The 48,900-nt window shown below is 64.6% G+C and carries 45 protein-coding genes and 1 pseudogene; 19 read left to right on the plus strand and 27 right to left on the minus strand.

Annotated features, from left to right (window positions below; all coding sequences use genetic code 11):
• Positions 1 to 69 precede the first annotated feature (69 nt).
• Complete coding sequence (locus P0D89_RS31905) at positions 70 to 522, minus strand: PA2169 family four-helix-bundle protein (protein WP_408363759.1); 453 nt, start codon at positions 520 to 522, stop codon at positions 70 to 72.
• Positions 523 to 906: 384 nt separating this feature from the next.
• Here P0D89_RS31905 and P0D89_RS31910 point away from each other — a divergent pair, with 384 nt between their 5' ends.
• Positions 907 to 1,155: a hypothetical protein gene (locus P0D89_RS31910; protein ID WP_408377697.1), complete on the plus strand. Its 249-nt coding sequence runs from the start codon at positions 907 to 909 to the stop codon at positions 1,153 to 1,155.
• Between the two features lie 131 nt (positions 1,156 to 1,286).
• Here P0D89_RS31910 and P0D89_RS31915 read toward each other — a convergent pair whose 3' ends face one another.
• The 5 genes from P0D89_RS31915 to P0D89_RS31935 form a co-directional block, all read right to left on the minus strand.
• Positions 1,287 to 1,868 (minus strand): hypothetical protein, encoded by a 582-nt coding sequence (locus P0D89_RS31915; RefSeq protein WP_408363763.1) that lies wholly within the window; start codon positions 1,866 to 1,868, stop codon positions 1,287 to 1,289.
• Positions 1,869 to 1,962: 94 nt separating this feature from the next.
• Positions 1,963 to 2,307, minus strand: coding sequence for a DUF1488 family protein (locus tag P0D89_RS31920; protein ID WP_408363765.1), 345 nt, complete (start codon positions 2,305 to 2,307; stop codon positions 1,963 to 1,965).
• Positions 2,304 to 2,867 (minus strand): DUF4142 domain-containing protein, encoded by a 564-nt coding sequence (locus P0D89_RS31925; RefSeq protein WP_408363767.1) that lies wholly within the window; start codon positions 2,865 to 2,867, stop codon positions 2,304 to 2,306. Before P0D89_RS31925 ends, P0D89_RS31920 begins: the two co-directional genes overlap by 4 nt.
• A gap of 95 nt (positions 2,868 to 2,962) precedes the next feature.
• The gene (locus tag P0D89_RS31930) at positions 2,963 to 3,514 is read right to left on the minus strand and encodes a type 1 glutamine amidotransferase domain-containing protein (protein ID WP_408363769.1); all 552 of its coding nucleotides are present in this window, start codon (positions 3,512 to 3,514) and stop codon (positions 2,963 to 2,965) included.
• Positions 3,515 to 3,591: 77 nt separating this feature from the next.
• Entirely contained in the window at positions 3,592 to 3,993 is a 402-nt protein-coding gene (locus tag P0D89_RS31935; protein ID WP_408377699.1) for a chemotaxis protein, read from the minus strand.
• Between the two features lie 189 nt (positions 3,994 to 4,182).
• Between P0D89_RS31935 and P0D89_RS31940 the strand changes: the two genes are divergently transcribed.
• A complete protein-coding gene (locus P0D89_RS31940) occupies positions 4,183 to 5,484 on the plus strand; it encodes a DNA topoisomerase IB (RefSeq protein ID WP_408363842.1) in 1,302 nt (433 codons plus the stop codon).
• 367 nt (positions 5,485 to 5,851) lie between these two features.
• Here the strand turns inward: P0D89_RS31940 and P0D89_RS31945 are convergent, their stop codons facing one another.
• The gene (locus P0D89_RS31945) at positions 5,852 to 6,151 is read right to left on the minus strand and encodes a hypothetical protein (protein ID WP_408363773.1); all 300 of its coding nucleotides are present in this window, start codon (positions 6,149 to 6,151) and stop codon (positions 5,852 to 5,854) included.
• A gap of 354 nt (positions 6,152 to 6,505) precedes the next feature.
• Here P0D89_RS31945 and P0D89_RS31950 point away from each other — a divergent pair, with 354 nt between their 5' ends.
• From P0D89_RS31950 to P0D89_RS31965, 4 genes are all read left to right on the plus strand, one after another.
• Positions 6,506 to 7,030: a PRC-barrel domain-containing protein gene (locus tag P0D89_RS31950; RefSeq protein WP_408363775.1), complete on the plus strand. Its 525-nt coding sequence runs from the start codon at positions 6,506 to 6,508 to the stop codon at positions 7,028 to 7,030.
• 176 nt (positions 7,031 to 7,206) lie between these two features.
• Entirely contained in the window at positions 7,207 to 7,617 is a 411-nt protein-coding gene (locus P0D89_RS31955; RefSeq protein WP_408377701.1) for a DUF3175 domain-containing protein, read from the plus strand.
• A 104-nt stretch (positions 7,618 to 7,721) separates the two neighbouring features.
• Positions 7,722 to 9,041, plus strand: a complete 1,320-nt coding sequence (locus tag P0D89_RS31960) for a cation:proton antiporter (protein WP_408377703.1) — start codon at positions 7,722 to 7,724, stop codon at positions 9,039 to 9,041.
• Between the two features lie 99 nt (positions 9,042 to 9,140).
• Positions 9,141 to 9,722 carry an FUSC family protein gene (locus tag P0D89_RS31965; RefSeq protein WP_408363781.1) on the plus strand — a complete coding sequence of 194 codons (582 nt, stop codon included), beginning with the start codon at positions 9,141 to 9,143 and terminating at the stop codon, positions 9,720 to 9,722.
• Here P0D89_RS31965 and P0D89_RS31970 read toward each other — a convergent pair.
• Positions 9,719 to 10,163 (minus strand): annotated as a pseudogene (locus tag P0D89_RS31970) (AraC family transcriptional regulator). The gene P0D89_RS31965 and the pseudogene P0D89_RS31970 sit on opposite strands and share 4 nt — an antisense overlap.
• A gap of 117 nt (positions 10,164 to 10,280) precedes the next feature.
• Between P0D89_RS31970 and P0D89_RS31975 the strand changes: the two are divergent.
• The gene (locus tag P0D89_RS31975; RefSeq protein ID WP_149669263.1) at positions 10,281 to 10,643 is read left to right on the plus strand and encodes a carboxymuconolactone decarboxylase family protein; all 363 of its coding nucleotides are present in this window, start codon (positions 10,281 to 10,283) and stop codon (positions 10,641 to 10,643) included.
• Positions 10,644 to 10,810: 167 nt separating this feature from the next.
• Here P0D89_RS31975 and P0D89_RS31980 read toward each other — a convergent pair whose 3' ends face one another.
• The gene (locus P0D89_RS31980; RefSeq protein ID WP_408363783.1) at positions 10,811 to 11,860 is read right to left on the minus strand and encodes an aldo/keto reductase; all 1,050 of its coding nucleotides are present in this window, start codon (positions 11,858 to 11,860) and stop codon (positions 10,811 to 10,813) included.
• A 364-nt stretch (positions 11,861 to 12,224) separates the two neighbouring features.
• Here P0D89_RS31980 and P0D89_RS31985 point away from each other — a divergent pair, with 364 nt between their 5' ends.
• The 3 genes from P0D89_RS31985 (at position 12,225) to pdeR (ending at position 19,156) form a co-directional block, all read left to right on the plus strand.
• The gene (locus P0D89_RS31985; RefSeq protein WP_408377724.1) at positions 12,225 to 14,687 is read left to right on the plus strand and encodes a DEAD/DEAH box helicase; all 2,463 of its coding nucleotides are present in this window, start codon (positions 12,225 to 12,227) and stop codon (positions 14,685 to 14,687) included.
• On the plus strand, positions 14,633 to 16,882 hold the full coding sequence (locus tag P0D89_RS31990; RefSeq protein WP_408377705.1) for an Lhr family helicase: 2,250 nt from the start codon (positions 14,633 to 14,635) through the stop codon (positions 16,880 to 16,882). The genes P0D89_RS31985 and P0D89_RS31990 overlap by 55 nt, the downstream gene beginning before the upstream one ends.
• Before the next feature lie 270 nt (positions 16,883 to 17,152).
• Complete coding sequence (gene pdeR / locus P0D89_RS31995) at positions 17,153 to 19,156, plus strand: cyclic di-GMP phosphodiesterase (protein WP_408377707.1); 2,004 nt, start codon at positions 17,153 to 17,155, stop codon at positions 19,154 to 19,156.
• A gap of 96 nt (positions 19,157 to 19,252) precedes the next feature.
• Here pdeR and P0D89_RS32000 read toward each other — a convergent pair whose 3' ends face one another.
• Together P0D89_RS32000 and P0D89_RS32005 are read right to left on the minus strand one after the other, a co-directional pair.
• Entirely contained in the window at positions 19,253 to 20,356 is a 1,104-nt protein-coding gene (locus tag P0D89_RS32000) for a malate/lactate/ureidoglycolate dehydrogenase (RefSeq protein ID WP_408363790.1), read from the minus strand.
• An 81-nt stretch (positions 20,357 to 20,437) separates the two neighbouring features.
• Positions 20,438 to 21,901 carry a M20 family metallopeptidase gene (locus tag P0D89_RS32005; protein ID WP_408377709.1) on the minus strand — a complete coding sequence of 488 codons (1,464 nt, stop codon included), beginning with the start codon at positions 21,899 to 21,901 and terminating at the stop codon, positions 20,438 to 20,440.
• A gap of 170 nt (positions 21,902 to 22,071) precedes the next feature.
• On the opposite strand from P0D89_RS32005, the gene P0D89_RS32010 reads away from it, so the two are divergent.
• Positions 22,072 to 22,383 carry a superinfection immunity protein gene (locus P0D89_RS32010; RefSeq protein WP_408363794.1) on the plus strand — a complete coding sequence of 104 codons (312 nt, stop codon included), beginning with the start codon at positions 22,072 to 22,074 and terminating at the stop codon, positions 22,381 to 22,383.
• A gap of 157 nt (positions 22,384 to 22,540) precedes the next feature.
• Here the strand turns inward: P0D89_RS32010 and P0D89_RS32015 are convergent, their stop codons facing one another.
• From P0D89_RS32015 to P0D89_RS32030, 4 genes are all read right to left on the minus strand, one after another.
• On the minus strand, positions 22,541 to 22,813 hold the full coding sequence (locus P0D89_RS32015; RefSeq protein WP_408363796.1) for a YodC family protein: 273 nt from the start codon (positions 22,811 to 22,813) through the stop codon (positions 22,541 to 22,543).
• A 477-nt stretch (positions 22,814 to 23,290) separates the two neighbouring features.
• Positions 23,291 to 24,865, minus strand: coding sequence for an MFS transporter (locus tag P0D89_RS32020; protein WP_408377711.1), 1,575 nt, complete (start codon positions 24,863 to 24,865; stop codon positions 23,291 to 23,293).
• 33 nt (positions 24,866 to 24,898) lie between these two features.
• Positions 24,899 to 25,537 (minus strand): TetR/AcrR family transcriptional regulator, encoded by a 639-nt coding sequence (locus P0D89_RS32025; protein ID WP_408377713.1) that lies wholly within the window; start codon positions 25,535 to 25,537, stop codon positions 24,899 to 24,901.
• A gap of 163 nt (positions 25,538 to 25,700) precedes the next feature.
• Positions 25,701 to 26,126, minus strand: coding sequence for an OsmC family protein (locus P0D89_RS32030; RefSeq protein ID WP_025597457.1), 426 nt, complete (start codon positions 26,124 to 26,126; stop codon positions 25,701 to 25,703).
• Positions 26,127 to 26,499: 373 nt separating this feature from the next.
• On the opposite strand from P0D89_RS32030, the gene P0D89_RS32035 reads away from it, so the two are divergent.
• Positions 26,500 to 26,808 carry a DUF4148 domain-containing protein gene (locus P0D89_RS32035; protein ID WP_408377715.1) on the plus strand — a complete coding sequence of 103 codons (309 nt, stop codon included), beginning with the start codon at positions 26,500 to 26,502 and terminating at the stop codon, positions 26,806 to 26,808.
• Positions 26,809 to 27,044: 236 nt separating this feature from the next.
• On the opposite strand, the gene P0D89_RS32040 is transcribed toward P0D89_RS32035, so the two are convergent.
• The 6 genes from P0D89_RS32040 to gltA all read right to left on the minus strand — a co-directional run bounded on the left by P0D89_RS32040 (position 27,045) and on the right by gltA (position 35,006).
• Positions 27,045 to 27,599: a carboxymuconolactone decarboxylase family protein gene (locus tag P0D89_RS32040; protein ID WP_408377726.1), complete on the minus strand. Its 555-nt coding sequence runs from the start codon at positions 27,597 to 27,599 to the stop codon at positions 27,045 to 27,047.
• A gap of 34 nt (positions 27,600 to 27,633) precedes the next feature.
• Positions 27,634 to 28,962: an aspartate aminotransferase family protein gene (locus P0D89_RS32045; protein WP_408377717.1), complete on the minus strand. Its 1,329-nt coding sequence runs from the start codon at positions 28,960 to 28,962 to the stop codon at positions 27,634 to 27,636.
• A gap of 32 nt (positions 28,963 to 28,994) precedes the next feature.
• A complete protein-coding gene (locus P0D89_RS32050; protein WP_408377719.1) occupies positions 28,995 to 30,053 on the minus strand; it encodes a C45 family autoproteolytic acyltransferase/hydrolase in 1,059 nt (352 codons plus the stop codon).
• Between the two features lie 143 nt (positions 30,054 to 30,196).
• Positions 30,197 to 31,051: a MurR/RpiR family transcriptional regulator gene (locus tag P0D89_RS32055; RefSeq protein WP_408363810.1), complete on the minus strand. Its 855-nt coding sequence runs from the start codon at positions 31,049 to 31,051 to the stop codon at positions 30,197 to 30,199.
• Between the two features lie 97 nt (positions 31,052 to 31,148).
• Positions 31,149 to 33,428 carry an amylo-alpha-1,6-glucosidase gene (locus tag P0D89_RS32060; protein ID WP_408363812.1) on the minus strand — a complete coding sequence of 760 codons (2,280 nt, stop codon included), beginning with the start codon at positions 33,426 to 33,428 and terminating at the stop codon, positions 31,149 to 31,151.
• A 279-nt stretch (positions 33,429 to 33,707) separates the two neighbouring features.
• A complete protein-coding gene (gene gltA, locus P0D89_RS32065) occupies positions 33,708 to 35,006 on the minus strand; it encodes a citrate synthase (RefSeq protein WP_408363814.1) in 1,299 nt (432 codons plus the stop codon).
• Between the two features lie 466 nt (positions 35,007 to 35,472).
• On the opposite strand from gltA, the gene P0D89_RS32070 reads away from it, so the two are divergent.
• Positions 35,473 to 35,874: a hypothetical protein gene (locus P0D89_RS32070; protein ID WP_408363816.1), complete on the plus strand. Its 402-nt coding sequence runs from the start codon at positions 35,473 to 35,475 to the stop codon at positions 35,872 to 35,874.
• 18 nt (positions 35,875 to 35,892) lie between these two features.
• On the opposite strand, the gene P0D89_RS32075 is transcribed toward P0D89_RS32070, so the two are convergent.
• The 3 genes from P0D89_RS32075 to P0D89_RS32085 form a co-directional block, all read right to left on the minus strand.
• The gene (locus tag P0D89_RS32075) at positions 35,893 to 36,687 is read right to left on the minus strand and encodes an alpha/beta fold hydrolase (RefSeq protein WP_408363844.1); all 795 of its coding nucleotides are present in this window, start codon (positions 36,685 to 36,687) and stop codon (positions 35,893 to 35,895) included.
• 382 nt (positions 36,688 to 37,069) lie between these two features.
• Positions 37,070 to 38,122: a rod shape-determining protein gene (locus P0D89_RS32080; RefSeq protein WP_408363818.1), complete on the minus strand. Its 1,053-nt coding sequence runs from the start codon at positions 38,120 to 38,122 to the stop codon at positions 37,070 to 37,072.
• A 160-nt stretch (positions 38,123 to 38,282) separates the two neighbouring features.
• On the minus strand, positions 38,283 to 38,942 hold the full coding sequence (locus tag P0D89_RS32085; protein WP_408363820.1) for an alpha/beta hydrolase: 660 nt from the start codon (positions 38,940 to 38,942) through the stop codon (positions 38,283 to 38,285).
• A gap of 238 nt (positions 38,943 to 39,180) precedes the next feature.
• Between P0D89_RS32085 and P0D89_RS32090 the strand changes: the two genes are divergently transcribed.
• Positions 39,181 to 40,758: a DHA2 family efflux MFS transporter permease subunit gene (locus P0D89_RS32090; RefSeq protein WP_408363822.1), complete on the plus strand. Its 1,578-nt coding sequence runs from the start codon at positions 39,181 to 39,183 to the stop codon at positions 40,756 to 40,758.
• A gap of 124 nt (positions 40,759 to 40,882) precedes the next feature.
• Here P0D89_RS32090 and P0D89_RS32095 read toward each other — a convergent pair whose 3' ends face one another.
• A complete protein-coding gene (locus P0D89_RS32095; protein ID WP_408363824.1) occupies positions 40,883 to 41,635 on the minus strand; it encodes an AraC family transcriptional regulator in 753 nt (250 codons plus the stop codon).
• A gap of 113 nt (positions 41,636 to 41,748) precedes the next feature.
• Here P0D89_RS32095 and P0D89_RS32100 point away from each other — a divergent pair, with 113 nt between their 5' ends.
• Positions 41,749 to 42,663, plus strand: a complete 915-nt coding sequence (locus P0D89_RS32100; RefSeq protein WP_408363826.1) for a glutaminase — start codon at positions 41,749 to 41,751, stop codon at positions 42,661 to 42,663.
• Between the two features lie 65 nt (positions 42,664 to 42,728).
• Here P0D89_RS32100 and P0D89_RS32105 read toward each other — a convergent pair whose 3' ends face one another.
• Entirely contained in the window at positions 42,729 to 43,598 is an 870-nt protein-coding gene (locus P0D89_RS32105) for an NmrA family NAD(P)-binding protein (protein ID WP_408363828.1), read from the minus strand.
• A gap of 214 nt (positions 43,599 to 43,812) precedes the next feature.
• Here P0D89_RS32105 and P0D89_RS32110 point away from each other — a divergent pair, with 214 nt between their 5' ends.
• The 4 genes from P0D89_RS32110 to P0D89_RS32125 all read left to right on the plus strand — a co-directional run bounded on the left by P0D89_RS32110 (position 43,813) and on the right by P0D89_RS32125 (position 48,227).
• Complete coding sequence (locus P0D89_RS32110) at positions 43,813 to 44,808, plus strand: PadR family transcriptional regulator (protein WP_408363830.1); 996 nt, start codon at positions 43,813 to 43,815, stop codon at positions 44,806 to 44,808.
• A gap of 94 nt (positions 44,809 to 44,902) precedes the next feature.
• Entirely contained in the window at positions 44,903 to 45,730 is an 828-nt protein-coding gene (locus P0D89_RS32115; protein WP_408363832.1) for a siderophore-interacting protein, read from the plus strand.
• A 1,515-nt stretch (positions 45,731 to 47,245) separates the two neighbouring features.
• Positions 47,246 to 47,557, plus strand: coding sequence for a flagellar biosynthesis anti-sigma factor FlgM (gene flgM / locus P0D89_RS32120; RefSeq protein ID WP_408363834.1), 312 nt, complete (start codon positions 47,246 to 47,248; stop codon positions 47,555 to 47,557).
• 481 nt (positions 47,558 to 48,038) lie between these two features.
• A complete protein-coding gene (locus P0D89_RS32125) occupies positions 48,039 to 48,227 on the plus strand; it encodes a hypothetical protein (protein WP_408363836.1) in 189 nt (62 codons plus the stop codon).
• A gap of 403 nt (positions 48,228 to 48,630) precedes the next feature.
• On the opposite strand, the gene P0D89_RS32130 is transcribed toward P0D89_RS32125, so the two are convergent.
• Positions 48,631 to 48,900 (minus strand): hypothetical protein (locus P0D89_RS32130; protein ID WP_408377722.1); only part of this gene is annotated, 270 nt, incomplete at its 5' end.

The raw sequence follows: 48,900 nt of genomic DNA on the forward strand, positions 1-48,900 counted from the left end.
TCCGTTAACTAAGTGGGTGGCGGCCGGCCCCCTCTTCAGGACGCCGGCCGCCTACCCCCTTGGCAACTCTTAACGCCGCGCGGCCGCGTATTGGTCGCGCAGATCCCGCACGCGATCATGGTTTTGCAGCACGCCTTGATATTGCCGCTCGACGATCGCACGCACGTCCACCGGCAAGTCCTTTTCGAGCGCGTCGTGATAGCGTTTCTTCGCGACGTCCTCACCCTTTTCGCATTCCGCGAGGATGTCGTAGTCGCTGCGATCAGTTACTGCCGACTTCACATCGACCCAGCCACGATGCAGCGCGCCACTCATGCTGCCGCCCGTTTCTGGCTTGCCGCCCAGGGCCTGAACCGTGTCCTGCAACTCGCGCGCGCCGCGCGTGCAGTCGTCGGCGCGCGACAGAAACATCGTTTTCAGCTGCGCGTCGTGCGCATCTTCGGCTGCCTTGCGAAAGCCCTTTTCGCCATCCTTCGACGTTTCGACCAGATCGTTCAGCACGGAAACAACGTTCGTAGCCATTCAATACCTCCAGGGTTTCGTTGATCGTGGAATCCGCCGCCGGGCCTTTACCCATTGCATGCGTTTGCGACGCACGGGTCGCCCCGCGGCGGGGTTCGTTGATCTACCCGCATGAGCCGTGCCTGGCATCATGCGCGGCCACTATTGATCGCAACCGGTCAGGGGGCGCGGACAATCTTGCCGACGCGCGTAAATGTTGCGTGCCGCATCGCGGTCACACGCCGCTGAAATGCCAGCCCATCGGGGTTTGCATCCGTGGCACGACGGTTGCTTTAGAAGCTGCGCCCGCATTAGGCGACGCACGCAGCGCACGTGTCGACGCCCTGCAAGTCGCGTGAATGATTGAAAACAGCGGGCACGCAATAACGACAGGGAGAAAACACCATGAAGAAGATCAGAAGCGCGGAATGGCTCGTGGGCGTCGCGATCATCGCGTCGGCCGCGGCGCTGCAGATTCGCGAGCACGTGCAAGTGCAGGACGCACCGCCCGCGAATGCGCAAGCGCCGATGTCGTCGTGCGGACCCTTGCATGACGGCCTCGTGCCAGCCGGCTGCGAGCAGCCGACGCGTCACGAGCGTCAAACGGAGCACACGACGCAACCGCCTCAGGGCGCGCGGCAAATATGGATGTGAAGGTGGTCGGCAACTGAACCGGGCTTTACATCAAGCGCACGCAGAAATTCAAAAGACCCAAATGCAAAACGGCCCGACAAATGTCGGGCCGTTTTGCCTTCAACCACTTCGAAAGCCGCATCAGACCGCCATCACGCATGCTTCTCGCTGAATTCGTTGAGCGGCTCGGGCGTCCTGCGCGGATCGAAATCAGCCCACCGCCCTTGCTGCCAGCGGCCGGTGGCCTTCTCGATCGCGGCGCCGCCTGCTTCGCGCAACACGCGTGCGGCGTCGAACTGATTGTCAGGCGATACGTGCGCGGCGACCAGCACGCCGGAATCGCGCGCCTCTTCGTGAAACGGCAGATGATGGCCGGCCTTGCCGGTCTCTCGCGTGCGCGACATCGCACCGACCAGCGATCCGACGTACGCGCCGACGCCCGCCGCGATCAGCGACACGAGCAGCGGCGCGGCGAATGCCGCGAAGATCGCGACGCCGACCACCGCGCCCACCACCGCGCCGATGGTCACGCCCATGCCCGCGCCTTTGGGCGCATCTTTCGCGCCGGCGTCGGTGCCGGTGTCGCCGCCGATCGGATAACGCGCATGCTGGCCACGCGGATTGACGAAGAAGAGCGTCACGTCTTCCTCGACGAAACCTGCGTTGAAAAGCTGTTGCGCCGCATTTTCAGCGGCCGGAAAAGTGGTGAATCTTGCTGCGACGATGAGTGACATAAGGCCTCCTTGCATCGTTGAGATGGCGTTTTCGGACCGTGCCGTCGCGATGCCGCGCCGCAATCGCGCGCTCGCACGGCGACCCGCGCCGGCACTACGCCGTGGCGCCGCGATCGGATTCCATGCCTTCCACTCTGAACAGTCCGCTATGCAACACTACGCCTTCTCCATGGTTCTGGTCGAGCGCTTCGGCGCAAACCGAGCGGATGCGCTGACGGCCTTTGTCGAACGCCTCCATCAACGCCGCTTCGAGCGCGGAGTCGGCGCCGAAGTGATCTTCCAGCGCCTCGGCGGTAATGGCGCACACCACCGCCTCGCCGTCTACCCGCGCCATGAAGCGAACCAGCAGGTTAGCGCCGTCGAAGGCCGGTTTGTCGTCCGGAAAATTGATCTGCATAAGGGAGTCCTCATAGGCCGGCCGCGGCAAGATCGCGTTCATGACGAGCCCTTCATGTCGCCGGCGAGTTGCTGCGCCATTGCGAGGTGATGTTTGATGGTGGGCAACGCGTGCGCGGCCGCGGCCTTCAATTGCGCGTCGGTGCCGCTCTGGCTTTCCTGCTGGAACAGATCGACCGCGCGCTGATGTGCTTCCACCCCGATCTGCTCTACGTAAGCCTGATCGAATTCCTTGCCCTTCAGGCTTTGCAGCTTGCCGACCAAGGCTGAATCCGCGGCCGGCGTCGGCTTGAAGCCCTTCTTCGCGACGAGCGTGGCCATTCCTTGCGAGAGCTTCGTATGGTCGGTGATCATCTGCTGCGCGAATTTACGCACGTGCGGATCGTTGGAGTTTTTCAGCGCGACCTTGCTGGCGGCGATTTCGGTGGCGTCCGCCTTCGACGCGTCCAGTACGAACTGCTGATCCGCCGGCGAAAGCTTCGTGCCGCTGACCGGCGCGTCGCTCGCAGGGGCATCGCTGGCTTGCGCGTAAGCCACGCCGATGCACGCCGCGTTCAAACCCAGCGCGACAGTCATCACTTGTATGGAATACCGGAATTTCATGCCCTTTCTCCCTGTTCGATGCCACGGCGAAAGCGGACTGATTCGAGGCGCGCAGTCCGACGTTCGTACCCGCGCGCTGTGTCTATCGGCTTCGCTCAAGCCGCCTTGCGCCTCGCCAGTTGCGCGATCAGCGTCTTATTAAAAGCGGGAAGATCGTCGGGTTTGCGGCTTGAAATCAGATTGCCGTCTTCAACCACTTCCTGATCCACCCACGTGCCCCCCGCGTTGCGAATGTCGTCTTGCAGACTCGGCCAGCTCGTGACGGTGCGTCCGTTGATGATGCCCGCCGACACCGGCAGCCACGTGCCGTGACAGATCACCGCGATCGGCTTCTTCGCGCTGTCGGCGGCCTTGACGAACGCTTGCGCGTACGGCAGCAGCCGAATCGCGTCGCCATTCACCACGCCGCCCGGCAATACCACCGCGTCGTAGTCGTCCGCGCGCACCTTGTCGAAGGTCGAATCGACATCGACGGTGTCGCCTTTGTCGACGTGCTTGAAACCCTGGATCTTGCCGGGCTTCGCTGAGATGACGTGTACCGTGGCACCGGCTTCCGCAAGCGCGCGCCTCGGCTCGATCAATTCGGCCTGCTCGAAACCATCGACCGCGAGTACTGCCACCTTGTAACCATTCAGCTTGCCAGCCATGCGTACTCTCCTTCCTATGAGGCGGGGACCGGGCGCATTGCGCGAAGTCGCCGCCTGTGCCGCTTGTTCATCGGTGTTCAGCAAAAGACGTGCCCATCTGATGTCTTGCGCCGAACGCTTTCTCCCGTGCGCCTTAAAAGACCGGTCGGGTCTTCGTCGAGACCGTCCTCGTCATCCGGCGCGAGCGGGTCGATCACCCGGTCGGGCTCGAGATCCTGGTCCGCCGTCAGCGTCGAATCGCCGTCGGCGGCAGCGCGCTCGCCGGTGCCGGCGCGATCCGTGTCGCTGCCGAGTTCGGCGTCGCCGGTTTCGAGCGCATGGTTGTCCAGCTCCGAGTCGACGTCGAAAACATGCCGCTTCGCACCGGCGACGTCGCTGCCGCTATCGGACGAATCGCTCGGGCCGAGCGCGCCGGTGGTGCCGGAGGTTTGCTTCACCACCTGTTGCGGCTCTTCATCGGGATTCAGCGTGCTGCTCATGGCGTTCTCCTTGGTCCGTGGGTCACCACTGCATCTTCGCAAGGACCGTTCCGCCGCATCGTCCCGCGTCATGCCGCGCGGTGATGCGGCGCGCGGCATGACGCGCTGGGCATTGCCTTTGCTAACAGCGAATCACCGGCGCCGCGCGCGCCTCATGGCTGAAACTGCTTGAAACTTCTACCTGCAACGATGGCCGCGACGACCTCTTCGATGCCACGCCGTCCCGAAGCCATGGACGACAACGCGAAACAATCCGCCCCGCTCGCGATGCCGCCGGGTCTGCGGCATGCCGACGACACGCGCCCGGGCTACTCGCGCAAGCGTGAAAAAGACGGCTTCGCCTACTTCGACGCGGCGGGCAAGCGCATCGTCGACGAAGACGACATCAAACGCATCAACGCCCTCGCCATTCCTCCCGCTTATGAGGACGTATGGATCTGCGCCGATCCGCGCGGCCATTTGCAAGCGACGGGCCGCGACGCGCGCGGCCGCAAGCAGTACCGCTATCACCCGCGCTGGCGGGAAACACGCGATGCCGATAAATACGAGCGCATGGCCGAGTTCGGCCGCGCACTGCCGAAGATTCGCGCGCGTGTCGCCCGTGATCTCAAGCTGCCGGGCATGCCGTGCGACAAAGTGATCGCCACGATCGTGCAATTGCTGGACACCACGCTGATCCGTATCGGCAGCGTCGAATACGCGCGCGATAACCACTCATTCGGACTGACGACGCTGCGCAAGAAGCACGTGAAGATCGAAGCGGGCCAGTTGCGCTTCAAGTTTCGCGGCAAGAGCGGCATCGAGCACGACGTGACAGTCGACAACCCGCGTATCAAACGCATCGTGCGCCGCTGCGCCGACTTGCCGGGTCACGACCTGTTCCAGTATCTCGACGATGACGGCACGCGTCACACCGTAGGCTCGGCCGACATCAACGACTATCTGCGCCGTGCGAGCGGCGCGGATTTCACCGCGAAGGACTATCGGACGTGGGCCGGCAGCGTCTACGCGCTGGCCGCGTTGCGGCGGCTGATGTGCGGCAGCGCGGCGCAAGCGCGCCGTCATATCATCGCGACGATCAAGGACGTGGCGGCCCTGCTGCGCAATACGCCGGCGGTCTGCCGCCGTTGCTACATACATCCCGCGGTGATCAGCGCATTCGAAGCGGACGAGTTGCAAAGTCTGCAACCTGGCCGCTCGCGACGGGGGTTGAAAGTGGATGAAGCCGCGTTTGCCGCGCTGCTCGCGCACGCGGAGCAGCGCGCGGCGAAACTCGCGCGTCAGGCCGGTGCGAAGGGCCGCAAGGTGCGCGACGCGGCGGTGGCCGACAGTATCGAAGGGTCGCTGACGACATTGCTGAAGAAATCGCGTGTGGCACGCAAAAAGGCTGTGGCGAAGGCCAATGAGAAAGCCGCACCGTCAACCGCGCGACCAGTCGCGCAGACACGCGCGGCGGTTGCGGAGCGTGAGGCAAAACGGGCGGCTCATTGAGCAAACGCCGATACAGCGCATGACGAGGTCGACTGCTCACGTCCATTAGTGCGTCGGCACACACTCCATCGCTCCGAGATAAGGGTACCGGGCGCGTCAAACTTCCTCGTCAAACACAGCCATCAGATCCATAAGTCGCGCTCGCCATCGCGTATCCCGACGGCGCGCGCATACGCATGCACATCCGCCACACGCGCGCGTTGCTGTTGATCGCTTGCACAACCACTGCGGATTCGTCCGGATCGGCGCCGGGCGCGCGCCGATCCGGACTTACTTACTCTCTTTCAACTACACCTGTTGCGACTGATCGACTCCTCGCAAAGGGCACGCTCTCGAATGCGACCATTGCGAACGAGCCCGCGGCCGCTCACTGCCCCTTCGTGTCGCTGCTCGCATTCGCGCCGGGCGTGCTGGTCGTATCGTTCATCGGCTTCTTCCCCTGTGTTTTCGACTTCGACATGTGATGCGTCTTCGACGTGCCGGAATTCATCGCCCCGGATGCGGGATCGCCACCTGCCGTCGGCCCGGCAGTTGCGGCGCCATGCGCATTGCCCGAACCGCCGGTTCCGCCGTTGCCGCCATTGCCGTTGCCGCCGCCCGCTTGCGCGAACGCCGCGCCCGACATCGCGACGAGTGCCGATAGCAGCAGTGCTTTTGAAAATTTCATCGAAGTCTCCTTGAGTAGATGGGCGGCGTGTTGATGTTCGCGGTCCGCATCATGCCGATCGTTTGCGATTGGCGACGACGGTGGCCTACGCCGTTGTCCATCCGGTGTCCAGCAAGCGCTATGCCGCACGAAGTGCTGTCCGCGCGATTCGTAGCGCCGCAAACCGTCGATATAAGGATCGGTTTTGCTCGTGCAAACTCGCCTGCGTCGCCGAAATAATTTCAAACGCGCAAGCAGCCTTTACGTGTGTCGCTCATGAGCAGGTCCCGCGCACCGCCGCGATGATCTTCGCCCAGCGAAGGAACGCGGGTTGCTCAGCTCTCCGGTACATCCATCTTCGAGAAGAGTCAAATCATGCTCAATCAGTCACAGACGCAAAGCGGCATGGGCCAAAACCAGGGAGCCCGTATCGTCGGCAAGGGCGCCGCGACCGCCGACGGCCCCGGCCCGGACGTGATGGCGGCAGCCACGCTCGACGGCAACCGCGTCATCAGCAGCGACGGCGAGGATATCGGCAAGATCAAGGACATCATGCTCGACGTCCGCTCGGGCCGCGTTGCTTATGCGGTGCTGTCGAGCGGCGGCTTTCTCGGTATCGGCGACAAGCTGCTGGCCATTCCATGGCACGCATTGACGCTCGACACGCAGCAAAAATGCTTCGTGCTGAACATGATCGCGGAACGCGTGAAGAACGCACCGGGCTTCGACAAGGATCACTGGCCGTCGATGGCGGACCAGACGTGGGCGACCTCCGTGCATCAGTACTACGGCAGCGAACCGTACTGGGGCGATAGCTACGCGCGGCGCGACGATGTGGGCGCCGGCGCGATTGCGCCGGCATCGTCGGACGCGCCGGAGGCCGGCGGACTGAAGCTGTAGTTCCCGCCCTTGCGCGGGCGTGTGCCACGGCAATGCGCACACGTCCACGCGCAATGCGCCGGCATGCCGCGGTCGCGGCAGCCGGCGCGTTTTACTGCGTTCAGGCACGTGACGCGTACACGAATCACCCACTCCGCTGTATAGCGGAAAACATAGCGCGATAAGGAGGCAAAGCCATGGCCGCCCGAAAAACCACCCGCAAATCGAAACGCCCGGTCGCGCGGGGCAGATCGGGGCGGCCGCCCCGCCAGCGGCACGCGCAGGCGCATGCCGCGCATCGCGCGAAAGCCGCGAGATCGGGCGGCGCATCCAGTTCGAGCAAGTGGTCGCATCACGTGATGGAGACCAGCGACGCGATGGATATCGAACACGATGTTTTCAAAACCGGCAGCGCCGAGTCGATCGCGCAGTCACTCAAGCGCTCGTCGACGAAAAGCCGTCGCCGTAAGGGCACGCCGTATCAGTCGGCGATGTCGATGCTCAACTTCTACATCAATCGCGCGGGTCGCAATCTGCCGAAGGAACGTCGCGCCACATTGCAGCAGGCCAAGCGCAAGCTGCGCGAAGCGTTCGGACGGGAGCCTTAAGCCGCCCCTTGGTGGGCCACGACGCAACGCGTTTAGCCGCGCGCTCCTTTCAACCGGCCGGCATCTCGTATGATCGAAACAATGCCGGCCTCGAGCGGGAATTCATGCGCGAAACATTGTGGTTTCTCATAGTCGGCGCGGTACTGGTATTCATGGGGATCGCGGCAACGACGCTGCGGCGCCTGCCCATCAGCGCCGCGATGTTTTACCTCGCGATCGGCTATCTTCTCGGGCTGCCCGGCATCGCGCTATTGCGCCTCGATATGGCAGTGGACGCGCGGCTGCTGCGCATCATCACCGAAGTCGCGCTGCTCGTCTCGCTGTTCGCAATCGGCCTGCGTCTACGCTTAGGCGTACTGGAAAAGCTCTGGACCGTGCCGCTGCGCCTCGGCGTCCTTGCAATGCTGGCGACCATTCCGCTGCTGACGCTATTTGGCGTGTACGTTCTACAGCTTGGCTGGGGACCCGCCTTGCTGCTCGCCGCGATCCTCGCGCCGACCGATCCGGTGCTGGCCCACGACGTGCAGGTGCACACGCCCGGCGATCACGACCTGCTGCGCTTCGCACTGTCCGGCGAAGGCGGCCTCAACGACGGCATCGCACTGCCCTTCGCGATGCTCGGCCTCGCGCTATGCGCGGCGCCCGCGGGTCAGGGCGCCGAATTGCTGACTCTGAAGCTCGCAGGCAGCGTCGTATGGGGCGTGGTCGGCGCGCTCGCGATCGGCGGGATGCTCGGCTGGGCGACGACGCACGCGGTGGCCTGGCTGCGCACCCGTCATGCGCAGGCGCTCGGCCTCGAAGGTTTCTTCGCGCTCGGACTGATCGAACTGTCGTTCGGCGCCGCGCAACTCGCGCAGACGTATGGCTTTCTCGCGGTGTTCGCGGCGGGCGTCGCGATGCGCCGCGTCGAACATCGCGCGAGTGGCGGGCAGTCGCCGCGCAAGGCAATCGGCACGGTCGATCCTGAAGACATCGAAGCGACGGCGGCCAATCCGAGCAAGGCGCACGCGTATATCACCGAGTCGGTGCTCGGCTTCACGATCGAACTCGAACGCATCGCCGAGGTGGCGGTGATGGCGATGGTCGGCAATGTGCTCGCCACGCTGCAAGCGCCGATCTTCACGTGGCAGACGGTCGCGTTGAGCGTCGCGCTGTTCGTGATAGTGCGGCCGGTGTCAGTCGAGCTGTCGCTGCTGGGATCGAGCGCGACGCCGACGCAGCGTCGTCTGATGAGCTGGTTCGGCATACGCGGGATCGGTTCGTTCTACTACCTCGCGTTCGCGCTCGAACATGGCGCGGCCGCCGACGTGATGCCGCTGATGCCGCTCGCGCTCGCGGTGGTCGCCGCGTCGGTGGTGATTCACGGCGTGTCGGCGACACCGCTGATGAACTGGTATCACCAGCTGCGCGGCGGTGAAAAATAGCCATTGCCGCCTCGCCCCGTCTTGTCGCGTCCGCCCGGTCGGAAACTGGAGTCGCTAGAATACGAAACCTTCGTGTTGCGCCAAGGCGCGTTCCCTTCGATGACCTCTCCCGACGATTCACGACGTACAGCACGGGCAAGCGCGGCCAACTCGCTGTTTGCCTTTCTGAAGGCGCTGCCGCTCGGCGAACGGCTGATCGAAGGCGGCTTCATGGCCGTGCAGGCGGTCGCCGGCGCGAGTCTCGCGTTCGCGATCGGCCGTGCTCTACATACCGAGCAGGCCTTCTGGGCCGCGATCACCGCGATCGCGGTCAGCCAGCACAGCTATATCGACACCCGCAACCTGTCGCGCGATCAGTTCATCGGCGCGATGGTCGGCGGCGTCTGCGGACTCGCCGGCGCGTTGCTCGGCCAAGGTCACTTCGCCGCGTATGCGGCCACGGTGGCGGTGGCGATCGTGATCTGCTGGATCGTGAACGTGGGCAGCGCGGCGCGCCTGGGCGGCATCACCGCGACCATCATGCTGCTGGTGCCGGGCATCGGGCCCGCGTGGGACAAAGCCTTGCTGCGACTCGGCGAAGTGACGATCGGCACGATCTGCGCGCTGCTGGTGGCCTGGCTGATGTCGCGGATCGAGCAGCGCTGGTTCGGCAAACCCGGTCAAGCCGGTCAACCGCGCTAGCTTTGCGCGGTGTCGTCCTCTTGCGGCTGACGCCGGTAACGCCCCGGCGTCACGCCGACGCTCTGCGCGAACGCCTTGCCGAACGCAGCCTCAGACTGATAACCCACAGTTTCGCCGATCTCCGCGACGCTGCGCTGCGTGCGCCGCAGCAGATCGCAGGCGATCGTCATGCGAATCCGCGTGAGGAAGTCCATCACGGTCATGCCCGCGCGTTCGTTGAAATGGCGAGCGTAGGTCGCGCGGGACATCGCGGCGAGATCGCCGAGTTCGGCGATCGTCCACGCGCTCGATCAGGCAGGTGCCGCCGAGCACCAGATGAAACGGCGCAATGCCCGCTTCCAGCGGCGCGTGATCGATGTCGAAGCCGCCGGAGAACAGGCAGCGTAGATCGAGGCTGGCTTGCAGCCTCGCGAGGTCGATCAGTCGGCTGAGCGTGTCCATGAGACGCGCGCGCTAAAAGTTGAGCCAAACGAGCATTCAGGATATCGCGACCCAGCGCAATATTTTGTCCCATGACGCCGGCACCCGCCGACGCGCAGCAGGCAAAGGAGCACTGCCATGTTGAACTGGATCGATTACCGCAAAGCGCTGTTCGGCCGCATCGGCGAAATTGCCAAACTGTCGCCGGATACCGTGAAGGCCTATCAGACGATGTCGAGCGCCGGCCAGAAGGCGGACCTGCTCGGCGCCAAAACGCGCGAGCTGATATCCCTCGCGGTAGCCGTCAGCCTGCGTTGTGACGGGTGTATTACGGTGCACACCGCCGAAGCGCTCAAACACGGCGCGACGCGCGAGGAAATCGCCGAAGCGCTTGGCGTGGCGGTCGCGATGAATGCGGGCGCGACGATGGTGTACTCGGCCCGGACGATGGATGCGGTGGCGGCTTATACCGCCGAGGCGACCCAAGCCGCGGCCCAATAAGCGGGTAGACGGCAGGCCGCGCCACTTCTGGCCGCAGAGTGTCGCGGCCGGGGGTGGCGCGCGGCGAGGCTTCGACTCAATCTCTCACGTCACGCGGCGCGCGCCAGACGCCGCAGCGTGCGCGTTGCACCTCGCCTCCCCCCTCGCTGCAATCAGCTAACCCGCACTTACGTCCCCCGCCGCGTCTCCGCAAGCTGCTTACGACGCCCTTCGCCCTGACGCTCCAGCATCCAGCCCGGATACTCGGCAGGCAGCGTGCTGACCTTATCGAGCTTCACCAGTTCTTCAGCGGTAAGAGCCACGCCGGTGGCCGCGATATTGTCATCGAGCTGTTCGACCTTCTTCGCGCCGACGATCACCGTGCTGACCACGGGTTGATGCAGCAACCACGCCAGCGCGATCTGCGCCACCGACACCCGCTTCGCGTCGGCAATCTCGCGCATCGCATCGATGCAGTCATACGCGCGCTCGCGGTCGACCGGCGGAAAATCGAAATTCGTGCGACGGCTACCCGCTTCGCCCTGCTGCTCGCGCCCGTACTTGCCGCTCAGCAAGCCGCCCGCGAGCGGACTCCACACCATCAGTCCAAGGCCTTCGCTGTGCAGCATCGGCACGAGTTCGCGTTCGAGGTCGCGGCCGGCGAGCGTGTAGTATGCCTGCAGTGTCTCGAAGCGCGCGAGCCCGAGGCGCTCCGCGATGCCGAGCGCCTTCACGATCTGCCAGGCGGCCCAGTTCGACACGCCGACATAGCGTACATGTCCATGCCGCACGAGCGTATCGAGCGCGCGCAAGGTCTCTTCGATCGGCGTGGCCGGATCGAAACCGTGGATCTGGTACAGGTCGACGTGATCGAGTTGCAGGCGCTTCAGGCTCGCCTTCACGCCGTCGATGATGTGATACCGCGAAGCGCCCCGCGCATTCGCGAACTCGCCGGTCTGGCCGAACACCTTGGTCGCCACCACCACCTTGTCACGCGGCACCTTGAGGTTCTTCAGCGCCTGGCCGGTGATCTGCTCGGACAGGCCATCCGCATAGACGTCGGCCGTGTCGATGAAATTGATGCCCGCGTCGAGCGCCCGGCCGACCAGCCGCTCCGCGTCGCCCTGCTGCAAATCGCCGATCTGCTTCCAGATGCCTTCGCCACCGCCGAAGGTCATCGTCCCAAGACATAGTTCTGAAACAAACACACCGGTACGGCCAAGCTGGTTGTATCGCATCGTCGAAGCTCCATCTTTGTGTTCGTGAAGGGGTGAGCGGTAGAGAGTACTGCAATTGGCGTGATCCGGCAGGACGCGCGCGGACCTCGGCCAAGCATCGTTTACGTCGATGTTTCAGGCTTCTTACGATTCGCCGGGTGGCGGCAGTGACGGTTGCGAACGAGCGCGAATCAGCCGCCTGCGAAAAATCGCGGCTCGACCGTCCCGCCTTCATGGAACGGTTCAACGTGCAAAGAGAAAATGCGGCGGCCAAAGTCTCTCGGCAAAGCCTGCAAAAACCTGCCAGACTGGCTGCTGCCCTTCGCAACCGGGCCGCTTTTGCCGCCCTCTGGATATGGCACGCCCCGCCCCCATCTACGCCAGCATGACCTCGGCCACGACTTCCGCCGCCCTGGATGCGGCTCCCGCCTGCGCGGCTGCCGATTCCGCCGCGAGCCACACTTCGTCTTCTTCGATGCACCGCGCGCTGGACGACTTCCATCCGGCGGTCGCCGGCTGGTTCCTGAAGACTTTCCCCGCCCCGACCGATGCGCAAGCCGCCGCGTGGCCGCAGATTCGCCGCGGCCGCTCGACGCTGGTCGCCGCGCCGACCGGTTCGGGCAAGACGCTCACCGCGTTCCTCTCGGCGCTCGACGATCTGGTTCAGCAAGGCCTGGCCAACGGGGGCGCTTTACCCGACGAAACACTGGTGGTCTATGTCTCGCCGCTGAAGGCGCTGTCCAACGACATTCGCCTGAATCTGCAGATGCCGCTGCAAGGCATCGCCGCGGAACTCGACGCGCGCGGACTCCCGCCACTCGATATCCGCACGGCCGTGCGCACCGGCGACACCACGCAGCAGGAACGCAACGCGCTGAAGAAGCGCGCGCCGCATATCCTCGTGACCACGCCGGAATCGCTCTACGTGCTGCTCGGTTCGGACTCGGGCCGGCGCATGCTGTCAACGGCGCGCACGGTGATCGTCGACGAAATTCACGCGCTGGCCGGCAGCAAGCGCGGCAGCCATCTCGCGCTCAGCCTCGAACGTCTCGACGCGCTATGCGAGCGGCGCTTGCCGCGCATCGGCCTGTCCGCCACGCAAAAGCCGGTGAGCGCGGTGGCGCGTTTTCTGGTGGGCGGCGCGGCCATCGACAGCGGGATTCCCGCCGACTGCGCGATCATCGACGTGGGCCACGTGCGCGAGCGCGATCTCGCGCTGGAAATCCCGCCCGTGCCGCTCGAAGCGGTGATGCCCAACGAGGTGTGGGAACGCGTGTACGACCGTCTCGCCGAGCTGGTTGCGATGCACCGCACGACGCTGGTCTTCGTCAACACGCGGCGCATGGCCGAGCGCGTCGCGCGTCATCTGACCGAGCGGCTCGGCAAGGATGTCGTCGCCGCCCATCACGGCAGCCTCGCGAAAGAGCATCGCTTCGACGCCGAGCAACGGCTCAAGCGCGGCGAACTGCGCGTGCTGATTGCCACTGCGTCGCTGGAACTCGGCATCGATATCGGCGACGTCGATCTGGTCTGCCAGATGGGTTCGCCGCGCGCGATCGCACCATTCCTGCAACGCGTCGGGCGCTCGGGCCACCATGTCGGCGGCATGCCTAAAGGGCGGCTTTTTCCGACTTCGCGCGACGACCTGATCGAATGCGCGGCGCTGCTCGACTGCGTGCGGCGCGGTGAACTCGACGCGTTGCGGATTCCACGCGCGCCGCTCGACGTGCTCGCGCAACAGGTCGTCGCCGAGGTGTCGAGCGCCGAATGGAGCGAGGACGCGCTGTTCGCGATGATGCGGCGCGCCGCGCCGTACGCGGAACTGGAGCGCGAACAATACGACGCAGTGCTGCGCATGCTCGCCGAGGGCTACACGAGCCGCCACGGTCCGCGCGGCGCCTATGTGCATCGCGACGTGGTGAGCGGCACCTTGCGCGGCCGGCGCGGCGGCAAGCTGGTCGCCGTGACCTCGGGTGGCACGATTCCCGAGAACGCGGATTACGCGGTGGTGCTCGAACCGCAGGCGATCAACATCGGCACGGTCAACGAGGACTTCGCGGTCGAAAGTCTGGCCGGCGACGTGTTTCAACTCGGCAATGCGTCGTACCGGATTCTGCGTATCGAGAGCGGCCGCGTGCGGGTCGAGGACGCGCAAGGGCAGCCGCCGAACATTCCGTTCTGGCTCGGCGAGGCGCCGGGACGCAGCGATGAACTGTCTTTTGCGGTATCGCGTTTGCGCGAAGGGATTGGGCGCGTGCTCGAAGGGCGGGATTCTGAAGCGGAAGCGCTGTCAGGCCCGCAAGCGCAAGGGACCAAGGCGGAAACTGGCGTGGCAACGCAAGTGAAATCAAAAGCCAGAAGCAAAGCCAAAGCGGCAACCGAAAGCTTGATCGCGTCCGCGACGGTGGAAACCTCGACCCAACGCACGACCGAAACTCGCATCGAACCCACGCCGGAAACCGAACCCATCCCGGCGCGCATCGACCGCGCGATCGGCTGGCTCGTCGACACCCTCGATCTCGACGAAGCCGCCGCGCGCCAGATCGTCGACTATCTCGCGCGCGCCCGCGCGGCGCTCAGCGTGCTGCCCACGCAGAACACGCTGGTCATTGAGCGCTTCTTCGACGAATCCGGCGGCACGCAACTCGTGATCCATGCGCCCTTCGGCAGCCGCGTGAACCGCGCGTGGGGTCTCGCGCTGCGCAAGCGTTTCTGCCGGGCCTTCAACTTCGAGCTGCAAGCGGCCGCCACCGAGGACGCAATCGTGCTGTCGCTGACCGCAGCCACCCGTTCGTGCTCGACGACGTGTGGCGCTATCTGCATTCGAACAGCGCCGAGCATCTGCTGATCCAGGCATTGCTCGACGCGCCGCTGTTCGGCGTGCGCTGGCGCTGGAACGCGACCACCGCGCTCGGCTTGCCGCGCTACACGGGCGGACGCAAGACGGCGCCGCAACTGCAGCGCATGCGCAGCGAAGACCTGCTCGCGAGCGTGTTTCCCGAACAGGCCGCGTGTCTGGAGAACGTGGTCGGCGAACGCGAGCTACCGCGTCATCCGTTAGTGGACCAAACCGTCGACGACTGCTTGCACGACGCGATGGACAGCGAACGCTGGCTCGCGCTGCTGCGCCGTATCGAGCAGGGCGACGTGCGGCTGGTGGCGCGCGATCTGCCGGCGCCCTCGCCGCTGGCCGCCGAAATCCTCAATGCCAAGCCGTACGCTTATCTCGACGACGCGCCGATCGAGGAGCGTCGCACGCAAGCCGTGCTGAACCGCCGCTGGACCGATCCGGCCAGCGCCGGCGACCTCGGCGCGCTCGACGCCGACGCGATCGACAGCGTGCGCGACGAGGCGTGGCCAGAGGCGCGCAACGCCGACGAGATGCACGAGGCGCTGACCGGCCTCGCCTGCATCACGCAAGCTGAAGCGCAAAGTCATGAGGGCTGGCCGGCGTGGCTCGCGGCGCTGGCCGAGTCCGGCCGCGCGACCCGTCTGCAAATCGCCGACGATGCCGCGCTCTGGTTGCCCGCCGAGCGCGTCACCTGCTTCGAGGCGCTCTACCCCGACGCGCCGCGCGCCGCCTACACGCCGCTGCTTGTCGCGCCGAAAGGCTATACCGACAGCTGGACCGCCGACGAGGCGCTGCTCGACGTACTGCGCGCTCGCCTGACAGGCTTCGGCCCGCTGCCGGTCAGCGCGATCGCGCAACCGCTGAAGTTGCCGCCCGCATCGGTCGAGCATGCGCTCACGCGTCTTGAAGCGGAAGGCTACCTGATGCGCGGCCGCTTCACGCCGCAAACCGCCCAGGAAGAATGGTGCGAACGCCACCTGCTCGCGCGGATTCACCGCTATACGGTAAAACGCCTGCGGCGCGAGATCGAACCGGTGGAACGCCACGACTTCATGCGCTTTCTGTTCGAGTGGCAGCATCTGAGCCCAGACACACGCAGCGAAGGCCGCGACGCGCTGGCCGCCGTGCTCGACCAGCTCGAAGGCTACCAGGCCGCCGCCGGCGCATGGGAAGAGGACATCTTGCCCGCGCGCGTGAAGGCCTACGTGAATACTTCGCTTGATGAACTATGCCGCGCCGGCAAGATCGTCTGGACCCGGCTCACCGAGCGCGCGCGCGGCGTAGCGGGTCCTGTCCGCAGCACACCGATCGTGCTGCTGCCGCGCGCCCAGGTGCGCATCTGGCGCGCGTTGCTCGACACGGCCAGGCCGCTGGAATTATCGGCGCTCGCGCAGAGCGTGTACGACACGCTGTCGCAACACGGCGCGATGTTCTTCGACGAATTGCTCGCCGATGTCCGCGTGCTACGGATGGAACTGGAAAATGCACTGGGCGAACTGGTCGCCGCCGGCCTCGCGAACTCCGACAGTTTCGCGGGCTTGCGTGCGTTGCTGAAGCCGGTTGCGAAGCGCAACGCGTTTTCCAGCAACCGGCGCGCACGATCGAGCGCGCTGATCGGCGGGATGGACGACGCGGGCCGCTGGGCGCTCGTGAGCCGGCGCGCCGTTGCAACGGGATCGGAAACGGAAGCGGAACCGGAGCGCGAGCCGCAGCGCCGCCGGCAGTTGCCGCCCGAGGTGCTGGAGCATGTCGCGCTGACCTTGCTGCGCCGCTACGGCGTGGTGTTCTGGCGTCTGCTCGAACGCGAGGCCGAGTGGCTGCCGCCGTGGCGCGATCTGCTGCGCGTGTTTCAACGGCTCGAAGCGCGCGGCGTGATTCGCGGCGGACGTTTCGTGAACGGTCTGGCGGGCGAGCAGTTTGCATTGCCCGAGGCGATTCCCGTGCTGCGCGAAGTTCGGCGGCATGCGAACGATGGTGCATTCGTGTGCGTCGCCGGGACCGATCCGTTGAATCTCGCTGGAACGCTGCTCGTCGGCGAGCGGGTGCCCGCCGTCGCGGGAAACCGGCTGTTGTTCCGTGATGGCGTGGTGACGGCCACGCTCGTCGCCGGCAAGTTCCGGTTCGACGCGTCGCTGGAAGCCCATCCGGCCGAAAGGGAACGGGCGCGCGCATTGCTGGCGCGAAGGTTCTAGGATTTACGCGCATGCAGGTGAGTGAATCGTCGCGTGCCGATGGCTCGCCAAGCTCGCGAAGCTCATGAATCTCATGAAGCTCGCGACCCAATACGAATAGCGGCCGCAGTTGCCCCCCAAAAACCCCTAAAGCTCTTGAACGATCGACCGTTAATGTTTATAAGCCCGAATTCCACCGCTTCGCTACAATGAGGTCAGTCTTAAGTATGACGACTGTATGCCGCCTCGCGCCTTGACGGGGACTACCGGCACACACCGCCCGGGGATCTCATGAACGACGACCAACACGACCAGGTGCTTTATGCGCGGTTCGGCACAAGCAGGCCTTGCTGGCGTCTGTCGGCCGACAGCGACGCACTCGACCTCACGCCCCTGACCGGCGAAGCGCCTGACCATGTCGCGATTGCGCTGAATCCCCAACAAGCGTCGCAAATCCGTTACCTCACGGGCGCGACGTCGCACGTCGTCGTCGACGTGCGCGTCGCCGGCGAACCGTTGCGCCTGCATCTCGTCGGTAAAAAGCTCGACAGCAACACGTGGGCCGGCACCGCGTCGGCTTACGACGACACGGAGTCCGTGGTCCGCGATCTGGCGCAGGGGCTCTGGTTTGCCGAGCAGGTCGTCTCCGAAGTCAATTCGGTCGTGGTTATCGTCGATAGGCATGGCCGAATACAGCGCTTCAACCGGCTCGCCGAAGAACTTAGCGGCATCAAGGAAGAGAACATCATCGGCACCAACGCTTTGGCGCTGTTGATGCCATCCCAGGATGATGCGGCCGCCAGCGCGAACTTCGCCGAGGTCTTCAATCGCGGCGTGGCGTACGACGTCGAACGACGCATTAAAACGGTGCATGGCGAACGGCTGTTTCTGTTCCACCATCAATTCGTCCACAGCGGCAGAGCGGACGACGAACAATTCCTGATCTGCACGGGCACGGACATCACCGAGCAAAGACTTGCGCAGAAACGGCTCACCGAACTCGCCAACACCGACGAGCTGACCGGCCTGTCCAACCGCAACGCGATCCAGGACAAGATCCGCGCGGCAATCGAAGCCGCCGGTTCGCACGACGAGGTCGGCGTGCTGTTCCTCGATCTCGACAACTTCAAGAAGGTCAACGACCACTACGGCCATGTGTTCGGCGACGACCTGATCCGCGACGTATCGGCGGCCATCGGCGGCTGCCTGAACGAAGGCGACGCGCTGGCGCGGCTCGGCGGCGACGAGTTCATCGTGCTCGCGGCGAAAGGTACCTCGCACGAACTCGAAGCCACCGCCCTGCGCATTCTCGAGCGCATGCGCGCGCCGTTCGCTGTCGGGCTCGTCGAGGTCTACACGGGCTGCTCGATCGGCATCGCGCGCTATCCGCAACACGGCGACAACCTCGAATCGCTGATCCGTTCGGCCGACACGGCCATGTACGTCGCCAAAGACGCAGGCAAGCGCACTCATCGCGTGTTCTCGCCGGACATGAACCGCCGCGTCGCCGAATACATGTGGCTCGACACGAATCTGCGGCGCGGTCTCGAAGAGGGCCACCTGACGCTGCACTACCAGCCCAAGCTGTCGCTCGCGAGCGGCACGGTGCAGGGCGCCGAGGCACTGGTGCGCTGGAATTCGCCGGAACGCGGGCAGATCATGCCGGCGGACTTCATCCGTTATGCGGAAGAATCCGGGCTGATCGGCGTGCTGGGCCGCTGGGTCATGGAATCCGCCGCCAAGCAGGCCGCCAGATGGAAAGCGGCCGGCTATAACCTGCGCGTCGCGATCAACGTGTCAGCGCGGCAACTGGCTGACCCCGCCGTGGTCCAGCATTTCACCGAGGCGCTGCAGCACGCGGAACTCGACCCCTGCCTGCTCGACCTCGAACTCACCGAGAGCTGTCTGATCGAGGACGAAGCGGCCGCGATCGAACTCATCACGCAGTTTCGCCAACTCGGCGCGCAGGTTCATCTGGACGACTTCGGCACCGGCTACTCGTCGCTGTCGCAACTGGGCCGCATTCCGCTCGACGTCATCAAGCTCGACCGCAGCTTCGTGCGCTCCATCAACGCCGACACCAAGGCGCAAGCGCTGGTGCGTTCGATGGTCGCGGTCGCGCAGGAACTCGATTTCAAGGTGGTGGCCGAAGGCATCGAAACCGAGTCGGAAGAAATGTTCATGAAGGGCCTTGGCGTGGATTACGTGCAAGGCTTTCTGTATGGCCGCGCCATGCCTGTCCCCGAATTCGAACGCTGGCTGAAGGATCGGCAGAAGCTTCGGCTGATTGCCTGAGCTTGCCGCCGCCTGGGCGGTTCAATGGGTCGATGATCCTGATTGGCTCATGCGAATTAGCCGCGCCACACCACGGCCGCGCATACCAGACAGCCTTTATCGCAAGCATGCGTTCCAACGGCGCGCATCTTCCTCACTCATGCCGACGGCCAGCGCCGCCTCGCGAATCTGCGTCCAGGTGGCCGGGTCCACCGGAATCCCCTTGGCTTCACGTTGCGCCCGTGTCAGGCGTTCGGGTTCCCCTGGTTCGTAGATGCGTTCGGTACCCGCCGCGAGCGGCGAAGCCTTCACCCAATCGATGAACGCTTCGGCTTCAGCCTGCGCATCGGGGGCATCGAATGCGGCGGGATCGATGATCACCGACAGCATGCAGTTGATGATCGCGTTGGTCGTGCCGAGCGTGTCCGCGTGCGTCGTGAAGCCGCCCGACAGCGCCCCGCCGAAAATCTCGCACATCGCCGCGAGCCCAAAACCCTTGTGCCCACCGAACGGCGTCAGCGAGCCGAACGGCGCTTCGTGCATGACCTTCGGTTCGAGCGTGGGGAAGCCCTCGTGATCGATCAACGCACCGGGCGGCGCATGCTTGCCCTGGTTGTACGCCACGCGCGTCTTGCCGTAGGCCACCGTGCTGGTCGCGAAGTCGAGCACGAGCGGCGGCTTGCCGGGGCGCGGATACGCCGCGCAAAACGGATTCGTGCCGATGCGCCGGTCCGCGCCGCCGAACGGCGCGACGAGCGGATCGCCCGCGACGTTGACGAAGTGAAACGACACCAGTCCAGCCCGCGCGCACTGTTCGGCCCAGTGGCCGATGCGCCCGATGTGATGCGCGCCGCGCAAGCCGACCGCGCAGATGCCGAGCCGTTTGGCGCGTTCGATGCCCTGCTCCATCGCCTCGAACGCGACCACCTGGCCGAAACCCTTGCCGCCCTCGACCGTCAGCACGGCACCCGCGTCCTTGACGGTTTCGGCATGCAGGTTCAGTTGCAGTTGGGCATCGGCCAGCGACGCGACATAGCGCGGGATCATTCCCACGCCATGCGAGTCGTGTCCGGTCAGATTCGCCGCCACCAGATGATCCGCGACCAGTTCTGCTTCGCGCGGCGTGCTGCCCGCCTGCTCCCAGATCGCCTTCACGTAGGCATGCAGTTGATCGGCCGGAATCCGGAGGGTGGCGGGTTGAGCAGTCGCGTTATCGGTCATTCAGTGGGTTGGTGTGAGTGACGGGTTTAAACAGTGCAGCAGTTAAAGCCCGAGCGAAGCAGGACGCTCAGGCCGAAACCCTCAAGGCGCGGCGGCGATCACTTCGGCAACCGCGGCCGTGAGCTTCTTGCCGAACGGCACGTGCAGGAACTCGTTCGGTCCGTGTGCATTCGACTTCGGCCCGAGCACGCCGCACACCATGAACTGCGATTTGGGGAAGCCCGACTTCAGCACGTTCATCAGCGGGATCGTGCCGCCCTGGCCCATGTACGCGACATCGGCGCCGTAGTGGCGACGCGACGCGTCGTTGAGCGCCGTGGCGAGCCAGGGCGCGAGGTCGGGCGCGTTCCAGCCGCTCGCCGCGCCCGCGTCGGGCTTGAACGTCACCTTCGCGTTGTACGGCGGATCGAATTCGAGCAGCGCCTTCAGTTCGGCGACGGCCTTTTCCGCTTCGATCAGCGGCGGCAGACGCAGCGACAGTTTGAACGCTGTGCGCGGGCGCAGCACGTTGCCGGCATCGGCGAGCGCCGGCAGCCCGGCCGCGCCGGTCACCGACAGCGACGGACGCCACGTCGAATTGAGCAAGGCTTCCTGTGGATCGGTGGTGGTGGGCAGCACCTGGCGGCCGTCCTGGCCGCACGCCCACGGCAGTTTCTTCCAGACGTCGTCGCCGAGAATCTGCGCGGTCGCTTCCGTTTCACGCAGCCGGTCCGACGGGACCGGGCAATGGAAACCCTTCGGCAGCAGCGTGCCGTTGGCGGCGTCCTCCAGCCGGTCGAACAGCTGCCGCATGATGCGGAAGCTCGACGGCGCGATGCCGCCGTAGCCTCCCGAGTGAATGCCTTCGTCGAGCACCTGCACTTCGAGGTCGCCGCCGACGAGTCCGCGCAGCGACGTGGTGAGCCACAGTTGATCGTAATTGCCCGCGCCCGAATCGAGGCACACGACGAGACCCACCTTGCCGAGCCGTTCGCGCAGTGCGTCGACGTATGGCAGCAGATCGTAGCTGCCAGACTCCTCGCAGGTTTCGATCAGACCGACGCAACGCGGACGCTCGATGCCTTGCGCGTCCAGCGCGGCGAGCGCCGTCAGGCTCGCGTAGATCGCGTAGCCGTCGTCGGCGCCGCCGCGGCCATAGAGCTTGCCGTCTTCGAGCTTCGGCGTCCACGGGCCGAGGTCTTTGCGCCAACCGTCGAATTCGGGCTGCTTGTCGAGATGGCCGTACAGCACGATGGTTTCCTCGCTGCCCGAACGGGTCGCGGCCGTTTCAAAGAAGATCACCGGGGTGCGGCCGGGCAGGCGAATCACTTCGAGTTTCAGGCCGCGCACCGGCTGCTGTTCGGCCCATTGCGCGGCGTCGGTGATCACGCGCTCCAGATAGCCGTGCTTGACCCAGTCGGGATCGAACGCCGGGCTCTTGGCCGGCACGGCGATGTAGTCCGTCAACGCGGGCACGATCTCGTCGTTCCACTTGCGGTCCACGAATTCGCGCAGCGTGTCGGGGTTCAGGCGTTGCGCCTGCTGGGTCGTATCGTCGGAGATCATGATGGGGGTCCTGGCGGTTCGGTTCTGTCGAAACGGCCATGATAGTCCGGATGCGGGATCGGCTGAACCCCTTCGGGCATGGATGTGCGCGGCAAGCGTCGGATCGCCGCTGCGCAGATCGACCATTCGCGCGACAATCGCGTCATGAATCGCGCATCAGGAGTTGTTCCATGCGTGGCAATGTGATCGTCCAGCTCATCGGCGCCGTGTTCGCGCTCGCGCTGTATTTTCTGCCCGCCATTCTCGCGGACCGCCGCAAGCGTCATGACTTGCTGACGCTGGCGCTCTTCAATGCGTGCGTAGGCTGGACCGGGTTCGGCTGGCTGCTCGCGCTCTACTGGTCGTTGCAGCCGAACCCGCCGAAGAATATCGCCGGCGAGGTGGTGCAGACGCGCAAGCTCGTGGGGATGCGTGCGTTTTCGTCCGCGCTCATGCTGCGCGTACAGAGACGCGTGTCGGCACGGGACCGTCCGGAAAATTGATTCGGCTGGTGCGGCCCGGCCGGGAGGCGGCCGGCCGGAGAGCGGTTGGCTCGCCTGGGCCCGCGCTCAGGTCCGCTTGGGCCCGAGTAGTTGGTCGCAGCGGTTAGCCCGAAAGGCGGCCGAATCTATCGACCGCCTGTCGGCTCATTCAATCCGTTCAAGCGGCACGGCCAACCCGTTGCCATTGCACGGAGCCGGCCGGAATCGAGCGCGGCTCGGCTCGCACGCCGGCGGGAGAAAACATCTCGCGGCGCAGTTCGCCGTGTTCGTCGAACCACTCGCAAATCAGCCAGTGGCCCGGATTCAGGGCGACCGGACCTGCATAGGTGACGGTCATGCGTGGGCCGCCAGCCTTCAACGTAACGACGTCGCCGACGTTGAAACTGGTGGCTGCCGGTGTGTGGAATGCGTCAATGGTAGCGGTCAGCATATTATTCCCCTACGGAACCGTTGAGCGTTATTTAAGTCATCGCGCCGGGATTCTCGACATTCGACCTACTGAGGAAGGACTCTGAAGTTCGCAAAGATTAACAATCTAATTTAAATGCGACAAGCGCTTTTTATTGATACCGTTTTCATGGGCAGTGGAATCGCTTTCAATCCCGGCCCGTGTCGTTTGAAACCAGGAAAATCCCTGAAACCCTGCCGCAATGCACCAGACGTGCGGCGCTGCACGATGGCACCATTTACTGCGTGCGCCTCACTATCCAGTACAAAATGTCCGCAGCATTCTTCATATCTAAGCGCGACTCAAATGCAGCACCGGTTTATCGCACACAGCCTCGATATGAAAGTTACCTATGAACGGAAAACTCACGGGTAAATAACGGGCTTGTTATGCTTTTATTTAATGCGCTCGATAATGTGCGCGAACCAACAGCTGAAAACGATTACCACCGGCGTATTTTCAAGCCGGCTGCATGGAACGGCGCAGCACCAGCTGCTGATGCCGCACGAGCAAAACGCTTAAACCGATGCACACGAACATCAACAGCGCGTTGATCGCGAGGCTGATCTGGAACCCGTGCGCGTACGCATCGGGCGCCGCACTGCCGCCGATCGCGCCGAAGAACACGCCACTGATCGCCGCCGTGCCGAACGCCGACCCGATCTGCAGCGTCGACGACACCACGCCCGACGCCAGCCCGGCTTTCTCCGGTGCGACTTCGAGCAAAACGATGCGCATGATCGACGGCAGCAGCAAGCCGTGGCCGACGCCCGCGCACACCAGCCCGCCATAGAACAGCAGATCCGGCGTAGCGGACTGCGTCGCGGACCAGCCGGTGATCGTGAAGCCGAGCGTCATCATCGAGAAACCGAGCGTGAGCACATGACCGCCAATGCGCTTGACCACCGCAGGCGATGTCAGCGGCCCGACCACGAAGCCGATCGCAAACGGCATGATCGCGATGCCTGACGCGAGTGGCGTCCAGTGCAGACCGGTTTGCAGGAAGATCCCGTAGGTCAGGAAGAACGCGCTATTGCAGTAAAACAGGAACGCGAGCACCAGCCCCAGCGCGAACGCCCGGTTGCGGAACAGTTGCAGATCCACCAGCGGATGACCGCCGCGGCGCTCGACGCGCCGCTCGGTCGCCACGAACAGCGCGAATGCGGGGACCGCGAGCGCGAACATCACGAAAGTCCATGCTGGCCAGCCGGCTTCGCGGCCGTGCGTCATCGGGTAGATGACCAGCAGCAGCACCGCCGACAGCAGCGCGACACCCTTCAGGTCGACCCCGGTGCGGGTGGCCGGCTGATTCTCCGGGACGAACTTCCACGTACCGATAAACGCCGCAATGCCGATCGGAATATTGATCAGGAAGATGATGCGCCAGTCCAGTCCGAACGGGTGGTACGTGATCAGCGCGCCGCCGCCCAGTTGGCCGACAATCGACGACAGCCCGAACACGAAGCCGTACAGGCTCATCACCCTGGTCTGCTGATGCAGCGGCACGACCGCGCGGATGGTCGCGAGCACTTGCGGCGCCATCACCGCGGCGGCGATGCCCTGCACGATCCGCGCGATCACCAGCATGTGGCCGCTGGTCGCGAAGCCGCACAGCGCGGACGCGGCCACGAACGCCGCCATCCCTGTCATGAACATGCGGCGTCGGCCGAGCAGATCGCCCAGACGGCCGCCTGTGATCAGCAGCACCGCATATGCGGACGCGTAGGCGGAGACCACGAGCTGCAATTGCGCGTCGGTGGCGGCGAGACCGGTGTGAATCGACGGCAGCGCGAGGTTGACGATGAAATAGTCGAGCGGCGCGAGGAAAGCGCCGACGAACAGCACCGCGAGCGCAAGCCCCTGGCGTTCGAAGTGCGGCGCGGCTTTATCTGCGGCTTTGCCCGAGGCTTTTTCCGCTGACACGGCCGCCGCGATGCCGGCGGCAACCGCCCCCGGACAGGTCACGGCGCCCGCGCGCGCATGCACAGGGCCAACGAATGCCGCCTGAGCGGACTTGATCGCTTCGCTTTTCATGAATGATCGTTCAAAAAATCGGCAAAAAAAAATTTAGACGAGCGCGCGCATCGCGACGTCCACTATCTCTATCAGCGCATCTTCCTTGTGGGCGACCCGCCCCAATACGCGCAACCCCTGCATCACGCACAGCAGGAAATCGCCGACGGCTTTTTCGTCGAGAGCCGAATTGAACGCGCCGCTTGCCTGGCCTCGAATCACCGACGCCGCCAGCAGCGTCGCCATACGGCGCTGGATCGCTGCAACCCGGGTGCGCAGTTCCTCGTCGCCCGGCTGCATTTCCAGCGTGGTGTTGGTGATGAAGCAACTGCGCTCGCCGGTCAGCGCGCAGGCGACCCGCGCGTAATGCAGCAAGGCGTTGCGCAGCGCCTCTTCAGGCGGCACCGGCGCGTTCAGCCGCTCGGCAAGCCGCGCGACCGAGCCTCCCGCGTAATGCTCCAGCGCGGCGAGCATGATGCCGTGCTTGTCGCCGAACACACCGTACAGACTGCCGCGCAACAGGCCGGTGGCCTTGCACAGGTCGTCGATCGACGTGGCGTGGTAGCCGTGGTTCCAGAACACCTGGCTCGCGCTTTTCAACACGGTGTCCGTGTCGAACTCGCGCGGCCTGCCTCGTGGACACACGTCGCCGGCTTTTTTCGCGGATTGCTTGGAAAGACCAGATTGCTTCATGGCGTTGATATTATGACTAACCGTTCAACAAATCAAGGCCGGGTTTCCGTAGGGAACGGCGCAGGATTCGCGGGAGCCTGCCGATCGTCACATAAAAACCGGCGGAGGAGCTTGCCCCGCCGCCGGCCTCATCGCGTGAGCCCTGCCTGAAAAGCGCGCGAACTCAGGTTTCGAGTTTCGCGTCCATCGTGATCGTCGCGTTCAGGACCTTGGACACGGGACAACCCGCCTTCGCGTCCGCGGTGGCCTTGTCGAACGCCGCCTTGTCGCCGCCGGGAATTTTCACCGCCACATCCAGATGCACCGCGGTGATCGTAAAGCCGCCGCCGTCCTTGTCGAGTGTCACGGTGGCGGTCGTGCCGATGCGTTCGGGCGTGATGCCGGCCTTGCCCAGTTCCGCCGACAACGCCATCGAGAAACAACCCGCGTGCGCAGCCGCAATCAGCTCTTCCGGATTCGTGCCGATGCCGTCCGCGAAGCGTGTCGAAAACGAGTATTGGGTCTCCTTGAGGACGCCGCTGTCGGTGGAAATCGAGCCCTTGCCGTCTTGCAGGCCGCCTTGCCAGACTGCTGATGCCTTGCGCTTCATCGCTCTCTCCTTTTTGTGCCCTGCTTCGCGCGCATGACGACCGAAGATGACGCCCGCCGCGACGGTCTCGCCCGGATGTTCGCGGTTCAGGCATCGGTCGCAAGTCCCCGAGGGGCCTCCTTCGGGCGTGTCGCGCGGCGCCGCAGGCGCGGGCGTGGACCGAACTTCATCATAGGCGCTTCCGTGTGCCGGCGTCGTGACGATCCCGCAACCGGGTGCCACAAAGTCACCTTCGAGCATTACATCAAAAACGGTAACAATTTTTCCTTACAAATCCTCTTTTTTGCCGATCTCACAAACAATAGACTGGTTTCAACAGATCGGGATATGGGATTTCACCCGATCTCTCAACAATCGAATTCCGGAGGTCATCATGAAATCGCTTCTTTCCGCAGTTGTCGTCGCATCCGCTCTGATCGTTCCGGCCGTGTCGTTCGCACAGCAGGCGAACAACGGTCCGGTGACGCGCGCAGAAGTACGCGCTGAACTCGTGGCCGCGCAAAAAGCGGGCCTTCTGTATCAGAACGACACCGAATATCCGAAGACGGTACCGCAAGGTGACACAGTGGTCGCGTCCACGCAGGGTTCGAAGGACGTTGGTGGTGTGAACGCGGGTTCGTCAGCGGCGGGCGCGTCGTCCTCGGTGCAGCAGCGTCTGTTTTCGACCTATCGCGGCCAGTGAGCTGCCAGACCGCGCGGTGGGCGGCGTAGTTGGTGAAGGCGGGTGATGTGGCAGTAGCAGGCAGAAACGCCCCGGTTGCAATTCGCAGCCGGGGCGTTTTTCATTTGCCATGCGCCCTGTGCCGTGCGCGCCGCGTCTTGCCCGCTTGCATGTTCGCGTGTTGCGCCGCGCGCAAGCCGAAGCGGTTGTTTTGCAAAAAAGCCCCAGCCGAGCCAACGCCTCGGCCACGCAACCTGCTATTCAGCAAACGGCAAGCTCTCCTGCCCCACTGCCCGCATCCCGAACACGTTCAGCGTCATTGCCACCAGCGCGTAGTAGCCGAGCAGGCCGACCAGGTTGATCACCACCTGATGCCCGAACCGGTCGACCGCCTTCGTATACAGCGCGTCCGACACGCGCTTCGTGTCGTACAGCTCGCTCGCGAAGTCGTGGATCAGCGCGTCGTCGGCGTCCGCGAAGGCCGGGCGCCGTCCCTGCCGGATCACCTCGGCGTCCGCTTCGGCCACGCCCGCTTCGAGCGCGATTGGATAGTGGATGTGCCACTCGGCCTGCGCCTGCCAGCGCGCCGCGGTCACCAGAATCGCCAGCTCCGACAGACGCAGCGGCAAGCCGGTCCGATAGCGGCAGAACGCGCCCAGGCGCTGCGCCTGCTGCGCCAGTTCCGGGCTGTGAATCCAGCCGAGAAACGGCCCGTTCAGATTGCCGCGCGGGCCGGACAGAATTTCGTCCAGCACGGCCTTCTGTTCAGGCGTGGCGTCGGACAGGTCGAAGTGAGGCAAACGCTCGGTCATCATCGTTCTCGCAGTGACGGTTGGGCCGGATGGGTCAGACGGTGCTCAGCGCGCCGTCAATCGCGTCGGCGAGCCGGCTAACAACTTCGTCGATATCGCGCTCGGTGCAGATGAACGGAGGCGCGAGCAGCACATGATCGCCGACCTTGCCGTCGACCGTACCGCCCATCGGATACACCATCAAGCCGCGCGCGAACGCTTCACGCCGGATCGCCGCGTGCAGTTTCAGTGTCGCGTCGAACGGCGTTTTGCTCTCGCGCTCCTTGACCAGTTCGACGCCGACGAACAGCCCCCGCCCGCGCACGTCGCCGATATGCGGGTGCTGCGCATAATGCTCGCGCAACCGCCCGCGCAACTGCTCGCCGCGCGCCATCACGTTCGGCAACAGCCTGTCTTCCTCGATTACGCGCTGCACTTCGAGTGCGGCCGCGCACGCGATGGCGTGGCCGATATACGTATGGCCGTGCTGAAAAAAGCCCGAGCCGCCGACGATCGTCTGATAGATCCTGTCGCTCACCAGGGTCGCGCCGATCGGCTGATAACCCGCGCCGAGCCCCTTCGCGATGGTCAGCAGGTCCGGCGCCACGCCGTCCTCTTCGCACGCATACAGGAAGCCGGTGCGGCCCATGCCGGACATGATCTCGTCGAGAATCAGCAGCACCCCGTAGCGGTCGCACACCGCGCGAATCTTGCGGAAGTACTCGCGCACCGGCGGCACCGCGCCGGCCGTCGCGCCCACCACCGTTTCCGCGACGAACGCGGCGACTGTGTCGGCGCCGAGTTCGAGGATCTTCTGTTCGAGTTCGTCGGCCAGACGTTGCGCGAACGCTTCTTCGGATTCGCCGGCGCGCTGCTCGCGGTACGCGTAACACGGGCTGACGTGATGCGCTTCGATCAGGATCGGCAGGAACGGCTCGCGACGCCAGGCATTGCCGCCAATCGCCAGCGCCCCCAACGTGTTGCCGTGATAGCTCTGACGACGCGCGATGAAGTGGCGGCGCCGCGTTTCGCCCTTCTCGACGAAGTATTGGCGCGCCAGCTTCAGCGCGGCCTCGATCGCCTCCGAACCGCCCGACACGAGGTACACATGCTCGAGCCCGGCCGGCGCACTCGCCACCAGGCGCTCGGCCAGTTCCTCGGCGGGCTCGGTGGTGAAGAACGACGTGTGCGCGTAGGGCAACTGTTGCGCCTGGCGCTTGATCGCGTCGATCACCCGCTGGTTGCTGTGGCCCAGGCACGAGACGGCCGCGCCGCCGGACGCGTCGATATAGCGCTTGCCGGTGGAGTCGATGATCTCGATGCCGTCGCCGGCGACGGCTACCGGCAGCGATTGCTTCGGTGAACGATGAAAGACGGTGGACATGGGTTCAATTCCTGATGATTGCGCCAACCTGCTCAGGCGCCGGTCGGCTCGCTCGCTGAGCGGGCAATGAAGTTGTCGAAATCGCATTGCCCGTGCCGGAAAACCTTCATCGACACACCCGCGCCGCCGATCTCGAACAGCGCCGTGGCGAGGGTGTTTTCGTCGTCGGGGTCGAGCGGATCGTCGCGGTAGATCGGCAAGCCGGATGGCGCGCGATCCTGCAGCACGTCGAGCAACGCGGCGGGCTGCAACGCGCTCGCGAGCGAGGGCAGCAACGCGTCGACGCGCAGTTGCCGGTCGCGCGATGAATCGGTGACGATTTGCGGCTCGGCCTCGTCGCCCGGATGGATCATATGATTCGCGTGGCCCGCGAGCGTGGACACGCTTTGCACCGCACAGCGCCGCGCGCTGGCTTCGACACTGAAGAGCCGCGCGTCGCCCGCGCAGCCGAGCGTGTGATGAAAGCCGCTCGCCGCCGGCGCGGTGCGCAGCCTGTGCAGCGCTTCGTCGAGCGAGCCGGCATCGAGCACGGCTCGCGCGAGGATCATTCGAGGCACGCCGGCGCTCGGCATGCGGATACGCAGGTTATTGATCGCCTTCGCGATACCGGCGCGGTTCGCGGCGAAAGTGTGCCCCGGCAGCGACCCTGGGTAATAGAAGCTGACGAAGCCAGGCTTGCCGACAGGTTGAACCTCGACCAGCGCGCAGCGATCGCCCAGAAAAGGGTCGCCGTCCTCGTTGTGCGCGATGAAGCGCCGCTCGCCTGCGACGGCCGCCAGCGTGGTGCAGCCGTCCGGCGCGTGATGGATCAGTTCGCCGCGGCAGTTCCACAAAAACACCTCTTCCGCGGACCAGCCGAGACCTGCCGCCATGCCGTCCAGCTCCGCCAGCAGCGCCGGAAAATGCGTGCGAGCCGCGTCGCGCAGCGCCTGCACGAACGGCTCGCCGCGCCACTTTCGAACCGCGCGCCACGCACTGCTTTGCTCCATGTATTCGGTGAATACCGGCCGCGCGAATTCACCCAGCCGGTAGCCGATCTCATACGGCTCGCCGCTCACCTGAAAAACACTGAACTCCCGCTTCGCCGCCACGGCTTGCACCCTTTCAACAATCGGTACGTATTTATACTGTTAAACAACATTTGTTGTCAAACGGTGCGGCATTGATTCGAATGGGGCGATCCTGCTGCACGCAGGACCGCCGCCCGGCTAAACCGTGAACGAAACGGCTACGCTCAAGGCACGTAGGCGCCCTTCGCATGCAAGGACTGCTCGGCAATCGCAAGCTGTTCGACTGCGCCCGCGCCTTCGAGTGCGAGCAGATGCGCAACCAGCGATTCGGCAATCGCGGTGGCCGCCACCAGCGACGGAAAGAACGATGGACTCTCGTGCGAAAAGATCAGCACCTTGTCGGCGTTCAGCGCGATCGGCGAAACCGCGCTGTCGGTGATTGCGATCAGCTTGCTGCCTTTTTCCAGCGCCGCTTCGGCCACGCGCGCCGCTTCGACCGAATACGGCGCGAAGCTGATGACGATGGTCGCGCTGTCGCGCTCGATCGTGCGCAGCTGCATTTCGAGCGTGCCGGCCTCGCCGTTGAGCAGCGACACCGACGGCCGGAACAGCCGGTAGCCATAGACAAGGCCGAACGCCACCGAGTAACAGGAGCGAAAGCCCGCGACATGCACGTGCGGTGCGCGCCGCAACAGCCGCGCCGTTTCCACGATCACGCGACCGTTATGCGCGGCGGTGACTTCAAGGTTGTGCTGTTGCGCGATGAGCAGATCGTTCGCCAGCGCGTCTTTCGATTTGACCAGCGAACGCGCGCGGCTCGTGAGCGGCTCCGGCCGGGTGCGCACGCGCGCGACGAACAGGTTGCGCAATTCGTTCCAGCCGGGAAAACCGAGTTGCTGCGACAGGCGCACGAGCGATGCCGGTTGCACCTGCGCGCGCTCGGCCACCTTGCGCATGGACGAGACCGCGACCTCATCGGGATGATCGAGCAGGAAACCTGCTCCCATCTGGAATTGCGGACTCAGTTCGGAAAAACGCGCCCGAATCAGGGCGGCGAGCTGGTCGAAGCTGTCTGGCATGCGAGGGTCCGGGCGAGCCGCCGATAACGATGACAACAAATGTTACCACCCGGCGCCTCGCATTCAACAGCGCGAGCCGCTTGTTTTCAGCGCATCGCTACAGCAGCGCGACCACTCGCACATCGCCCTGCTCGGCCGACGCCACCACCTTCTCGCCGATGCGGCGGAACGTGATCGACACCGCCGAGTCGCCCACCCGCAGATCGCCGATTTCGAGCCAGTCGATACCTTCGGGCAGCATCGGCTGTGCGATCAGCACTTCGCGCCGCTCGGCGTCGATCGTGATACCCAGACACGCTTCGAGCATCATGAACGGCGAACCCGCCGCCCACGCCTGCGGCAAACAGGCGACCGGATACGCGGTGGGCGGCTCGCCGCGCCGCCGCGGGAAGCCGCAGAACAGCTCGGGCAGCCGCATGTCGAAGTTGACCGCCGCCTGGAACAGCGCCTGCAGCAGCCGCACCGCCGCCGCCTTGCCGCCGTACTGCGACAGACCGCGCGCGCACAGCGCGTTGTCGTGCGGCCAGACCGAGCCGTTGTGATAGGCCATCGGATTGAAGCGCGCCTGGCTCGCGGCCAGCGTGCGCACGCCCCAGCCGGTGTGGAACAGCGTGGAGTCGAGCGCGCGCACCACCGCTTCGCCGCGCTCGCGGGTGGGCAGCCCGAAGGCCAGCAGATGGCCCGCATTCGAGGCCATCACGCGGCACAGTTCGCCGTGACCGTCGAGCGCAATGCCATAGAAGCCGGACTCTTCCATCCAGTACTTCTCTTCGACGCACTGGCGGATCTTCTTCGCGCGTTCGCTGTACTGCGCGGCTGGCTCGCGCAGCCCGCGCAGCTTCGCGAAGCGGGCCATCGTGTCGAACGCGGCGCTCGCATACGCCTGCACCTCGACGAGCGCGATGGGGCCGTCGGGGAAGCGCCCGTCGGCATGGAACACCGAGTCGTGACTATCTTTCCAGCCCTGGTTCGCGAGGCCGCCGTCCGACTCGCGCTGATAGTCGAGCAGGCCGTAGCGGTTCTTGTCGCAGACGCCCGCGACCCACTGCGCGGCGCGCTCTAGCGCCGGCCACAATTCGTCGATCAGCGCGAGGTCGCCGGTGCGCGCCGCATAGGCGCCCGCCAGCACGATGAACAGCGGCGTGGTGTCGACGCCGCCGTAGTACAGCGCAAACGGCACTTCGCCGGCGGCCGCCATCTCGCCCTTGCGCATCTCGTGCATGATCTTGCCGGGCGCGGCGTCGCGAAACGGCGAATTCTCGCGCGCCTGATGCTCGGCGAGAAAGCGCAGCACGCCCGCGGCGAGTTGCGGCTGCAGCCACAGCGTCTGCAACGACGTGATGACAGCGTCGCGGCCGAACGGCGTCGAGAACCAGGGGATGCCCGCATACGGATAGGGTCCGGTCGCGAGATCGGTGGTCAGCAGGCCGAGGTCGGCAAGCGAACGGTCGATCCATGCATTGAACAGCGGGTTGCTAGAGCGCACGCGCGCGGTCGCGCGGCGGCGTTCGCGCATGACGAGATGAGCGTCGACCAGCGCGGCGCGCACCGCCGCGCGGCCCACGCGCGGACGCTCCGCATCGATTTGCGACAGATGGCTTTCGCTCAACGCGTGCATGGGTTGCGAGACGTCGGCGCCGGGCCTGTCCGGCTTCGCGATGACCTGCACCGCCACCGACAGATAGATCGACACGCACGCCTGGGCCGGCAGCTCGACGGTATAGTCCGCGCGATCGGCGAACAGCTTGTCCGGCTCCGGCGAGAACGCGATCTGCACGTTGCGCGCCACGTCGTCGAGGCCGAGATAGCCGAGCAGCACCTCGCGATTCTCGACGCGGGCGGGTTCGATGCGGCCCTGCTTGTCGCGCTTCAGGCCGCGCACTTCGAACATGTCGCGGAAGTCGCTGGCGAACGAGATGGACAGCGGCACCACGGCGTCGCGCGTGCCGTAGTTGGTGAGTTCGATGGCCTCGTTGAGCACGGTGCCCGACAACACGCGCACGCGCTCGACGTGGATCACGCCTTCCGGCGTGCTGTCGCCGCCGAGCGGCGGCAGCGGACGATTGGTCAGATGCGCGGTAAATGAAGTGTTGTCGTTACTGACGCTGCCCGACAGCAGCGACGGCGCGCGCCCGCCGAAGGTCAGGCGCAGTTGCGAGAGAACGCGGGTGTCGTTGACGAACAGGCCGTCGTCGTGGCCAGTGATATCGCCGAGGGGATCGTTGACGATGAAGGTGTCGCCCGACTTCAGCACGTGCTGCGTGGCGCTCGCGACGTTGAGGTTTTCCGTCGGGATGAATACGCCGTCCGGCTCGGGTTCGCGGTGATCGACACCGCCCGCGAGGGACACGCCGCCGAGGGCTTCTGGCTGCTGCATCAGGGTCACTCCTATGGGTTCGCTTGTGCGTTCAGTGTTGCGTTCGCTTCACTTTCGGTGGCCGCGCGATACTGGCCGGTCGCTTCCGATTGTAGAGGGTCTGTCCGCGTCAGACGAACTTATCACAGGGGAGTTTCGGTTTTTTTGCGAGGTTTTTGTGGGGATTTCCGTGGCACAGGACGTGCAGGAGTTTTGTTCTGTCGGCAAGTCCAGGCCGGCCTGGCTTGCCGTAAAAAAAGGCCGTCGAGCAACGTACGGCTGCGTGACGGCCCCGGCACATCACCGCTTTGCCAACGGCGTGGCTTCGCGCTGCGTCTCCCCTACGAACAACTGACGCGGGCGCCCGATCTTCTGTTCAGGATCGGCAATCATTTCGTTCCACTGCGCAATCCAGCCGACCGTGCGCGCCATCGCGAAGATGCACGTGAACATCGCGGTCGGAATACCCAGTGCGCGCTGCACGATGCCCGAGTAGAAATCGACGTTCGGGTACAGCTTGCGTGACACGAAGTAGTCATCTTCCAGAGCGATCTTTTCCAGCGCCATCGCCAGCTTGAACAGCGGGTCGTCGTGCAGGCCCAGCTCTTCCAGCACTTCGTGGCAGGTTTCGCGCATCAGCTTCGCGCGGGGATCGTAGTTCTTGTAGACGCGGTGGCCGAAGCCCATCAGCTTCACGCCCGAGTTCTTGTCCTTCACCTTCGCGATGAACTCGGGGATATTGTCGACCGAGCCGATTTCTTCCAGCATGTTCAGCGCGGCTTCGTTCGCGCCGCCGTGCGCCGGGCCCCACAGACAGGCGATACCCGCGGCGATACACGCAAACGGATTCGCGCCCGACGAACCCGCGAGACGCACGGTCGAGGTCGACGCGTTCTGCTCGTGGTCCGCATGCAGGATCAGGATACGGTCGAGCGCGCGCACCAGCACGTCGTTGACCGGGTACTCTTCCGCCGGGTTGGCGAACATCATGCGCATGAAGTTCGCGCTGTACGACAGGTCGTTCTTCGGGTACACGAACGGCTGGCCGACGGTGTACTTGTACGCCATCGCGACCAGCGTCGGCAGCTTCGCGATCATGCGGATCGCGGAGACGTCGCGGTGCTGTTCGTTGCTGATGTCGAGCGAGTCGTGATAGAACGCCGACAGCGCGCCGACCGCGGCGACCAGAATCGCCATCGGGTGCGCGTCGCGACGGAAGCCGCGGAAAAAGAAATGCATCTGCTCGTGCACCATCGTGTGCTGCGTGACGGTGTTCACGAACTCTTCTTTCTGCTGCGCGTTCGGTAGTTCGCCCTTGAGCAGCAGATAGCAGGTTTCGAGGAAGTCGGCGTTCTGCGCCAGATTGTCGATCGGATAACCGCGGTACAGCAGCTCGCCCTTGTCACCGTCAATGTAGGTGATCGCCGAATTGCATGCCGCCGTCGACATGAAGCCCGGGTCGTACGTGAACTTGCCGGTCTGGCCATACAGCTTGCGAATGTCGATCACATCCGCTCCGAGCGAGCCCTGATAAATGGGCAGATCAACGGTCTGATCGCTGTCCGAGAAGCTCAGCGTTGCGTGTGTCTTCGAATTCATCTACACGTTCCTTTTACTTTCCTGTCGCACACGTGCCGGCATGCCTGAACGTCATATGGTCGCATCGCGCCGTGTCGTTTCGTCATGAGCGCAGCGGCATGCCAGGCTCCGCTTCGCATTCTACGGGCCGCGGGGTCGTTGATTGCGACGATTGACCGCAACAATGCATCTCGGCTCGCGCAACATTCGTTGCCATCGATTGTCATTAGTTGCCTGCCACACGCGCCAATGCGCCGCGCAAAAGACGCGCGCTTGACTTCACAATGCTTCACCGCACTGCATTGCCAGCAAAATGAAAGTTGGAACACTTGTTGCAACAATGTTTTGCAGCGACCGGACTGCGCGAAGAGAGGCGCATCTGCGATACTCAACTTGTGTTTTGCTTCCCCCGCGAACACATTGCTGTCTTTGGCCCGCCGCGCTACGGCGGGCCTTTTTAATCAGCCAGAAAAACAGGAAGGACCCGATGAACGCCTCTCTCGAAACGCTATTTCCGGATCACGTGCACACGGACGACAAAATCGTCAGCGCGCTGAATCACCAGGACATCGTGGTTGCGTTGTCAGCCGCGCTGAAGACGCAGGACGTGGCGGTGCTGCACATGCTCTATCCGCGCACCGACGCGCGCACGCATCGCAGTCTCGATACGCTCGTGGACGTGTTGCACGGGCACGGCCTGCATCAAGTGGCGGATCTGATCGCTCAGGAAGCGCACTATCTGTTGTTCAAAGACCCGGTGAAGGCGTGGAAAGCGTTCCACGAAATTCGCAACGACTCGCTCGCGATCGGCGTGCATCTGTACTATCACGGGCTCGTCGGCGAAGCGGCGGAACGTGCGCTCGACAAGGACGCGCATCGCAAGGCTTGAGATCGCGACGCGCTGATCTCACGCCTCGCGCGCATTCACCGACTGAATGAACCCGTCGACGTAGCGATTGAACGCACCCGGATGCGCGAGGTTCATTCCGTGCGACGCGCCGCGCACCGTCTCGCGGCGCGCATCGGGCAGCCACTCCTGCAGCGCGGCAGCGGTGCGCCGGAACATGTCGGGACTCTTCTCGCCGTCGATCAGCAGCACCGGGCAGCGCACTTCGGCCACTTCGCCGGGCAAGTACGCGGGCAGCGGATCGTCCAGTTGCAGCGCAAGCGTGTGCGCGTTATCGGTCGCCATCCTGCGAAAGCCCGGCGTGCTCATGGCCCAGAAGCCGGGCCGGCTGACCGAATCGACGAACAGTTGCAGGCCGCCTTCCACGTCGCCCGCCTCGATCAATTGCGCCGCTTTCGCGCGCAACACGTTGACCGTCGCCGGCAAATGCGCGGGCGGACGCCCGGTAATCTGCAACTGGCCGCCCGGGTCCGCGAGCGTTAATGTACGCACCCGCTCGGGATGACGCCGCGCGAATTGAAACGTCACGCTGCCGCCGCGCGAATGTCCCACCACGTGCGCAGGCCCCGCGCCGAAACGGTCGATAAACTCCGCGACTTCGTCGGCATGCCGGCTCCAGCTGAACGGATGGCCGGGCTGGGCAGCGGCCGCCGGCCAGTAGTGGGTGAGACTCACCGCCACGCAGCGGTACTGCTTCGAGAGCCCGGCGAGTTGCGGTTGCCAATAACGGTAGTCGCACAGCGAACCATGCACGAACAACAGCAATTCGCCTTCGCCGGCTTCCACGTAGGGCATGCGCAGACCGCTTTGCAGTTCGATGAAAGACGGGGATAAAGCGAAAACAGATTGATTCACGGGTGGTTCGCAGACAGCGCGGCGGCACGCGGGTTCGTGGAGCGCCTGCGCGAGAAACGGAATTGGGAAAAAGCAACCAAAGAAAACGCGTACACGTCGTTGAGTCTCGCACCTGCCGCGTATTCTCACATAGCCACTCAATGTATGCGACGGCGCGTCCGGCGCGCTGGTCCCGGAGTCGGACTTCCTGCATCAGATTTCAGCGATGGCGCTACCGGCTGCACCTGTCTAGCTGCGATGGCGGCCAAAACGCAGACTCTCTCGACCCACGCGCCGCGACGCCGACTCGCCCCAAACCATCACCGACAGCGTCCGCCGACACTCACTCGTACCCAACCTCATCGGCCCACCCCGCAGCCGCAGCCACGCCCGCGCCGCGCACCGCGCAGGTCAGCGGTTCGTCGGCGACCCGCACTTTGAGGCCGATCTCATTGGTCAGGCGGCGCCCGAGGTTGCGGAGCAGCGCGCCGCCGCCCGTCAGCACGATGCCGTTGCCCGCGATATCGGTCACCAGTTCGGCGGGCGCCGTTTCAAGCCCGCGCTTCACCGCGCCGATCACCTGAAGCAGCGGCCCTTCGATCGCCTCGGCGATATCGTGGTTGCTCAACTGGACCGTGCGCGGCAAACCGTCGTCGGCGCTGCGGCCGGTCGCGTTCATGTGTTCGAGCGGCACGTTGCGCAGCGCCGAACCGATGCTCTTTTTCACGTGCTCGGCAGTTTGCTCGCCGAGCAGCACGCCGTACAGATTGCGCACATAACTCACGATCGCCGCGTCGAAGTTATCGCCGCCCACCCGAATCGAGCCGCTATACGCGGTGCCGCCGAGCGCGATCACACCGACTTCGGTGGTGCCGCCGCCGATGTCGACCACCATCGACCCGGTCGCCTCGGCCACCGGCAAGCCCGCGCCGAGCGCCGACGCCAGCGATTCGCCGATCAGGCTGACCTTCCACGCGCCGGCCGCCTCGGCCGCTTCCTTGATCGCGCGCCGCTCGACCTGGGTCGCCCCGGCCGGCACGCACAGCGTGAATGCGGCGCGGCGGCTGAACAGCGAGCGCGGGCGCGCCATGTCGACGAATTGCCGGATCATGTGCTCGGCGGCGGAAAAGTTGGCGATCACGCCGTGGCGCATCGGCCGCACCGCTTCGAGATTGCGCGGCGCGCGGCCCAGCAGCTGGCGCGCTTCGGCGCCCACTGCCGCGACTCGTTTGGATCCGGCCGCCGCCTCTTTCTGAAAGCACACGACGGACGGCTGGTTCAGCACGATGCCGCCGTCGTCGGTATAGATCAGGGTATTGGCCGTGCCCAGGTCCACCGTCACGGAATGACGGAACAGTCGCTCGAAAAGCGGGTAATACGGCGTCGGTCTGGCCATATGAAGGCTCTGATATGTCGTTATCCGCCCATGCGGGCAGTCTGAAAATGCGCCCCCGGGCGCCGCGCGGTCCGCGCGGCGGAGGTAATTTTTCAAGCTAATGCCCTATTAACGGCAAGCAGATCAGAACCTTTAACGCCACTTTTCAATCAGGGCCGTGTCAGCCGCGCGACAGTGCGCCCAGCGTCCGCGTGAGCGCCTGCTGGCCGAGCTCGACGCCGTCGGCATTGATCGTATGGCCGATGCCCGGCAACGCATAGGCGTCGACGCTGTAGCCCGCGTTGCTGAATGCGTCGGCGGCGTATTCCAGCTCGCGCATTGGAATGACTTCGTCGTCCTCGCCGTGAATCAGCGTGAGCGGCGTGCCGTTCTGCACGACGATCGCCGACGCGAGCCGCCCCGAATACGCGACGACGCCAGCCGCGCCTTCCGCGCTGGTCGCCACGTGATGCATCGCCATCATCGAACCTTGCGAAAAACCGACGAGCGCAAGCCGGCCGAAAGCCACCTGCCAATGCGCGAGTTCCGCGTCGAGCATGCGGCGTAGCGCCGGATACGCAGCGGCCACGCGCGCCTCGCGATTGCCCTCGGTGACGTCGCGCAGGCTGAACCACTGACGGCCGCCGAAACCGCCGTCGAATGCGTCGGTGCCGTCGAGCGACGTGAACGCCACATCAGGCAGACTTTCGCTCCAGATGTCCGCGAGCGGCATCAGATCGCGCGCATTGCTGCCGACGCCGTGCATCAGCACGACGAGTCCTTTTGCGGGCAAGCTGATTGGCGCGCGCCGCCAGCCGTGTTCGAATTGCTCCCAGGCCATAGTGATTTCCTCTCTTGCTGTGTTGATTCGGTTCGTGGTCCCGCAACCCAGCCGCGAGCATACGCTGGCCGCCACGATCGCGCCGGCCAGACTGCAGCCGTCCGCGACGCCAAAATCCGAATGCAGGTATCCTTTTGCGAGCATTCGACGGGCCCGCTATTGCGCGCATCGCGCCCGCGGCAAATAGCACAACCGTCAACCGTCCAGCACGCCCGCAGCATCCCATCCGGAGAGCCGATTGAGCCAGCCCACCGCCGCGCCCGCTTCCGCGCCGCCCGCGCCACCGCCGCCGCTCGAAGGCGGCAGACTGGTTCTGGCGACCATCGCCGTCGCGCTCGCCACCTTCATGAACGTGCTCGACACGTCGATCGCGAACGTCGCGATTCCGACCATCTCGGGCAATCTCGGGGTCTCGGTCGATGAAGGCACGTGGGTCATCACCGTGTTCGCCGCCGCCAATGCGGTATCGATTCCGCTGACCGGCTGGCTCACCCAGCGCATCGGCCAGGTGAAGCTGTTCGTCGGCGCGATCCTGATGTTCGTACTGGCATCGTGGCTGTGCGGCATTGCGCCGACGCTGCCGATCCTGCTGCTCGCGCGGATCTTCCAGGGCGCGGTGGCCGGTCCGCTGATCCCGCTGTCGCAAGCGATCCTGCTCGGTTCGTATCCGAAGGAGAAATCCTCGACCGCGCTCGCGCTGTGGGCGATGACCGCGACCGTCGGCCCGATCGCGGGCCCGGCGCTGGGCGGCTGGATCACGGACAGTTACAGCTGGTCGTGGATCTTCTACATCAACATTCCGGTCGGCCTGTTCGCGGCCGGTGTCACGTGGATGATCTATCGCACCCGCGAGTCGCCTACCCGCAAGCCGCCCATCGACATAATCGGGCTCGGCCTTCTGATCGCGTGGGTCGCGTCGCTGCAGATCATGCTAGACAAGGGCAAGGACCTCGACTGGTTCCAGTCGCCGGTGATCGTGGGACTCGGCATCACCGCGCTGATCACTTTCGCGTTCTTTCTCGTGTGGGAGCTGACCGAAGAGCACCCGATCGTCGATTTGCGGCTGTTCCAGCAGCGCAACTTTCTCGGCGGCACGATTGCGATTTCGGTCGCGTATGGCGTGTTCTTCGGCAACCTCGTGTTGCTGCCGCAATGGATGCAGGAATATCTGAATTACCGCTCCGTCGATGCCGGCCTCGTGACCGCACCGCTCGGCGTGTTCGCGGTGATACTCGCGCCGGTGATGGGTCGCGTGCTGCCGCGCTCGGATGCGCGCATCATCGCGACGCTCGCGTTCGTCGGCTTTGCGATCGTGTTCTACATGCGTTCGAAGTACGTGATCGAAATCGACACGTGGCACCTGGTGATACCCACGCTGCTGCAAGGCATTCCGATGGCGATGTTCTTCGTGCCGCTGACCGCGATCATCCTGTCCGGCCAGCCGCCGAACAGGATTCCGGCGGCAGCGGGCCTGTCGAATTTCGTGCGCGTGTTTTGCGGTGCGGTGGGCACGTCGATCGCGGGCAACGAATGGAACAACCGCACGGTGCTCCATCACGCGAGGCTCACTGAACAGGCCACGATCAACAATCCCGTGTTCACCCAGCAGATCGACTCGACCCAGTCGCTGCTGCATCTGAATACGCAGTCGGCGCAAGCGCTGTTCGATTTCACCGTGAACAGTCAGGCCGCGATGATGGGCCTGAACGATATCTTCTTCGTGTCGGCGGTCATCTTCATTCTGATCATTCCGTTGATCTGGATTACGCGGCCGGCTAAAGGCGGCGGTGGTCCGGATGCGGCGGGCGCGCATTGAGCGGGGTTTTCCTTTTCACTGTCGCCGTCGCGCTCTCTTTCGCTTGCGTTTCTGGCTGCCGTCGGTGCGCGAACTCGTGCTTGCCGATTCTTTCGCGTGACAGCGCGGCGACAGCCGCGCCGCGTCAACGAAAATAGCGCGCGGGCGTATCGCCGAACGCTTCGCGGAACACCGCGATAAACGACGACACGTCGTTGTAGCCGACTTCGAGCGCGACCTGCGTGACGCTCGCGCCCGCGCCCAGATGTTCGAGCGCGGCCAGCAGCCGCAGTTGCTGGCGCCACTGGCCGAAGGTCTGCCCGGTTTCCTTGACGAACAGACGCGCCGCCGTGCGAGCCGTTACACCGGCGGCGGTGGCGAGCTCTTCGAGCACCGCGGCCTGCGCCGGATTGGCGCTCAGCGCGTCGGCGATCCGCTGGACGCGCGGATCGCCCGGCCAGTTCAGGCCCAGCGGCGCGGCGCGCAAGCCCGGCAGGCGATCCAGCAGCACTTGCAGCAGCCGATTGGCGGGTTCGTCGAATGGTTGGTCGCGCGGCAGATTGGCGGCGGCGCCCAGCAACGCCTGCACGAGCGCGTCGGGCACGAGCGCGCCGCTTTGCGCGAGCAGCGGCGCGGCGTGGGCCGACGCATACAACGAATACAGTTGCACGGCACGCGTGGCGCACAGGCAATGCAGCAGATTCGGCACGAGCCACACCGCATGGCCGGGCGGCACGACCCATCGTCCCGTCTCGGTGCGCACGGTCAGCACGCCGTCGCTCACGTGGATCAGCCGTGCGCGGTGATACGCCCGCCACGGTTCGTCCAGCGTCTCGTGACGCTCGCCGACCACGAAGACCGCTTGCTCGACGCCGTCAGGATCGAAGGCTTCCGTCATGGTGTGTGCTGTGCCGCGTTGCTTCCGGAAAGGCAGCAAGATTAGCACGCCTCGCGGGCCACCCATGCACCGCGGCTTGCCAGTAGAATCGCGGCTTCAACGGTCCGAGCCCAATGAACTACGCCTCCATTCTCGAACAGATTCATCGCGATCTGCGGCCCCATCTGGGCACCGGCAAGGTGGCCGATTACATCCCCGAACTCGCCAGGATTTCCGCCGACCGTTTCGGCATGGCGATCGTCACCGCGGCGGGCGAGGTCTTTCGCACCGGCGAAGCCGACACGCGTTTTTCGATTCAGAGCATCTCGAAGCTGTTCGCCTGTACGATGGCGTTCCGGCTGCTCGGCGACGCGCTCTGGCAGCGCGTCGGACGCGAGCCGTCGGGCAATGCGTTCAACTCGCTGGTGCAACTCGAAGCCGAGCACGGCAAGCCGCGCAATCCATTCATCAACGCAGGCGCGCTGGTCGTCACCGACGTGCTGTGCCGCCGTTTCGTGCAAGCCGAAACCGCGCTGGTCGAATTCATGCGGCGGCTCACCGGCGAGCCCAGCATCGACTACGACTTGCGCGTCGCGCAATCGGAATTGCAGCACGCGCACCGCAATCGTGCGATGGCGCACTTCATGGCGAGCTTCGGCAACATGCAGATGCCGCCCGAAACGGTGGTCGACGCTTACTGCCGCCAATGCGCGATTTCGATGAGCTGCGTGGAGTTGGCGAAGGCGGCGCTGTTTCTGACCCATCACGGCGTGGCGCCGGCCACCGGCGAACGGATTCTCGACACGAGTTCCGCGAAACGGCTCTCCGCCCTGATGCTGACGTGCGGCACGTACGACGCGGCGGGCGACTTCGTGTACCGGGTCGGATTGCCGGCGAAAAGCGGCGTGGGCGGCGGGATCGTCGCGGTGCTGCCGGGCGAGATGGCCGTGTGCGTGTGGTCGCCGGGGCTGGATGGCAATGGCAATTCGTTGGCGGGGGTGCTCGCGCTTGAATGGTTGACCACCTGCACGGGACAGTCGATTTTTTGAATCAGACGAGCGGACGGACATGGCGAGCGCGACGATTCCGGAACCGCCGCACAACCCCGCTTCGCTCAACCCGCGCGCGCGGCCAACTCCGCCAGCACACTCTGATAAGCCGTCGCGCCGATCACGTGCTCATTGCCTGCGCGTTCAAAATCGATCCACCCCGAATTGAAGCCATCGATCATTTCGATGCGTGGCGCCGGCCATGTGGTGCCCTGCGCCTGGAACAGCGCTTCCCACTGATCTCGCGGCACCGTCTGAGCCTTCACTCGACGCCCGAGCACACCGCCGAGCAACGCGGCAATCTCATGCTGCGTATAACGCTGTGGACCTTCGATCTCGATCACGCGACGCCCCTGCCACGCTTGCGCGAGCGTATCCGCGATCACGCGGCCGATGTCCGCGGTCGCGACCATCGGATACGCACGCTCGAGAGGTTGCAGAAAGCTCGGCATCACCCCGGTTTCGCGAGCAGGCGCGATGTCCCACAGCGAGTTCTCCATGAACCACGCCGGCCGCAGAATTGCGGTCGGAATCGGCAACTCCGCGAGCGCGGTTTCGAGAATGTGCACCTGCGTGATGAGACCGAGCCCCGACTCGCGGTGCCCGCCAACTGACGATAGCGCCACCACCCGCTGCGGCCTCGCTTCCGTCAACGTCTCCTTCAGCACGGCCGCCGCCGCATGCGCATTCGGATAGCCCGGCTGCGGCGCGAAGTTCGGCGCGATCATCACGAACACGCCTTCTGCGCCGCTAAACGCGGCGGCGAGCGCGTCGGCGTCGTCGAACGATGCGATCGCCACCTCGGCGCCACGCGCGGTCCACAGAGCGGCCTTGCTTTCGTCGCGCAGCACAGCGCGCACCGCATGCCCCGCATCCAGTAACGCGCGCGCCGCCGCGCCCCCCACCTGCCCTGTCACACCGGTAATCGCAAACATGATCTGCTCTCCTCGATAACGGCCAATGCCGCGTTGAAGGGCATTCTCGACCTTTCGGGACAATTTCACGAGAGCATGAATGTCATTTGTTTAATGACGAAATGGCATTTAAAGACGGTGAGTTGCGACGTGGGCTCCAAAAAAGCAGTTTGACAAACTATCTTTAGATATATATCTTAAGACACATCTTAAGACATTCACGAGAGTACCCAGAATGCGTCATCAGCACCGTTTTCCCCGTCCGCGCAATGTGGACGATGGTTTCCACACAGACCATGAGCGCGCATCGCTGCATGCGCTCTGGCACGCTTTCGCGCGCCATCAGACGTTTCACGGCGAGCGCGGCCGCGCGGAATTCGAGCGCCGCCACGGTGAGCGCGACGATTGGCGCGCGTTCCACGGCAACGGCCAGCCACGGGGCGAGCGCCGCGAGTCTCAGGGCGACGCCGCAACCCGCGAAGGCCGACCAGGCCACCTCGGCCGCAGCGACTTCCAGACGGACCCGCGCAACCACGGCCGTCAAGCGCATCACGGCCACGCCCGCTTTGCGCTGCACGCGCTGTGGCACGCGATCGGCCGTCATCACGACTCGCGCGGCGGTGGCCGTGGCGGACGCTTCGGCGGCGGCCCGGGTGGTTTCGGCGGCGACGGTGAAGGCTTCCCGCGCGGCCGCAAGTTCAGCTCCGACGACCTGCAACTGCTGTTGCTGTCGATGATCGACGCCCAGCCGAGCCACGGCTACGAGCTGATCAAGGCGCTCGAAACACGTTCGAACGGCTTCTATAGCCCAAGCCCCGGCATGGTCTACCCGGCGCTCACGTATCTGGAAGAACTGGGCTACGTGACCGTGCAACTCGAAGGCAACCGCAAGCGCTACGAACTGGCGCAAGCGGGCCGCGACTATCTGGCGGCCAACCGCGAGCGCGTCGAACTGATGCTGGCGCGATTGACTCACATCGCACGCAAGATGGATTCGGTGCGCCGCGCGTTTGCCGGCGAGGAGCCGGCCGATATCAGCGAAGGCGGCTGGCTGCCCGAGCTGAACGAAGCGCGCCGCACGCTGAAGCACGCGCTGCTGCGCCGTGACAACGCGCCGGCCGCCGAACAGCGCCGCATCGCCGCGATCCTGATGCGCGCGGCGAGAGAAATCGAAGGCGAAGACAAAGCGGATGACGCCGGCAACGATGCCAACAGCGAACCCACCGCCTGACCCCACGCCCCGCGTCTCTCGCCTGCCTTTGCACGCCTGGGACGCCCACGTGCGCGCCCGGCGCGCCGATGAACCAAACAGGAGCCCTATCCTCATGCCGACCAACGACAACCGCCCCGATCTGGCCGTCCAGCGCGTGCGTCATCCGCTGAAGTTCCGCCTGCTGCAAGTCAAACAGGTGCACACGCTGACCCCGCACCTGATTCGCGTGACCTTCACGGGAGACGATCTGCACGACTTCGTGTCCGCATCGTTCGACGACCACATCAAGGTGTTTTTCCCGGAGCCAGGCGTGGACAAGCCGACGCTGCCCGAAGCCGGCCCCAACGGCCCGGTGTTCGCCGCCGGCCAGCCGCGCGCGACCGCGCGCGATTTCACGCCGCGCCGCTTCGACCGCGACGCGCGTGAGCTGGACATCGAATTCGCGATGCACGAAGCGGGCCCCGCCGCGAACTGGGCGGCGCAAGCCAGAGCGGGTCAGTACCTCGGCGTCGGCGGCCCGCGCGGCTCGCTGATGATTCCGACCGCTTTCGACTGGCATCTGCTGATCGGCGACGATACCGCGCTGCCAGCCATCGCCCGCCGCCTGGAAGAACTGCCGGCCGGCGCGCGCGTCGCCGCCGTGATCGAAGTGGCCGATCCGTCGGCGCGCATCGACTTCACCACGCAAGCCGAACTGCATCTGGTCTGGTGCTATCGCAGCGAAGCGGATCAGCGCGGCGCGGCGCTGTTGCAGGCGGTCCGCGACATCTACCTGCCGGAAGACGGCGAAGGCTACGTGTGGGCTGCGGGCGAATCCGCGACCATGCGCGCGGTGCGTCATCATCTGGTTGCGGAACGTGGCGTCGACAAGTCGCGGATTCGCGCGGCGAGCTACTGGAAACAGGGCGCCGAGGCAGTCCACGAATCGCTCGACGATTGAACGTTCGGCCGCCGCCGGCAGCCCGAGTTGCGCGGGCGCCGACGGGCGCGCTAACGCATTGAACAGCGCGAGCCACGCGGGCAGAACGAGCCACGCGGGAAAACGCACTTCGAATAACAACTATAAGGAATCGAACGATGTACTCAATCAGCAGCCGACACGAGCGCCGCCTCTTATGGCTGCTCGCGCTCACGCAGTTCACCATTAAATTTTCTCCTGGTCAGAGGGTGTCAACTTAGGACGGGAAAGCCCCGTGGCAAAGGATCCCGCCACGGATTTGGTGAGGTTGACACTCTCATACTCTGCAACCTCATATGGCCGGTGAGCCGCGATAATGCCGCTTATCACGGGGAGCTTCCCCACTGCGACCGGCCTTCCGGGGCCGCCGCAGGCTCCCCGTCCCGGGTGCGTCGCGCCGCCAGATCGGATCGCGGCGCCGCCGGCAGGATCTGGCGCGCGGCTTTCCCACCCCGGGCGTGCAAAGGATTGACTTAGGGTTTATACTTAAGCCGTCTCCTCCATGTCTCCACATGGATTCAGGCCCGCCCCAGTGCGGGCCTTTTTTCTTTTCCGGACGTGCGCGCGTGACGGCGCGGGTATTCGGCTCATGCCCGAACTCATCAGGCGGCTGTCGGGCCAGCTCCAGTCGTTCGGCAGCGCGGAGTTATGCATGGCAATCGCGCAATCAGGCCAGGCGGGCTATGCCGCCCGGTCGGTCGAAGCGACGAGGCAACTGCCGCACGAGCGCGCCTTGCCCGTTCGCAGGCGCCCGGCGCTCACTGTCGCCTCACCACCGCAGTCGCACCGGCAAACCCACAATCCATCGCCAGCGTACCGCTCCGTCGTCAGCTGGCCGAAAACCTCGCCGCCCTTGAGCGTGGGTGAGCCCGGTCGCGACCGCCACACGCGACGCTGCTCCCGGCAGCCGCAATCACGCACGCCACCGCCCTCCACCGTCCTCAGCGCGGCAGTCACATGGCCGCCACACCGGCATCGCCAGAGCCACGCCTCCGCGCCGCAATATTGAAGCGCGACGAGATCGCCGAAGGAGCGACCAGCGACATCGCGACTCGGTGGAAAGGGCCAGTGAGGCTGCAAAGGGCGGCGGGTACGTTTGTTCATGAGAGGTAAATGGGGGGCGGCGTCCTGCTATCCAGCGTAGCTGCGCCCTAGGTTCGGAGTGACTCGGCATAGCGGTGAGAAGAGCGTCCTCCCATGACAGGCTGTAGGCGGCCATGAGGTGAAGTCGCGTCGGACAATTTTGAAGTCGCTCGCAGACCGGCGATGATGCCGCCGACTGGCCGCGGTCGCTACTGCCTGATCTTGAGTTCGACAGCTTATCCGTTGTGCGGTATTGCTCACACTTTGTTTCAACTTTTTGCAGGCGGCCAGAGCGCCCGCCCAGCAAGGCCTGGCGGCTCACGGCCAAACATGGGCACGGTTGTGCTTCCCACGGCGGCGTAAAGATTTCAAACGCTGGACCGATAAAAACTCAACAAGCGGGGGACACACACCATGAAGATTGAATCCAGCTATTACCGGCTCGCGGCTCTGCAGAACGGGGCACAACGCGCGACGAACAACAGCGATGCGAAGGGTGCCGTCGAGTCCACGCAACAAGTCAGCGCTGCGGGCGCGCAGAATTCGACGATGAATCTCTCGTCAATGTCCGCGCCGCGCACGTCGAGCGATTCGGATATCGACACGGCGAAGGTCGAGTCGATCAAGGCTACGCTGCGTGACGGTAGCTACACGATAGATTCGGGCAAGATAGCCGACGGCGTGCTCAACACCGCGCGTGACCTGCTGCAAACGACAACTTGCTGACTGGCGGCTGAACGTAGCGACACCGCCAGCAGACAAGCCACGGAGTCACGCAGCGCTGGACGGCTGCGAAGGTGAGCCTTTGGAATCATTGTCGCCCGGACTTTGATCGCGACCGCAATCACGAATCGAATGTCCGCAGTGCGGAAAGTTAAAGGACCACTTCGAGCCGTGAGGCGTCTATTGCGGCGCTTTGCCCTTAGGGCACCACGGATGGCATATGACTCAACCGCTACGACGGGGTATGCTTGAATCGTCGAAAACTGGATTTGCCAGAGCATCTCCCCGACAGCTATTTGGCGTTCGTTGCAACGATGACGGCACATCAATTTGACTGTCGGGTTGCGAACAGAATCATAGAATGACGCACAGAAAATCGGAGGGCGGAACGCCTCTCGCAAGGACGTTCCGGAAACAACTCAGCGAACCGTGTACAACCCTTCCGGCCTGCTAGACTGGAAGTTCCCCTGCAATGGAGGGAGACATGACGACCGTCTACGTCGTGAAGACCGGCGAGAAGTTCCTCTGCACCGCAGAGGACGGCGATATCGGCTTGGCACCGGAGATTAAAGAAGCCACGTCCTTTCTCTCGTATGAGGAAGCGAATAAAGTCGCGAACGAGCACGCCGACCCCGGATACGAAATCGTGGCCGTCAACGTCACGAGACGCTGATGAGGAGTCTGCTCCCAGGCGCTCAATGAAAAAGAGCTCGCAATTTAGCAGGCGCCATGCGATATGGTGCCCCGGTCGGCTGCGTCTTGAAATCATCTGAGAATGGGCTGCACTGCGCGTTGAGCTTCGGACGATGCGGTCGATGTGCAAATTGAAGGTTAGCCCTGGGCCGCCGACCCGTCTTCCACGGACGCTCAAGAATTCGGCAAGTCCTCCATAGTATGTGACACAGAGTGCGGCGGGTGGAAACCCGTCACCTTGGCCCCCAATCCACACCGCCGTTTCGGTGGCGTGATGAATACCGCCATGGGGCGACCACCATACCCTCGCGTGCCTCCATGCGCCTGGTGCCGCTCTGTCTCAGTGCGGCCAACAGCCGACGCTCATTCCCCGCGCAAAGGCATCATCCGAACGACTGGTCCAGTTCGATTGCGTTGAAGAAAGCCAAGGTCATGAAAAGTCCCGATGCCTTGGTGCGCACTGCGGTGTCGAATCCTGAGGACCATCGCATATTCTGTTCGCTCTTGAGGAAGTCCTCATAGGCTTTCTGCACTGCTTCCGCTGTCAGTGACGCACCTAACGTGAGGGCTCCAAGCACTATTTCCCCCAAGAAAGGCCGTTGGTGCTCCCCGACGGAGATGCTACGTGCAGCATGAACGACTCTACCGGGTCG

The sequence above is a fragment of the Paraburkholderia sp. RL18-085-BIA-A genome, from assembly GCF_046027075.1.
Classification (GTDB): Bacteria; Pseudomonadota; Gammaproteobacteria; order Burkholderiales; family Burkholderiaceae; genus Paraburkholderia.

Excerpts from the sequence above, each read along its gene's own strand:
- P0D89_RS32030 (WP_025597457.1), bottom strand. The coding sequence starts at position 26,126 with ATGAAGCGCAAGGCATCAGCAGTCTGGCAAGGCGGCCTGCAAGACGGC.
- P0D89_RS32125 (WP_408363836.1), top strand. The coding sequence starts at position 48,039 with ATGACGACCGTCTACGTCGTGAAGACCGGCGAGAAGTTCCTCTGCACC.
- P0D89_RS31925 (WP_408363767.1), bottom strand. The coding sequence starts at position 2,867 with ATGAAATTCCGGTATTCCATACAAGTGATGACTGTCGCGCTGGGTTTG.
- P0D89_RS32025 (WP_408377713.1), bottom strand. The coding sequence starts at position 25,537 with ATGAAGCAATCTGGTCTTTCCAAGCAATCCGCGAAAAAAGCCGGCGAC.
- P0D89_RS32075 (WP_408363844.1), bottom strand. The coding sequence starts at position 36,687 with ATGCCCTACGTGGAAGCCGGCGAAGGCGAATTGCTGTTGTTCGTGCAT.
- P0D89_RS32080 (WP_408363818.1), bottom strand. The coding sequence starts at position 38,122 with ATGGCCAGACCGACGCCGTATTACCCGCTTTTCGAGCGACTGTTCCGT.
- P0D89_RS31980 (WP_408363783.1), bottom strand. The coding sequence starts at position 11,860 with ATGCGATACAACCAGCTTGGCCGTACCGGTGTGTTTGTTTCAGAACTA.
- P0D89_RS32015 (WP_408363796.1), bottom strand. The coding sequence starts at position 22,813 with ATGCTGACCGCTACCATTGACGCATTCCACACACCGGCAGCCACCAGT.
- P0D89_RS31910 (WP_408377697.1), top strand. The coding sequence starts at position 907 with ATGAAGAAGATCAGAAGCGCGGAATGGCTCGTGGGCGTCGCGATCATC.
- P0D89_RS31940 (WP_408363842.1), top strand. The coding sequence starts at position 4,183 with ATGGCCGCGACGACCTCTTCGATGCCACGCCGTCCCGAAGCCATGGAC.
- P0D89_RS31955 (WP_408377701.1), top strand. The coding sequence starts at position 7,207 with ATGGCCGCCCGAAAAACCACCCGCAAATCGAAACGCCCGGTCGCGCGG.
- P0D89_RS32020 (WP_408377711.1), bottom strand. The coding sequence starts at position 24,865 with ATGAAAAGCGAAGCGATCAAGTCCGCTCAGGCGGCATTCGTTGGCCCT.
- P0D89_RS32045 (WP_408377717.1), bottom strand. The coding sequence starts at position 28,962 with ATGTCCACCGTCTTTCATCGTTCACCGAAGCAATCGCTGCCGGTAGCC.
- P0D89_RS31945 (WP_408363773.1), bottom strand. The coding sequence starts at position 6,151 with ATGAAATTTTCAAAAGCACTGCTGCTATCGGCACTCGTCGCGATGTCG.
- P0D89_RS32070 (WP_408363816.1), top strand. The coding sequence starts at position 35,473 with ATGAACGCCTCTCTCGAAACGCTATTTCCGGATCACGTGCACACGGAC.
- P0D89_RS32095 (WP_408363824.1), bottom strand. The coding sequence starts at position 41,635 with ATGACGGAAGCCTTCGATCCTGACGGCGTCGAGCAAGCGGTCTTCGTG.
- gltA (WP_408363814.1), bottom strand. The coding sequence starts at position 35,006 with ATGAATTCGAAGACACACGCAACGCTGAGCTTCTCGGACAGCGATCAG.
- P0D89_RS31905 (WP_408363759.1), bottom strand. The coding sequence starts at position 522 with ATGGCTACGAACGTTGTTTCCGTGCTGAACGATCTGGTCGAAACGTCG.
- P0D89_RS32060 (WP_408363812.1), bottom strand. The coding sequence starts at position 33,428 with ATGCAGCAGCCAGAAGCCCTCGGCGGCGTGTCCCTCGCGGGCGGTGTC.
- P0D89_RS32055 (WP_408363810.1), bottom strand. The coding sequence starts at position 31,051 with ATGCCAGACAGCTTCGACCAGCTCGCCGCCCTGATTCGGGCGCGTTTT.
- P0D89_RS32105 (WP_408363828.1), bottom strand. The coding sequence starts at position 43,598 with ATGTTTGCGATTACCGGTGTGACAGGGCAGGTGGGGGGCGCGGCGGCG.
- flgM (WP_408363834.1), top strand. The coding sequence starts at position 47,246 with ATGAAGATTGAATCCAGCTATTACCGGCTCGCGGCTCTGCAGAACGGG.
- P0D89_RS31965 (WP_408363781.1), top strand. The coding sequence starts at position 9,141 with ATGACCTCTCCCGACGATTCACGACGTACAGCACGGGCAAGCGCGGCC.
- P0D89_RS31915 (WP_408363763.1), bottom strand. The coding sequence starts at position 1,868 with ATGTCACTCATCGTCGCAGCAAGATTCACCACTTTTCCGGCCGCTGAA.
- P0D89_RS32100 (WP_408363826.1), top strand. The coding sequence starts at position 41,749 with ATGAACTACGCCTCCATTCTCGAACAGATTCATCGCGATCTGCGGCCC.
- P0D89_RS31920 (WP_408363765.1), bottom strand. The coding sequence starts at position 2,307 with ATGAACGCGATCTTGCCGCGGCCGGCCTATGAGGACTCCCTTATGCAG.
- P0D89_RS32035 (WP_408377715.1), top strand. The coding sequence starts at position 26,500 with ATGAAATCGCTTCTTTCCGCAGTTGTCGTCGCATCCGCTCTGATCGTT.
- P0D89_RS31935 (WP_408377699.1), bottom strand. The coding sequence starts at position 3,993 with ATGAGCAGCACGCTGAATCCCGATGAAGAGCCGCAACAGGTGGTGAAG.
- pdeR (WP_408377707.1), top strand. The coding sequence starts at position 17,153 with ATGAACGACGACCAACACGACCAGGTGCTTTATGCGCGGTTCGGCACA.
- P0D89_RS32110 (WP_408363830.1), top strand. The coding sequence starts at position 43,813 with ATGCGTCATCAGCACCGTTTTCCCCGTCCGCGCAATGTGGACGATGGT.
- P0D89_RS32005 (WP_408377709.1), bottom strand. The coding sequence starts at position 21,901 with ATGATCTCCGACGATACGACCCAGCAGGCGCAACGCCTGAACCCCGAC.
- P0D89_RS32115 (WP_408363832.1), top strand. The coding sequence starts at position 44,903 with ATGCCGACCAACGACAACCGCCCCGATCTGGCCGTCCAGCGCGTGCGT.
- P0D89_RS31950 (WP_408363775.1), top strand. The coding sequence starts at position 6,506 with ATGCTCAATCAGTCACAGACGCAAAGCGGCATGGGCCAAAACCAGGGA.
- P0D89_RS32085 (WP_408363820.1), bottom strand. The coding sequence starts at position 38,942 with ATGGCCTGGGAGCAATTCGAACACGGCTGGCGGCGCGCGCCAATCAGC.
- P0D89_RS31975 (WP_149669263.1), top strand. The coding sequence starts at position 10,281 with ATGTTGAACTGGATCGATTACCGCAAAGCGCTGTTCGGCCGCATCGGC.
- P0D89_RS31930 (WP_408363769.1), bottom strand. The coding sequence starts at position 3,514 with ATGGCTGGCAAGCTGAATGGTTACAAGGTGGCAGTACTCGCGGTCGAT.
- P0D89_RS31985 (WP_408377724.1), top strand. The coding sequence starts at position 12,225 with ATGACCTCGGCCACGACTTCCGCCGCCCTGGATGCGGCTCCCGCCTGC.
- P0D89_RS32040 (WP_408377726.1), bottom strand. The coding sequence starts at position 27,599 with ATGACCGAGCGTTTGCCTCACTTCGACCTGTCCGACGCCACGCCTGAA.
- P0D89_RS31960 (WP_408377703.1), top strand. The coding sequence starts at position 7,722 with ATGCGCGAAACATTGTGGTTTCTCATAGTCGGCGCGGTACTGGTATTC.
- P0D89_RS32010 (WP_408363794.1), top strand. The coding sequence starts at position 22,072 with ATGCGTGGCAATGTGATCGTCCAGCTCATCGGCGCCGTGTTCGCGCTC.
- P0D89_RS32000 (WP_408363790.1), bottom strand. The coding sequence starts at position 20,356 with ATGACCGATAACGCGACTGCTCAACCCGCCACCCTCCGGATTCCGGCC.